The sequence below is a fragment of the Methylobacterium sp. Leaf456 genome (genome assembly GCF_001425465.1).
Lineage (GTDB): Bacteria > Pseudomonadota > Alphaproteobacteria > Rhizobiales > Beijerinckiaceae > Methylobacterium.
In genome coordinates this window covers 113867-170342 of record NZ_LMQV01000040.1, presented here as the reverse complement: position 1 = coordinate 170342, position 56476 = coordinate 113867, and the positions used below count along the sequence as shown (strand labels likewise).

Genomic DNA, 56476 nt, shown 5'->3' with positions numbered 1-56476 from the left:
TAGCGGCCGTCGCCGTGGGTCGGCAGGAACCATAGGACATCGGTCTTGCCGTCGGTGGGCGGGTTGCTCGGTAGGCTCATCGGATACGCTCCAGAAAGTCTCGAAAAATCAGGCGCCGTTGCGCAGCAGCCGGTCGAGGATGCGGCCCTCCAGTTCGGCGAGCGCCGGGTCGCCGCGGCGGCGGGGGCGCGGCACGTCCACATCGACATCGAGCGCGATGGCGCCCTCCTCGATCACGAGGATGCGGTCGGCCATCGCCACCGCCTCGCCGACATCGTGGGTGACGAGGATCGCGGTGAAGCCTTGGGCCTCCCAGATGCGCTCGATCATCGCCTGCATCTCGATGCGGGTGAGCGCGTCGAGCGCGCCGAGCGGCTCGTCCAGCGCCAGCAGCGCCGGGCGGCTGACCAGCGCGCGGGCGAGGGCCACGCGCTGGCGCTGGCCGCCCGACAGGGTGGCGGGCCATTGCCCGGCTTTCTCGGACAAGCCGACCTCGCGCAGCACGTCGAGGGCGCGGGCCTTGCGGTCGGCCTTGCCGATGTCGCGCGAGAGCCCGACGGCGACGTTGTCGGCGACCCGCGCCCAGGGCAGCAGCCGCGGCTCCTGGAACATGATTCTTTTCGTTTGTTCGCTGCCGTTCAGCGCGATGCGGCCGGCGCTCGGCTCTTCCAGGCCGAGGATCAGCCGCAGCAGGGTGCTCTTGCCGCAGCCCGAGCGCCCGACCACGGCGACGAATTGGCCGGCGGGAATCGTGAGGTCGAGACCGCGGATGACGGAGGGGCCGTTCTCGAACGACTTCGAGAGGCCGCGCACGTGGATCGCGAGGCCGCGGTCGTGTGTCTCGGGGAGGCGGAGGGCGGCGGTCATTTTTTTCGATTCCGAGGTTTCGGTTTCTTCCTGCATCCCACTCTCCCCCTCATCCTGAGGTGCCGCGAAGCGGCCTCGAAGGAGGGCAATGGGTGGGATGGATGGGAGGTCGAAAAGACCCCTCACGTGTTCCGGTAGGCCGGGTTCCAGCTCAGGCAGGCGCGTTCCAGGGCGCGGGTCAGGCTGTCGGCGATCTTGCCCAGCAGCGCGTAGATCAGGATCGCCAGCACCACGACGTCGACCAGCATGAACTCGCGGGCCTGCATCGCCATGTAGCCGAGGCCGGAATTGGCCGAGATCGTCTCGGCCACGATCAGGGTCAGCCACATGATGCCGAGGGCGTAGCGCACGCCGACGAAGATCGAGGGCAGCGCACCCGGCAGCACCACGCGCCAGAACAGTTCGCGCCGGTTCATGCCGTAGACCCGGCCCATCTCGATCAGCTGCGGATCGACCGAGCGGATGCCGTGCAGCGTGTTGGCGTAGATCGGGAAGAACACGCCCAGCGCCACGAGGAAGAGCTTGGCTTCCTCGTCGATGCCGAACCACAGGATCACGAGCGGGATCAGCGACAGGTGGGGCACGTTGCGCACCATCTGCAAGCTGGTGTCGGTGAGCCGCTCGGACAGCCGCGACAGCCCGTTGGCGAGCCCGAAGAACAGGCCGATGCCGCCGCCGATCAGGAAGCCGGAGGCCGCGCGGGCGAAGCTCACCCAGAGGTTCTCGAACAGCTCGCCGGTCAGCGCGAGGCGCCAGCCCGCGGCGGCGACATCGAGGGGGGCGGGCATGAAACGGGTCGAGACCAGCCCGAGGGAGGCAGCGGCCTGCCAGCCGACGATGACGAGGGTCGGCAGCAGCCAGGGCAGCAGGCGCCCGGCCTCGAGGCGAAGACGCGGATTGGACTTCACGGGGGCGGCCTCGGCGGCGCGGGCGCGGCCGGGAAGCGAGCGGATGGCGGCGGAATTGGCCATGGTGGGGCTCATCCGTTGTTGGTGTTGCGCTGACGTCCGACGATGTCGGCGACGCGGATGGGGCGGGGAATGATGCCGAGGCCGTGGAAGCGATCGGCGATGCGCTGCTGCTCGGCGATCACGACCTCGTCCATCGGCGCGATGACGTAGCGGATGCGGTCCACCGTGCGGCGCGTGGCGGCGAGCGGCACGCCGGTGATGCGCGACAGGCTGGCGGCGACCGAGCCGCGGTTGGCCTCGCACCAGACCGCGACCTCGCCGAGTGCCGCGAGCGCGCCGTCGAGGAGGGCGGGCTGCGCGTCGGCGAAGGTCTTGTTGGCCAGGAAGAAGTTGTTGGTGGGCGTGATCTCGGGAGCCTGGGCCAGCACGCGCACCCCCTCCCCCTGTTCGGCGATGGCGAAGTAGGGATCCCACACCGTCCACGCATCGACGGTGCCGCCCGCGAACGCCGCGGCGCCGTCGGCGGGGCTCAGCAGCACGGGAGTGATGTCGCGGTAGGTCAGCCCCGCCTTTTCCAGGGCGGCCACGATGAGGTTGTGCGAGGACGAGCCCTTGGCGAAGGCGACCCGCTTGCCCTTCAGCTCCTTGAGCGAACCGATGGTCGAGCCCTTCGGCAGCAGGATCGCCGCGCCCGAGCCGCCGTTCGGCTGGGCGGCGGCATAGACGAGGTTGGCGCCCGCGGCTTGCGCGAAGATCGGCGGCGCGTCACCGGTCTGGCCGAAATCGATGGCGCCGAGATTGAGCGCTTCCAGCAACGGCGGGCCGAACGAGAACTCGACCCAGCGGACGGTCGCGCCCTGCCCCTTCAGCCGCGCCTCGATGGCGGCCTGCTCGCGGGCGACGGCGAGGATGCCGTTCTTCTGGTAGCCGATGCGGAGAACACCTGCTTCAGCGGCGCGGCTTGCCCGCGGCACCAGAGCGGTCGCAAGGCCGGCGGCGAGGAGATGGCGGCGGTGGAGCATCGTCCGCCTCAGCGCGCGGCGGCGCGGGGCAGCGCCTCGCTGGGTGCCGACGCGTCGATCAGCCGGGCGAGTTCCGCGGCGGCCTGCACGACACGGGCCTGGACCCCATCGTCGGCGACTTTGCCGTCGGCGATCTCTGTGTCGCCGGCATAGACCGAGGTCGGCGCGGTGTGGGCCGAGAAGAAGCCGAAGAGCGGGCGCAACGAGTGCTCGACCACGAGCGCGTGGCGCGGGCCGCCGCCGGTCGCGGTCAGCACCACCGGCTTGCCCACGAGCGTCTCCGGGCCGACGAAGTCGATCAGGTGCTTGAACAGGCCGGCATAGCTGCCCTTGTAGACCGGCGAGCCGACGATCAACGCGTCCGCCCCTTCGATCGCCTCGACGATGCGCGCGGCCGGCAGCGGCAGGGCCGAGCGGCTCGCAACGGCGATGCCGGTGCCGGCATCGACCAGATCGAAGACCTTGAGCTCGACCGGGCGCAGGCGGGCCACCTCGGCCGCCACCGCCTCAACGAGAGTGCGGGTGCGCGAGGGGCGGTGCGTGTTGCCCGAGAAGGCGACGATCCGGGTGGGCATGCGAGGCATCCGTCCTGCTGGCTGATCCCGCAGCGGAGGCACGCCTCTCCCGTCAGCCGGCGCGAGGGCGCGCCGTCCGGCGGGGCGAAGAAGGCCGTTCGTTGTGCGGAATGAAGGTGTGTCGTTGAGGGGAAATGTAATGAACCCAGGGGCCTAGGATCAACGGATCGATCTTGCGTTGTTGGACCGGGCCGGAAAAGAATTGCCTGCGGTCGGGAGGCCGAGGGGAAAGTTCTTCGCGGCGCCTCTGCGCGACCACACCTGTCGGGATCGACGCTTTCGTCCGCCTCGATTGCCGCGCGTTCGCTGTGAAGAACGAAGGATGGTTTCGGGTGATGCTCGACGCTTCACGACGGGCCGTCCCCTCCCCCTTGTGGGGAGGGGTTCGGGGTGGGGGTGGTTCAGAATGGATCGCCGAGCCTCGTCCTGCGCCGGGGGCGATTGGAAAGCCGCTTACCCCCGCAGCCCCGGTGCCTCCTGGCCGGTGCGCGCCACGTATTCCGTGTACCCGCCGCCGTACTGGTGCACGCCGTCGGCGGTCAGCTCCAGCACGCGGTTGGAGAGCGCGGCGAGGAAGTGGCGGTCGTGGGAGACGAACAGCATCGTCCCCTCGAACTGCGCCAGCGCGTCGATCAGCATCTCCTTGGTGCCGATGTCGAGGTGGTTGGTCGGCTCGTCGAGCACGAGGAAATTCGGCGGGTCGAACAGCATCTTGGCCATCACGAGGCGGGCCTTCTCGCCGCCCGAGAGCACCCGGCAGGGTTTTTCCACGTCGTCGCCCGAGAAGCCGAAGCAGCCCGCGAGCGCCCGCAGCGAGCCCTGGCCGGCCTGCGGGAAGGACGCTTCGAGATCGCCGAACACGGTGGCGTCGCCGTCGAGCAGGTCCATGGCGTGCTGGGCGAAATAGCCGAGCTTCACGCTGCCGCCGACCGTGACCGTGCCGGCATCGGGCGCGGCCGTCCCGGTGATGAGCTTCAGGAGCGTCGACTTGCCGGCGCCGTTGATGCCCATCACGCACCAGCGCTCGCGCCGCCGGATCGAGAAGTCGAGCCCCTCGTAGACGATGCGGCTGCCGTACTTCTTGTGGATGCCCTTGAGCATGGCCACGTCGTCGCCGGAGCGGGGCGCGGGCTGGAACTCGAACGCCACGGACTGGCGGCGCTTGGGCGGCTCGACCCGCTCGATCTTGTCGAGCTTCTTCACCCGGCTCTGCACCTGCGCGGCGTGTGACGCGCGGGCCTTGAAGCGCTCGATGAACTTGATTTCCTTCGCCAGCATCGCCTGTTGGCGCTCGAACTGCGCCTGGGCCTGCGTGTCGGCCATCGCCCGCTGCTGCTCGTAGAAGCCGTAATCGCCGGAATAGGTCGTGAGGCTGCCGCCGTCGATCTCGACGATCTTGGTGACGATGCGGTTCATGAACTCGCGGTCGTGCGAGGTCATCATCAGCGCGCCGTCGTAGTTCTTCAGGAAGGCCTCGAGCCAGATCAGGCTTTCGAGGTCGAGGTGGTTCGACGGCTCGTCGAGCAGCATCACGTCGGGGCGCATCAAGAGAATGCGGGCGAGCGCCACGCGCATCTTCCAGCCGCCGGACAGCTTGCCGACATCGCCGTCCATCATCTCCTGGCTGAAGCCCAGCCCCGCCAGCACCTCGTAGGCCCGGCCCTCCAGCGCGTAGCCGTCGAGTTCCTCGAACCGGCCCTGCACCTCGCCGTAGCGCTCGATCAGCGCCTCCATCTCGTCGGCCCGGTCCGGGTCGGCGAGGCCCGCCTCGATCTCCTTCAGCTCCGCCGCGACCACGCTGACGGGGCCGGCGCCGGCCATGGTCTCGGCGACGACGGAGCGGCCGGCCATCTCGCCGACGTCCTGGCTGAAATAGCCGATGGTTATGCCGCGGTCGGTCGAGACCTGGCCCTCATCCGGCGGCTCCTCGCCCGTCATCATCCGGAACAGGGTGGTCTTCCCGGCCCCGTTCGGGCCGACGAGCCCGGCCTTCTCGCCCTTCTGCAGCGCAGCGGAGGCCTCGATGAAGACGAGCTGCCGGCCGTTCTGCTTGCCGATCTTGTCGAGGCGTATCATGGCGTCCGCGGGTATCTTTTGGGGTGACTCGCCGCGGATTTACGGCATCGGCGCTCCCGCGGGAAGCCGCAGCCCTGCCCCGTGCGCAGCCCTGCGTCCCGCCCCCTCCCGGTCCACGGACCCGCTGAAGCGGCCATCTACCGGTCTTGCCGCAGCGCACCATCGCGCCCTCCCCCGTGTTCCAAGGAGCCCCATGCTCCCGCTTCCGATCCTCGCGCTCGCCGTCGCCTCGTTCGGCATCGGCACCACCGAGTTCGTCATCATGGGGCTGTTGCCCGAGGTGGCGCGTGATTTTTCCGTCACCATCCCCCAGGCGGGCCATCTCGTCTCCGGCTACGCCATGGGCGTGGTGATCGGCGCGCCGCTCGTCGCGATGGCGACCGCGCGGCTGCCGCGCAAGGCGGCGCTTCTCGCCCTGATGGCGGTGTTCACTCTGGGCAACCTCGCTTGCGCCCTGTCGCCGGGCTACTGGCCGCTGATGGCGGCCCGCGTCGCGACTGCGTTCGCCCACGGCGCCTTCTTCGGCATCGGTGCCATCGTGGCCCGCGACCTCGTGCCGAAGGAGAAGCGCACGCAGGCCGTGGCGCTGATGTTCGCCGGGCTGACGCTCGCCAACGTGCTCGGCGTGCCGCTCGGCACCGCGCTGGGTCAGGCGCTCGGCTGGCGTGCGACCTTCTGGGCCGTGGTCGGCATCGGCCTCGCGGCGGGCGCCGCCATCGCCTTCGCTCTGCCCAGCGGGATGCCGGGCACACGCGGTGGCCTCGCAAAAGAGTTCCGGGCGCTCGGGCGCTGGCCGGTGCTGCGGCCGATGCTGGTCTCGACCCTGTCCTCGGTGAGCTTCTTCACCGTCTTCACCTACATCGCGCCGTTCCTCACCGACGTGACCGGGCTGACGGCAGGCGGCGTCACGGGGGCTTTGTTCGCCGCGGGCGTCGGGCTCACGGTGGGCAACCTCGCGGGCGGCTGGCTCGCCGACCGCAACCTGATGGGCACCGTGCTCGGCAGCTTTTTCGGAATTGTCGTGGTGCTCCTCGTCCTCGCCTTCGTGGCTCCCCACCCGGTGCCGGCGCTGGCCGTGCTGGTGGTGTGGAGCGCACTCGCCTTCGCGCTGGTCTCGCCGCTTCAGGTCTGGGTGGTGGAGGCGGCGAGCGACGCCCCGAACCTCGCCTCGACCCTCAACCAGGGCGCGTTCAACCTCGGCAACGCGGCCGGCGCCTGGCTCGGCGGCACTGCGCTGACGCTGGGGGCGGGTTATCGCGAGTTGCCGGTGCTGGCGGCGGTGGTGTCGCTGATCGGGCTCGGCTTGGCCGCGACGGCTGTGATGCGGACCAAAGAAAAACCGTCCCTGAGCCTCGCCCAGGGACGGTCTTGACGACACCGACGGCGCCCGCCCGATGCAAGGGCGGGCGCCGATAACTTGAAAAGAATCACATCGGCGGGGTGAGGCCGTCCTTGCCGACTGCCACGAGTTTCGCCGTCAGCTTGTCGCCGTCCTTGGCCGCAACCACGAACACCTTGCCGCCCGGCGTCAGCACCGCCTTGTCGGACTTCTCGAAGGCGACGATCGGGGCTTTCGGCGGCACCACGATCGTCTTCGAGCCGTCCTTGTCGTAGGTGACGGTGAGCGTGCGCTCGCCCGCGCCGCCGCTCGCAGTGTTGCCGGTGACGGTGGCGTTGGTCATCGAGCTCTTCACCTTCGGGGCGCCGCCTGCGCTGGCACCGCCGGCCTTCACGGTGCCGTTGGTCATCGAGCTCTTCACCGCGGCGCCGCCGCCGGTCTGGTCGGGGATCGCGTCCCAGGCGTAGTGGCCCTCGGCCGTGCCGCGCATTTCTTCCGGGAACAGCACGACTTCCAGCGCGGTCGGCGGGTTGTCGCCCTTGGTGGCGGTGCCGATGAAGACGCCGTCCTTGATCTGGTCCAGGCTCGACTTCACCACCCAGGCGAAGGTCGCGCCCTCGATCTGCACATTCTGGGTACCGCCCTCGTTGGTCTTAATCGTGAGGGTGCCGCCGTCGCTCTTCTCGACCGTGCCGCGCACTCGCTGCAGTTCAGGCGCCGCGTAGGCGCTGCCGGCGAGGCTCGTCATCGCCGCGACCGCGAGCGCCGTCCACATCGTCCGTCTCATGTCGTCTCCTCCGGTTTGGATTCGGAGGAGGTTATGGGGCGGAGGTTCTCAGCATCCAGCTTGCGCACGACATAGTGACGCGCAAGCGATCTTATTTTCCGCTTACGCCGAGTGGCGGTGGCCGAGGCCACCGCACCCGTCGGAGGCCCGCCGCCCCGCATTCGCGGGGGTGATCGGCCATCGTCTCGCCGATCGGGTCGCGTTCGCCTCAGTCCTCGATCCCGTCCGCCCGACGGCGCGCGGCGCGGATCTTGTCCATGCGGGCGACCGAGAAGACGGAGGCCTCGTAGAGGAGCAGCATCGGGAGCGCGAGCGAGAGCTGCGAGATCACGTCCGGCGGGGTCAGCACGGCGGCGGCGACGAACACCAGCACGATGGCGTAGCGCCGCTTCTCCCGCAGGAAGGCGGCGTCGATCACGCCGATCTGGCCGAGCAGGGTCAGGATCACCGGCATCTGGAACGCCAGCCCGAAGGCGAAGATCAGCGTCATGATCAGCGAGAGGTATTCGTCGACCTTCGGCAACAGCTTGATCGTCGCCTCGCCCTCCTGCCCGATCTGCTGCAGCGAGACCGAGAACTGGATCAGCAGCGGCATCGCCAGGAAGTAGACGACCAGCGCGCCGAGGATGAAGAAGATCGGCGTGGCGACCAGATAGGGCAGGAACGCCCGCCGCTCGTTGCGGTAGAGGCCCGGCGCCACGAAGGCGTAGACTTGCGTCGCGATCACCGGAAACGCCAAAAAACCCGCGCCGAACACGCTGAGCTTGATGTTGGTGAAGACCTGTTCGAGGAAGTGCGTCGCGATCAGCTCGGCGTTCGGGGCGCCGACCACCGAGACGTAGGGATGGACGAGGATGTTGTAGATGTTCTTCGAGAAGAAGAAGCACCCGAAGAACATGATGATGAAGGCGATCAGCGACTTGATCAGTCGCGAGCGCAGTTCGATCAGGTGCTCCAGGAGGGGCGCCCGCGAGGCCTCGATCTCGGCCTCGTCACGCTCTTCGGTCATGGAGTCGGGCCTGTCTCGGTCTTGCTGGCCGTGGAGGGAGCAGCAGTGGCCTGCTGTTCGGCGCTCGGGCGCGGCACGTCGAAGCTGCCGGTCTCCATGGGTGGAGAGGCGGGCGCGGGAGCGGTAGGCGTGCGGCCCTCGACGGCGCTGCGGATTTCGTTGCGGATGGTGTCGACCGGGTTGAAGCCCGGCTTGGCGGCATCGACCGTGCGCTTCACGCCCTCGACGTCGCGGCGCACCTCGTCGAGCTCGGCCTCGCGGATCGCCTCGCTGAACTGGTGCTGGAACTCGCCCGCCATGCGGCGAACCTTGGTGGTCACTTGCCCCAACGTGCGCAGCGCCTTCGGCAGGTCCTTGGGTCCGATGACGATCAGGGCGACGCCGCCGATCAGCATCACCTCGCCCCAGCTCATGTCCAGCATTGCAGCGTCCGTCCCGCGGGTCCGCGCCTGATTAGGACGGTCGTGCCGTCCGCGCCATCCCGTGCGACGCCGATCTCGCGGCGTCGCGGCGCGTTACGTCCGTCAGAGCGCCTTGTGGTCGCCCGCCGGCACGTGGGTCTGCTGCGGCCCGGCATGCGTCGTGGGCTGCGGCGGCAGCGTGCGCACCGGCTCGCCGGCCGAGGGCGGCGGCACGGCGTTGTTGGCGCCCGGCGCGGTCTCGTCCTCGGCCATGCCCTTCTTGAACGCCTTGATGCCCTTGGCGACGTCGCCCATCAGCTCGGACACCTTGCCGCGGCCGAACAGCAGCATGACGACGACCGCCACGATGACCCAGTGCCAGACACTCATGCTGCCCATGGCAACCTCCTGCACCGCGGCCCCATGGCGGCGGTGCCTTTCCTGAACCTGTGAATTGGGGCGAACCTAGGGATCGCCTTGCGCGAACACAAGCAGCACAGGAGGCCGCGGGCGGGACAAAGCGCGTATTGACGCTTCTTCCGCCCCACGCCTCCGGCCTGTCGGCTCACTCCGCCTTGGCGTTCACCTCGAGCTTGTCGAGCACGGCGGCCGGGGTCGGTGCGGTGCTGACGTCGACCATGCCGAGGCCGTCGCCGTTCTTGGCCTTGGCGCTGATCGACAAGGTGCCGGGCTTCGACACGAACTTGCCCATCGCCGCGCCGATCGCCTTGGCGGCGGCCGAGTTGCCGAGGATGACCGGGACGCCGATCACGCTCGCGGTGACGTATTCCTTGCGCAGCTCGTCCGGCTTGAGGCTCAGCGTCTTGGCCTGGGCGGTGATGAAGCGGTCGAACAGGCCACCGTTCTCCAGGGTCAGGTCGAGAGCCTTGGCGGTGGCCGAGAGCATGGCGAAGCCGGAGACCGCGGCATCGGGATCGAACACGTCGGGGCCGATGCCGCCCAGCGTCGCGTTGAGGCGGAGCCGGCCCATGTCCTTGCCGGTGAGCGACAGCTCGTTGAAGGACAGCTCCTTCGTGCCCTCGTTCCAGGCGGTGTCGGCGATCACGTCGAGGTCGAGGTCGCGGTAGCCGTAGAGGCCGAGCGAGCCGAGGCCCGGCACGCTCTCGACCGCGCTCGCCGGCAGCGTCAGCCCCGAGAGCGACAGGCGGCTCGCGGTCGGCACGCCGTCCTTCGGCGGGGCGAAGGTGATGCTGCCGCCGCGTACGCCGATCGGCATCGGCGCGGCCTTCATCGCCGGGTCCCGCCCATGGCTTGCGACATCGAGGTTCAGATCGGACAGGGTCAGGGTGCCGATCACCGGGGTGAGGCGGCGCAGCTCCGCCTCCTGCGCCGCCGGGTCGGCGGACGGCGGCACCGGCGCGGCCTTCTCGCCGGGCTTGGGGTCGGCGGGCTTGTCCGGCGCGCCCTTGTCAGGCGCACCCTTGGCGAGGCGGCGCAGGGTGGCGATGGTCGGCTCCAGCGAGAAGCCGGTGAGGCCGAGCCGCCCGACCTTGCCGCGGGCCTCCGCCGAGCCGAAGGACAGATCGGCGAGGCTCACGCCGGCCTCGGCGCCGTTGCCGGTGTAGGCGAACTTGCCGATGGCGAAGTTGAGCGGATCGGGCCCCTTCATCTCCTTCACCGCGATGTCGCTCGCCTCCAGGCTGCCGACCGAGACCGATTCGGCCAGATCGGCGATGAGCCCGGCGGCGCGGGCGCGCTTGCCCGGATCGGGCTGCGACAGGTCTGCGCCGGCGAGCGACTCGACGGCGCCGGACCACGTCGCCGGGGTCTGGCGCCCGGCGAGGTCGCGGCCGGTGAGCCGCGCGATCGAGACGGTGGTGCCGCGCTCGTCGATGAAGGCGATGGCCTCGACCGCGAGCGACGCGTAGAGCCGCTGGAAGCCGCTACGGGCGGTGCCGGCCTCGGCGTAGAGGCGGGCGAGCGCGGTCAGATCGACCTCCTCCGCCCGGATCTTGCCGTAGCTGCCGCTGGCCTTGGCCGGCTGCCCGGCCGCGCCCTCGACCGAGAGCGTCGCGCCCGCCGCCGTCAGCTCGCTGATGCGTCCGCCATGGACGTTGCGCGCGGTCACGTCGCGGTAGGTCACGATCTGCCGTTTGTCGCCGCGGCGCTCGACCCGAAGCTCGGGCATCGTCAGGCTGCCCGCGTCGAGGCGCTGGAGGCGCGTGCCCCAGCTCTCCTTGGCGTCGCTCTGGAAGATCGCGAGCAGCTCCTCCTTCGACAGCCGCGTGCCGCTGACCGCCACCCGCGGGGCGCTCACGCTGGTCTCGCCGAAGCTGAGCGTGACGTTGTCGAGGACGAGGTCCTGGACGGCGGAGGCCGCCTCCTGCGCCACGGCGGGCGCGACGAGCGGTGACGGGGCCGGGGCGGCCAGCAGGGCGGCGGCGCAGGCCGGGGCGAGCAGCGCCCGCATGCGGACGGGACGGCGCGTCGGAAGCGTCATGGTTCGATTCGGATCGAAGGCTGTCGAGGGAAGGGAGCCGTGTGCAGGCAACATCCCTGCCGGTTTTCCACAGGCGAGGCAATTGCGCGAAGGCCACGGCGGTGGGTTCTCGGCGGTCGCGACGGTGTTCGATTGGTCCGTCGGGCGCCACGGCTCCCCCTTCTCCCCGCACGGCGGGGAGAGGGGATGAACCGGACGCCGGGCGCCTGTAAAAAAGCAGGTCCTACAGCCACTTCTTCCAGCGGAAGAACACGTAGGGCAGCACCGCGGCCACCACCATCATCACCACGGCGGAGGGGTAGCCGAAGTGCCATTTCAGCTCCGGCATGATCTCGAAGTTCATGCCGTAGATCGAGGCGATCAGGGTGGGGGGCATGAACACCACCGCCATGACCGAGAACAGCTTGATGATGTTGTTCTGTTCCAGATTCACGAGCCCCAGCGTCGCGTCGAGCAAGAACTGAATTTTCGAGGAGAGGAACGTCGCATGCTCCTCCAGCGATTGCAGGTCGCGCAAGGTCGAGCGCACGTCCTCGCGCAGCTCCCGCGGCGCCTTGGAGGTGCGGTAGGTCGCCGAGAGCGAGAGCAGGATGCGCTCCATTGAGACGAGGCTCTCGCGCTGCTTCGAGATCAGGTCGCCGTGCCGCCCCAACGCCCGCAAGGTGTCCTGCAAGGCGGTGTTGCGGGCCGACGGGTCGTCCCGCTCCTCGAAGATTTTTCGCGACAATCGGTCGATGCGCTCGCCCTGGAGCTGGAGCACGTCCGCGGCGCGGTCGATCACCGCCTCGATCAGCCCGGCCAGGATGGTCTCGCCGGTGGTCGAGCGGGCCGGGCCGTTGCCCGTGGTGCGGCCGGCGCGCTGCGCGTACATGCTGAACGCCTGCGGCTCCTCGTAGCGCACCGTCACGAGGCGGTTGCCCCGCAGGATGAAGGTGATGCCGGCGAGCCCCGGCTCGTCGGAATCGCTCACCTTCGACAGCACGCGGCCGGTCATGTAGCGGGCGCCCTCCTCGACGTAGAGGAGTTCGGACGGCTCGATGTCCTTCATCTCCTCGCGCGTCGGCACCTGAATGCCCATGAAGGACTCGACCTTCACGTCCTCCTCGCGGGTCGGGCGGATCATGTCGAGCCAGACCGTGTCGTCGGGGATCGCGTCCTGCAATTCGAGGGGGCGGCGCTCCAGCAGGGTCTGCGCGCCGCCGGCGACCGGCTGGTGGATGAAGATCAAGGGCGGACTCGGAACTGGGTTCTAGTCGAACGCGCCGGGCGGCGGCTCGCTCGCATCCGGCACGAAGAAGTCCGGCGCAAGGGGGACGCCCGCTGTGACGCGGTATTTTGAAAAGTCCGTGACACCCTGCTCCGCCAGGAAGCTGTCGTCGATGAGGAAGCGGCCCGTCGTCTCGCGGGCCGGCCTCAGGAACAGGGCGTGGGCGGCATCCGCCATGATCTCGGGCGTGCGGCTCGCCTGCATCAGGGCGTCGCCGCCGAGCAGGTTCCGCACCGCCGCCGTGGCGATGGTGGTGCGCGGCCACAGGGCGTTGACCGCGATGCCCTTGCCCCTGAGTTCGCCCGAAAGCCCGAGTACGCACAGCGACATGCCGAACTTCGCCATGGTGTAGGCGAGGTGCGGCGCGAACCACTTCTCCGCCATATCAAGGGGGGGCGACAGCATCAGGATGTGCGGGTTCGAGGCCCTCTCCAGATGCGGGATCGCGTGCTTGCTCACCACGAAGGTGCCGCGCGCGTTGATCTGATGCATCAGATCGTAGCGCTTCATCTCGGTGTTGGCCGTGTTCGTCAGCGAGATCGCGCTGGCGTTGTTCACGACGATGTCGATCCCGCCGAATTTTTTTGCGGTCTGGTCGAGGGCATCCTTCACGGCGTTCTCGTCGCGCACGTCCACGACCATCGGAAGCGCTTGGCCGCCGGCCCGCTCGATCGCCTCGGCCGCGGTGTGGATCGTGCCCTCCAGCTTCGGGTGCGGGGTGTCGGTCTTGGCCGCGATCGCCACGTTGGCGCCGTCGCGGGCGGCGCGCAGGCCGATGGCGAGCCCGATGCCGCGCGAGGCGCCGGTGATGAACAGTGTCTTTCCCTTCAGGCTCATGCGTCCCTCACGATGCGGAAGCGCTCCGGCCGGCGCCCGTCTTCGTCGGTGAAGCCGTAGGCCTGCGCCAAGTCCCCGGCATGGAGGATGGTGCCGGCGCGTACCAGCACGTCCGGGTCGGCGGCGAGCGCGGCGAGCGCGCGGCCGGCATAGAGCGGGCTCTCGGTCGCCATCTCGGTCTGGCCGGCGTCGCGCACCCGTTCGGTCGCGACGAAACCCGGCGAGAGGCCCAAAGCGCAGACGCCGTGCGGCCTCAGTTCCGCCGCGCAGGCGAAGGCGAGGCGGTTCGTGACCGACTTGGCGAGGTCGTAATAGAGATCGCCGAGATAATCCTCGGTGCCGAACGAGACGAAGGCGAGCAGGCCGCTTTTGGCCGAGACCATGGCGGGCGCTACCGCTCGGGCGAGCAGCAGGCCGGGATACGGGCCGGTTCCGAGAAACCCGGAAAACGGCTCGGCCGAGCGGCGCCAGAACGGCGTGCCCCAGGTCGCGCCGTCGGGATAGCGCTCGCCGTCATAGCCCTCGTTGCCGCCCCAGACGCTGGAGACCGCGACATCGATCCGGCCGAAGCGCCGCAGGGCCCAGTGGACCAGCTCGTCCACCTGCCGCTCGCTCGTGTGGTCGCACAGGTAATGGTGCCCCTCGCCGCCTGCCGCATCGACGGCGCGGGCGGTGTCCTCGATGGTCTCGGGGCGGGTTTCGGTGCGCCGCCCGGTCTCGGAGGAGCGGGCGGTGACGATCACGGTCGCGCCGGCCTCGCCGAGGCCCCGCGCGATCCCCCGCCCGACCCCGCGCGAGGCCCCGGCGACGAGACAGACCTTGCCCTGGAGCGGACGCGTCACGGCTTGCGCGCGCCGGACAGGAAGCGGGCGAAGGCGGCTTGCGCCTCGTCCGAGGCCAGCCGCTCGGAGAAGGCGGCGGCCTCCGCTTCGATGGCGTCCTCCACCGCGGCCTGATCGCCGCGCATCAGCGCCCGCGTCGCCGCCACCGCCTCCCGCGGCAGGGCGGCGAGCCGGGCGGCATTTTCCAGCGCGCGGGCTTCCACCTCTTCCGAGGGCAGCAGCGCGTTGGCGAGACCGAGCGAGACGGCGGTCTCGCCGTCGAAAACCTCGGACAGGAGCAGCAGCGCGGAAGCCCGCGCGGTGCCGATCCGCCGCGGCAGCAGGTAGCTCGCCGCGGCCTCCGGCACGAGGCCGAGTTCGACGAAGGGCATGCGGAAGCGGCTCTGCGGCCCGACGAAGACGAGGTCGCAATGCAGGCACAGGGTGGTGCCGACGCCGACCGCGAGCCCGTCGATGGCGGCCACCAAAGGCGTGCGGGTGCGGGCGAGCTGCCGGATGAAGTGCAGGGCCGGCATGTCGAAGAACGAGCCGCCCTTCGCCGCCGCGACGAAGTCGGCCAGATCGTTGCCCGCGGTGAAGGCGCCGGGCAGCCCGGCCAGCACTACGGCGCCGATGTTTTGGGAGGCATCCGCCTCGGCGAGCGCCTCGCGCAGGGCGTCGTACATGGCGCCGGTCAGGGCGTTCTTCTTCTCCGGACGGTTCATCCGGATCAGCCGCACGCCGTCCGCACGGTCCTCGACGATGACGTGCTCGCTCATGCGCGACCCGCTCCCCGCGCCCTGCCCCGCCTCTCCTTCGGACGGATGGCGGGGATTGTCGAGGGGTGGCCGCCTCGAACGGAAAACGGGCGGCCGACCGGCCGCCCGCGTTCCTCGCAAGGGCCTTCGGATCAGACCCGCAGGTCGAACCGGTCGAGGTTCATCACCTTGTCCCACACCTTCACGAAGTCCCGCACGAAGCGCGCGTGACCGTCGGTGCCGGCATAGACTTCCGTCACCGCGCGGAGCTGCGCGTTCGAGCCGAAGACGAGGTCGCAGCGGGTGGCCGTGTACCGCGTCTGCCCGCTCTCGCGGTCGTCGAGGGTGAAGGTCAGGCCGGCTTCGTCCGCCTTCTTCCACGCGTAATCCATGCTAGTCAGCACGGTGAAGAAGTCGTTCGTCAGCACGCCGACGCGGTCGGTGAAGATGCCGTGGTTCGAGCCGTCGTGGTTCAGGTTGAGCGCGCGGGTGCCGCCGGTGAGCACGACCCATTCGGGGGCGGTGAGCGCCAGGAGGTTCGCCCGGTCGAGGAAGACCTGCTCGGGCGCGACCTTGCCCTGCGTGATCTCGGCGAAGCGGTCGTCGATGTAGTTGCGGAAGCCGTCGACCACGGGCTTCAGCCACTCGAAGCTCGCCTCGTCGGTGAGCTCGGACGTGGTGTCCATCCGCCCCGGCGCGAACGGCACGGTGACGTCGACGCCCGCATCTTGGGCCGCCTTCTCCACCGCGGCGCAGCCGCCGAGCACGATCAGGTCGGCGAGCGACACCTTCCTGCCGCCCGAGGCCTTGCCGTTGAAGCCGGAGGCGATGCCCCGCAGCGTCTCGATCACCGGCACGGCCCGCCGGTTGACCGACCAGCCGATCTGCGGGGCCAGCGCGATGCGGGCCCCGTTGGCGCCGCCGCGCTTGTCGCTCTTGCGGTAGGTCGAGGCCGACGAGAACGCCGTGAAGGCGAGATCCGACACCGAATGGCCGCTGCCTAGGATCTCCGCCTTGAGGGCGGCGATGTCGGAGGCGTCGATCACCGGGTGGTCGAGCGCCGGGATCGGGTCCTGCCAGATCAGCTCGTTCTCGAGCTTCTTCTCAGGGCCGAGGTAGCGCTCTTTCGGCCCCATGTCGCGGTGGGTGAGCTTGTACCACGCCTTCGAGAACTCGTGCGTGAAGAGGTCGAAGTCGTTGAGGAACTTCAGGCAGATCTCGCGATAGACCGGATCGACCTTCAGCGCGATGTCGCTGGTCATCATCATCAGCGGGTGGGTTTGGCCCGGCACGTGCGCGTCGGGGGTGCGCGGCGCGTCCGCGTCGGTCGGCTCCCATTGCAGAGCGCCGGCCGGGCTCTTGGTCTGCTTCCAGTCGAACTTGAAGAGGTTGGTGAGGTAGTCGTTGTCCCACGTCGTCGGGTTGGGGACCCACGAGCCCTCGATGCCGTTCGTCATCGTCTGCTCGGCGGAGCCTTTGCCCTCCGGGTTGTGCCAGCCGAGGCCCATCGCCTCCATTGGGGCGATCTCCGGCGGCGGGCCGATCCGGTCGGCCTTGACCATGCCGTGGCTCTTGCCGAAGGCGTGGCCGCCCGCGATCAGGGCGACGGTCTCCACGTCGTTCATCGCCATGCGGGTGAAGGTGACGCGGATGTCGTGCGCGGAGGCCGCCGGGTCGCCGCTGGCGTAGGGGCCTTCCGGGTTCACGTAGATCAGCGCCTGGTGCGAGGCCGCGAGCGGCTGCTCCAGATCGTAGTCCGGGTCGCCGTTTTGGCCGCGCCAGCGCTTGTCGCGGTTCACCATCTCGTCGGAGGACTTGACGTTGTGCGGGTCCCACAGCTCCGGGCCCCAATAGGTGGCGTTGTCCGCCTCCCAGGCGTCGCGCCGACCACCCGCGAAGCCGTAGGTCGGGAAGTTCATGATCTCCAGGGCGACGGTGCCGGTCAGCACCATCAGGTCGGCCCAGGACAGGGCGTTGCCGTATTTCTGCTTGATCGGCCAGATCAGGCGGCGCGACTTGTCGGTGTTGCCGTTGTCCCACCAGCTGCTGATCGGGGCGAAGCGCTGAAGGCCCTCGCCCGCGCCGCCGCGCCCGTCGGCGATGCGGTAGGTGCCGGCGGAGTGCCAGGCCATGCGGATCATCTGCGGGCCGTAATTGCCGTAATCCGACGGCCACCACGACACCGAACTTGTCAGGAACGCGCGGATATCGGCCTTGAGCGCTTCATAATCGATCGCTTCGAACGCGGCCTTGTAGTCGAAGTCGGGCCCGAGCGGGTCGGCTTGCGGCCCGTTCTGGTGCAGCGTCTCGACCCTCAGGCGGTCGGGATACCACTGCTCCAGCGTCGGCGGCGCGGCGAACGTGCCGCCGATGCGGTCCCCGCCGAAGGGGCATTTGCCCGAAAGGACATCGGTGTAGGTTTCCATGGTCCTTCCCCTTTTCTTAACGTTGCGCGCACGCGGCGGGGAAGGCTGTCGTCCGGCCTCACGTCCCGCATGGATGCGCGGCGACCGGCCCTCCGTATCGGGCCGGAAGCCGGAGCGTCCTGTGCTGCCGTCGGGATGGTTCGGTGTTCGAACGGCTGGCCTCAAACGCTCAGGCCGCCGAATGTTCCCGAGCTTGGCCGGCGCCATTTCGGCGCACCTCGGCGGGGGGATTCGAGGGTGGACGAGGGCGCGGCGCGACCCAGTGCGGCCGTGCCGAAGGGGCAGCGCGACGGCCGCCCGGCTCTCGAAACGCGTGAACGTACCTACGCGACGCCGGTGCGCAACAGATCGTGATAATGCACGAGGCCGACGGGGCGCCCGTCCTCGACCACGACGAGGGCGGTGATCTTCATCGCCTCCTGGATCTGCAGGGCCTTGGCCAGCAGGGTCTCGGGCGTGATCGTGCGGGGGTTGCGGGTCATCACCGCATCCACTGCGAGGTTGTCGAGGCCGGTCTTGGAGAAGATCGCGCGGCGCACGTCGCCGTCGGTGACGATGCCGGCGAGCCGCCCGTCCGCATCCGTCACCAGCACCGACCCGAACCCCTTGGCGTCGATCTCGGCCACCGCCGCCCGCATCGAGGTGGCGAGCGCCACGATCGGCAGGCGCTCGCCACCGTGCATCACCTCGCGCACCTGCCGCAGCGATGCGCCGAGCTTGCCGCCGGGATGGAACACGGAAAAATCGCGGGCCGAGAAGCCGCGGGCCTCCAGCAAAGCCACGGCGAGCGCGTCGCCGAGCGCGAGCTGCATCGCCGTCGAGGTCGTCGGGGCGAGCCCGTTGGGGCAGGCTTCCTTGGCCTTCGGCAGCGTCAGGCAGATGTCGGCCTCGCGCCCGAGCGTCGAGCCGGCGTTGCAGGTGATCGCCACGAGCGCGACGCCGTAGCGGCGGGTGTAGCCGATGATGTCGGCGAGTTCCGTGGTCTCGCCCGACCACGAGAGGGCCAGAACCACGTCCTCGGGCTGCACCATGCCGAGATCGCCGTGGCTCGCCTCCGCCGGATGGACGTAGAGGGCCGGCGTGCCGGTGGAGGCCATGGTCGCGGCGATCTTGCGGGCGACGTGGCCGGACTTGCCCATGCCGGTGCAGATCACCCGGCCGCGTCCGGCGCCGATTCGCGCGACCGCCTTCGCAAAGGCCGCCCCCATGCCGTTGCCGATCGCCGCCATCAGGCAGGCGAGGCCCTCGCGCTCGGTCTCGATGGTGCGCAGGGCCGAGGCCACGGCTGGCGCAAGGGTCGAGGCATGTGCCGTGTCGGCGTCGTCCGTCGCCTCGATCCGCTGGGCAAGGGCCATGTGGGAGTCCGGTCCGTGTTCGCGTCGTTCGCGTGCGTTCTTAGCCGCGAATGTGGTCGCAAGGGGGCTATCGCTCGGGCTGCGGCCGAAGCCGCCGCGAGGCGCGCCGAAACCGGCCGTTAACCCTGCTCGGTATAGCTCGGTTAACCATGGCGAGCCCGGACCAGCGGGCTTGCCGGCGGCATCGAGGGAAGAGCGCAGCCGGTGACACGCGAGCGGCCGATCACGGGAGAGCGCGCGAGCCGCGCCGCAGCGGGCCATTTCCCGCCGCGGGCCCCCGCATGGACGCTCGCCGCCGCGCTGGTGCTGGCGCCGCTCGCCGGCCCGGCCCTCGCCCAGGATTCCAACCCGTCCGACCCGTCCGCCGCCCCGGCGGAGGGCGCCGAGGCGCCTGCCCGCGCCCGGCCCCGTGCCTCCGGCATCGAGACCGCCTCGCCGCTCCGCAGCGGCAGCCCGATCGCGTCCGGGCTCGGCGCCTTGAATTCGGGTTCCGGCACGTCCGGCACGAGCCTCTTCGGACCCCGCGCCCCGGTCTCGTCGAGCGACAGCTCCACCGCGTCCGGCAGCTCCGGCGACGAGAGCGTCGCGCGCCTGCCGCGCTTCCGCACCGCCCCTGGCATCACCGGCGGGGCGAGCGTGAACGGCGCCCGGCCTTCGCTCCTGCGGCAGCGGGCGGCGCCCGCGCGCCGGCTCGGCTCGGCGACGAAGCAGCTCACCCAGGCGCGCACGCAGCAGACCACCACGGATCTCCGCCTGTCGCCGGTGATCCAGAGCCCGGTCTCCGGCGTGCCGCTGCCGTCCACCTTCGTGCGGCTCGGCCTCGTCAACCCGGCGGGCGTGCTGGGGCTCGGCCTCGGGCTCAACACCATCGCGCAGGGCAGCCTGAAGCCCATCGATCCGGCCTACGCGCCGCTGGGGCTTCGCATCGGGGCCCTCACCCTGCTGCCGGCCTTCACCCAGAGCATCGGCTACGACACCAACCCGAACCAGACCATCGCCCGCTTGGCCCAGCCCTCGCTGGTGCTGCGCAGCGAGGGCGAACTCGCGGTCCGCTCCGACTGGTCGCAAGCCGAGTTCACGAGCGAGATGCGCGGCAGCTATCTCGAATATCCCGACAACCCGGATGCGAGCCGCCCCAACGCCGTCGGCGTCTCGCGGCTGCGGATCGATGCCAACCGCGACACCCGGATCGACGTCGAGACGCGCTTCCTGCTCGACAGTCAGCGCGCCGGCAGCCCCGATCTCAACGCCGCGACCGCCAGCCGCCCGCTGTTTGCGAGCTACGGCGCGTCGGTGGGGGTGCAGGAGAACTTCAACCGGCTGCAATTGTCGCTGCGCGGCTCGCTCGACCGGCAGGTGTTCGAGGATGCGCGCCTGTCGAACGGCACGGTGATCCGCCAGAGCGACCGCGATGCCAACCAGTACGGCGTCCGACTGCGGGCGGGCTACGAAGTCTCGCCGATGTTCACGCCCTTCGTCGAGACGCTGATCGACACCCGCGTCTACGACACGCCGGTCGATCAGTACGGGCTGCGGCGCGATTCCGACGGCATCGCCTTCTCGGCGGGCGCCAGCATCGAGCTGAACCGCGCGCTCACTGCCGAGGTCTCGGCGGGCATGCAGCACCGCTCCTACGTCGATCGTACGCTTCGCCCCATCGACGCGCCGCTCGTCAGCGCCGCGCTGATCTGGACGGTGTCGCCGCTGACGACCGTGCGCTTCAACCAGCAGACCGGCGTGATCGAGACCGCGGTGCCGGGCTCCAGCGGCGCCTTCACCGACGTGGCGACGCTGGAGGTGCAGCACGACCTGTTTCGCAACCTCTCGATCAATGTCGGCGGCACCTACCTCTCGAATGATTACGAGGGCGTGCGCATCCGCGAGCGCGGCTACTCCGCCTTCGCCCGGCTGGATTACCGCTTCAACCGCTGGCTGACCTTCCGCGGCAGCTACCTCTGGTCGACGCTGACGAGCTCCAGCGCGAACGCGAGCTACGAGGGCCACGCCGTGCTGCTTGGCGTGCGGGTGAACCCCTGAGGGGCCGCGCGCTTCGACGGTCCTCCCACCCTCGCCCTCATCCTGAGGTGCGCAGCGAAGCGGAGCCCCGAAAGAGGGCTCCAGCGTCTCGCGCGATCCCTGGAACCCTCCCTCGAGGCCGCTTCGCGGCACCTCAGGATGAGGGGGTTGGGTGGGATCAGCCGGCCGAAAAAGCGCCTGGAAACCTACCGCGCCAGCGCGAGCTGCGCGCCGGACTTCGACAGCGCGCCGTCGAGGCTGCCGCCGGCCTGCCGCAGGCGCGCCGTGACGGTGCCGCCGGGCTGGTAGAGATAGACTTCGCCGTCGCGAAAATCCCAGGCCGAGACCTTGGCGAGATCCTTGTTGGCGCAGCCCGCGGTAGAGGCCTTGTAGAGGTCGAGCGCGGGCGCGCTCGACAGCGAGACCTTGCAGCTGCCGGACGCGTCGGTGGCGTTCCACGAGCCCACCACCGAGGAGCGGCCGGTGGCGATCACGGGGGCCGGGGCGGGTGCCGGGGGCAGTGGCTCGGGCTCGATCACCGGCGAGGGGGCTGCGGCCACGCTCGGCGGCCCATCGACCGGGGCGGCGCTGGCGCCGGGCGGGGGGGCGAGCGGCTCGCTGGTCACCCGGCCCGCGGGCAGGGCCGGCGTGGCGGGCTCCAGCGCGGCCTGCGGGCGCGGCCGTGGCCCGTCGAAGCGCGACGTGCCGCAGGCGCCGAGGCTCGCGGCGAGCGCGAGACAGGCTGTGGTCGAGAGCAACCCGCGCGGCATCGAGATCCCTTATGTCCTCGGGCAAACCTGCGGCTCCCGTCGCGGCCAAATGCGATGGCGGCAAGGCGCGCGGAACAAGCGGGGCGGGAAAAGCGGGACCGTGGCCGGTTTTCGGAGGGGTGTGGCGGGACGGCCTCACTGGGGAAGCCGCGCGGGTGCGCGCCGAGTGTGGCGCCTCTGCCGCACGGTCGGCGAATATGCCGAAGGCGTTGCCCCGGCCCCGATCCCGGCGTGATCCGCCCCGATCCTGGCGCCCGACCGATTCCCGCAGGCTCGAGCGAGACGCGTGTGAACCCACCGCCCGCCATCGCGACACGGCGCCCGCTCAGCCCCGCCCGTCGGGGCGGTGCCCTCTGGCTGCTCGCCGCCTGCGGGGCACTGCCGCTTCCCGCCCAGGCGGACGAATCCTGCCGCACCGGCGCGGCGCGGGCCGACCGGCTCGCCGGCCTCGGTATCCGGGGCGAACTCATCCTCGCCTCGGGGCGCCGGGCGGTTTTTTCCGACCTGCGCTGGCCCGACGAGCCCGAGGCGGACGCCGCCGCCCGCGCGTGGTTGCTGCCGTTCCGCGATGCGCCGCTCACGCTGACCGAGCGCGGCGGCGAGGACCGCTGGGGCCGCCGCCGGGTCGATGCGGTGACGGAGGGCGCCGAGCCCGCGGACCTCGCGGGCGGGCTGATCGCGGCCGGCCTCGCCCAGGCCGATCCGGGTGAGGCGGAGGCCCTGTGCCGCCCTTCCTTGCGGGCGCTGGAGGCGACGCCCCGCGCGGACGGGCTCGGCCTCTGGAAGGACGGCGCGATCCTGGCGACCGACGCCGCCGCGCTCACCGCGCGGGCCGGGCGCTTCACCGTCACCGAGGGGCACATCCTGCATGTCGGCGAGCGCAGCGCGCGCACGTATCTGGACTTCGCCCCGCGCGGAGCGCAGGGCCTCACGGTGACCGTGCAGAAACGCACTTGGCGGAGGCTGGCCGAACATGGTTTGTCTGCGGCCACGCTAAGGGGGCGCTTCGTGCGCGTCCGCGGTACGGTCGAGATGCGGCGGGGCCCGGTGATCGACTTGGATACCCGGGACGCGATCGAGGTGGTCGAGGGGGAGCGGGCGCTGCGGCGCTGAACGGCATGGCGGGGGATCGGCACATCGGATCGGTGCGGCGGGGCGCTGTGGCGCGTCGCGCACGGCTGCTCGCGGGGCTCGGCCTTGCAGTCCTGCTCTCGGCCTGCGCCGGTGAGCAGACCGGCAGCCTCATCACCCCGGCCGTCATCAAGGTGCCGGAGCAGGCCCCCAAGACCACCGGCCGCGCCCGCAGCGGCGACGACGCGGACCACGCCAAGCTCGTGGTCTCCTTCGGCGGCGAATACCGCGCGCCGTCCGCGCACAAGCTCCTCACCGAGGTGACCGAGCGGCTGGTGAAGGCGAGCGAGCGGCCGGACGAGGCCTACGCGGTGACGCTGCTCGATTCGCCCGTCGTCAACGCCTTCGCGCTGCCGAGCGGCCGGCTCTACGTCACCCGGGGCCTGCTGGCGCTCGCCACCGACACGTCCGAAGTCGCGGCGGTGCTGGCCCACGAGATTGCCCACGTGACCCTGCGCCACGCCACCGCCCGCAGCGAGATGGCCTTGCGCTCGCAGCTCGTCAGCCGGGTCGTGGCCGACGTGCTGAACGATCCGGTGACCGGCGCGCAGCTCGAGAACCAGTCGAAGTTCACGCTGGCCCGCTTCTCCCGCGAGCAGGAATTCGAGGCCGACACCAGCGGCGTGCGGGTGCTGGCCCAGGCCGGCTACGATCCGTTCGGCGCGAGCCGCTTCTTGGAGGCGCTCAACCGCACCCTGGCGCTCAAGTCCGGCACCGGCACGGCGAGCGAGCCCGACATGCTGGCGACCCACCCCGCCACCACCGAGCGCATCGCGCTCGTCACCCGCGCGGCCCGGCGCATCGGCGCCCCCGGCCTCGGCGTGGACGAGCGCGCCCGCTACCTCGCGGCCATCGACGGGCTCGCCTACGGCGACAACCCCGGCGAGGGCATGGTGCGCGCCCGCCGCTTCCTGCATCCGGGCCTTCGCATCGCCTTCGAGGTGCCCGACGCCTTCGCCATCGAGAACACCCGCAACGCCGTGCTCGGCACCACGCCGGAAGGCAGTCGCCGCCTGCTGTTCGATCAGGTGGAGGCCAGCGCCGACCGCGGGCTGGAGGACGTTCTGCGCGCCACATGGAACGACGCGATCGACGGGGCTTCCGTCGAGAACCGCATCGTCAACGGGCACCCGGCGGTGACCGCCCTGTCGAAGGGCAAGGACTGGACCTTCCGCCTCGCCGCACTTCGCGTCGGCGAGACCACCTACCGGATGATCATGGCGGCCAAGGGCGCGACCGACCCGGACCCGGCCTTCCGCCGCTGGATCGACAGCCTGCGCCCGATCGAGCCGGACGAGGCGGCGAGCCTCAAGCCCGCCCACCTGCGCGTCGTCACCGCCGCGCCGGGCGACACGGTGGAGAGCCTCTCGCGCCGCATGATCGTGCCGGACCGGGCCGCCGAGCGCTTCCTCGTGCTGAACGGGCTGGAGCGCGGGGCGAGCGTGAAGCCGGGGCAGAGCTATAAGGTGGTGGTGGAGTAGGCTCGCGGCTTGCTCCGCCGACGCCTCCTGTCCTAGGCCGTCCCCGTGACGCCCTCCGCCCTTGCCAACGACACCGCCGTCGCGGTCGTGTTCTTCCGCCCCTCCGCTCCACAGGTGGAGCGGATCGTCGAGCGCTTTTGCGGGCACCTACCGGTCTTCGCCTACGACAACGGCGGCCTTCCGGCCGATGCGCTCGCGCGGCTCGATGCGGCGGGGGTGGCGCGCCTGGGTGAGGGCCGCAACGACGGCATCGGCGCCGCTCTCAACCGATTGTGCGAGGCGGCCGCGGCGAAAGGCTTCGCCCGGCTGTTCCTGCTCGATCAGGACGCCGACACCTCGCCCGACACGGCCCATGCGCTCGGCCTCGCCCTCGACTGCCTCGGCGCCGCGACCCCGCCGCCCGCGCTCGTGGGCCCGGCCCCCGCGCCGAACCCCGGCCATAAGGCGCCGCGCTATCCCCTCCGCCCCAGCGTGGCGCCCCACGGCGCCCTGCTGCCGGTGGAGTTCCTGGCGACCTCGGGCTCGCTTGTCGATCTCGCGACATTCAAGAGAATCGGGCCGTTCCGCGAGGACTTCTTCATCGACGCGGTCGATCTCGAATGGTGCTTTCGCGCCTGGAGCCGCGGGTTTTCCTGCTGGATGGATCCGGCCACCGCGATTCCCCACAGCATCGGGCGGGGCACGATCCGCGCCCGGTTCCTGCCGATCGCGATGCCGGATCAGCCGCCCTTCCGCATGGCGGTCTACCTGCGCAACACCGCCTTCAGTTGGCGCCTGCCGCACGTGCCGGCCCGGTGGAAGCTCAAGCAGATGGCCTATCTGCCGGCCCAGATCGGGCTCTACTGGGCGCATCACGGCTATCGGCCGAGCCTGCTCGCGCGGCTCCTGCGCGCGGTGGCCGACGGCCTGCGGGGGCGGCTCGGGCGGCCCGCGGACGCGCCGCCATGAACCCACTCATGAGCCCGCTCGACGTCGTCATCGTCAACTGGAACGCCGGGGACCAGCTCGCCGCTTGTCTGTCGAGCCTCGCGGCCTGCGACGACGCGGCGGCGCTCCGCGTCGTCGTGGTGGACAACGCCTCCACCGACGGCTCGGCCCAAAAGCTGGAACGGGAGGGCCTGCACGTCACCGTGCTGCGCAATGCCCAAAACCTCGGCTTCGCCCGCGCCTGCAACCAGGGCGCGACCCTGGGCTCGGCCGAGGCGATCCTGTTCCTCAATCCCGACACCGAGGTGAGCCGCGACGGGATCGGTGAGGCCCGCGCGGTGCTGGAGGCGGATTCCCGCACCGGCATCGTCGGCGCCCGCCTCGTGGACGAGGCGGGCCATACCCACCGCACCTGCGCGCGGACGCCGACCGGCTTCAGCCTCGTCGCCCACACGCTGTTCCTCGACCGGCTCCTGCCGGGGCGCGTGCCGCCGCATTTCCGGCTCGACTGGGACCACGCCGACACCCGCGCGGTGGACGCGGTGATGGGCGCCTTCCTGATGATCCGCCGCCCGCTCTTCGAACGACTCGGCGGCTTCGACGAGCGCTTCTTCGTCTACTGGGAGGACGCCGACCTCTGCACCCGGACGGGTGAGGCGGGCTTTTCCGTGTGCCATGCCGCACGGGCCGTGATCCGCCATCGCGGCCAGGGGACCACTGCGGCGGTGAAGGACCGGCGGCTGTTCTACTTCCTGCGCGCCCAGGCGCTCTACGGGCAAAAACACCATGGACAGGTCGCGCTCCTCGGCGTTCTGGCGGCGGCGTTCACCGTCAATCTGCCGGTGCGGCTCGTGCGGGCGCTGCTGCGGGGCGGCCCCGGTGAGGCCGGCGCGGTCCTGCGCGCGGGCCGCTGGCTCGCCGCCGCTGCGCCCAAGCTGTTGACCCGGCGGCCGAGTTAGGGCTTGCCTCCGCCGTGGCCTTGCCGGTCGCCGCGCCCTCGGCCATGCTGAAGGGTGCGGCCCGGGCTGCTGAACGGGGAACGGATTGCTCGAACGGGCGGACCAGGGTTCTCGATCGCCGGATGTCTCGCCCGGCCTGTACCGGGCTGCCTTCGATGCCGCGCCGGTCGGCCTCGCCATTCTCTCGCCCGACGGCCGCACCATCCGCGCCGCCAACCCGCGCCTGTGCGGCTGGCTCGGGCACCCGCCCGGCGCCCTCGACGGGCAGGCGGTTGCTTCCGTGCTGGAGGGCGCGCAGGCGGTCGAGCCCGGCATCCGCCGCTGGCGCCGGGCCGACGGCACCGGCATCGACCTGCGGCTGTCCCTCTCGGAAGAAGCCGGCGGCGAGACGGTGGCGGTGGCCGAGGAGGTCGATGCCGACGAGCTGGTCCGGGCCGAGCAGAACCGCGACGCGCTGACCGCCGCGGGCCTCGGCGAATGGCGCTGGGACCTCACCACCGGCGAGATGGCCTTTTCGCGACGCGCGGCGCAGATCTTGGGATATGCGCCCGGCCGCTCCGTCACCTGGGCGGCGATGCGCGGGCGGATCGACCCGGAGGACGCGGAGCGCATCGGCGCCACCGTGTCCGAGGCCATCGCGCAGGGGCGCCATTACGAGTTCCAGACCCGGTTCCGCCGCGCCGCGGACGATGCCGAGATCTGGGTCGGCGCCCGCGGCGAGGCGGTTCTTTCCACCGACGGTACCCCGGTCGGCATCGTCGGGGTGGTGCAGGACATCACCACGCGGGTCGAGGCCCGCGCCGCGCTCACCGAGCGCGAGGAGCGGCTGCGGGTCGCGACCACCGTGGCCAATCTCGGCATCTTCGAATGGCATGTCCTCGACGACCGGGCGACGTGGGAGAACGAGCGGATGTTCGCCCTGTTCGGCCGCCGGCCGGAAGAGGGCAGCATCGGCAAGTCGACCTTCCTCAAGGAGATCCTGCACCCCGAGGACCGCCCGGCCTTCCGGCAGGCGATCGTGCGGGCTCTGCGCGAGGACACGATCCTGCACGCCACCGGCCGCATCCGCCGCCACGACGACGGCACGTGGCGCACCATCGACATGGCGGGCAAGTTCGAGCGGGGCCGCGCCGGCGCGCTGCCCCGGCGCCTGATCGGGGTCGTGGCCGACGTGACCGACCGGCACCAGTCGGAGGAGCGGCGCAGTCTCCTCATCCGCGAGCTGCACCACCGGGTGAAGAACACGCTCGCCACGGTGCAGGCCATCGTCGGCTCGACGGCGCGCACGGCCACCAGCATCGACAGCTTCCACGAGGCGTTCGTGGGCCGCATCAAGTCGCTCGCCCACACCCACAGCGTGCTGACCGAGGCGACGTGGCAGACCGCGCGCCTGCGCGACCTGCTCGCTTCCGAGCTGATGCCCTACGCCGAGAGCGAGACCGAGACCTCGCCGGACCTGCGCATCGTCCTGGACGGCCCGCCGGTCGATCTGCCCTCCGACATCGCGGTGCCGATCGGCATGGCGATCCACGAGCTGACCACCAACGCGGCCAAGTACGGCGCTCTTTCCACCGGCCGCGGGCGCGTCGCCATCACCTGGAATGTCCGGGACGGGACGCTCCACCTCGACTGGCGCGAGAGCGGCGGCCCCACCGTCGCCCCCCCGACCCGCCAGGGCTTCGGCTCGCGCCTGCTGCAGCGGGTGCTGACGACCCAGGTCCAGGCGACGATCACGACGGATTACGCGCCGGAGGGGTTCCACCTGACGCTCGCGGCGCCGATGCCGGACCGGAATCCGGCGCTCAACCCGCTGGCGTGACCGTTTCGACTCTGCGAAGGCCGGAGACAGGCGGCTCTACGCCGCCCTGGGATACTCCACCATCATTCCGGGGCGCCGCAGGCGAACCCGGAATCCACCCGTGATGCGCGGCTGTGGAAACGTTGCGACCCGTCGTGGATTCCGGGTTACGTTGCGCGGCCCCGGAATGACGTTCGAGGGTTTTTACGCCGCCCCGCGCGTTTCCTCGCCACCCGCATTCACGAAGCTCTTCAATTCGTCGAGGGAGCCGAAGGTGAAGCGGCCGCGCGGCGTGTCGGCCTCGATCGAGCCGTCGGAGAACATCACGTAGGTGTTGGCGCCCGACGCGTAGCTGCCGACCGCGTGGCGCGCCGGCTCGGGCTCGGGAGCGTTGTCTTCGTCCCTTGTCTCCGCCTCGGCGACCGCGGGGGCAGGTTCCGGGGCGGGCTCCGGTACCGGAGCGGGCGGCTCAGTGGGCAGGTCGAGCGCCGGGCGCAGGCCGATGCCCTCGGCGACGGGAAGCATCGGCTCCGGCGGGGCCGCCGGGGCGGGTTCGGCGGCGAACAGATGGTCCTCCTCCCGCTTGCGGCGGGCCGGCGCTTCCGGCAACAGGTCGGGCAGCAGCGGCTCGGCCTCGGTCCGGCGCTCGGCGACGAGATCGGGATCCTCGAACACCGGCTCGGTGCCGCGCCCGCCCGGACGGATCGCGCCGAGGCTCAGCCCGGCGAGCCCCGCCGTACCCGCGAGCGTCCCGGCCGATGGGGGCTCCACGGCCGGGGCCGGCATCACCGGATCGCCAGAGGGCGCGAGCCACGGGGCGGAATCGACCGGCACGGCGGCTTGCTGGCCGAAACCCTCCTCGCGCAGGCGGATGATGGCACGCTGCACCCGGCGTAAGCGGTCGACCACCGCGGACAGGCCGAGCAGGATCACCCCGGCGGACGCCGCGGTGGAGCCGCCGATCACCATGGCGAGCCCGCTCTCCAGCCGCACGTAGGGAAAGCCCTGGACCACGGCGGCGGCGCCGCCGAGGATCATGACGAGACTGAGCGCGAGCAGCGCGACGACCATGGTACTCTCGACTGACTGTCGCGGGCGGCGGGAGCGGGCAGGATAACCCCCGGAACCGGCATTGCAAAATTCCGTGGGGACGTTGCACGGGGAAATCGGGCGTTTCCGCGGCTTTGCCCCCCTTTGCGCACAGTTCGCAGCGTTGCCGAGGTCGCGGGTGCGACTTACCTACCGGCCGTCGCCTCGCCGGCCGCGCGCCGACCCCGCTCTCTGGCGCGCCCCACACGACCCGACGCCCGCGAGGCCCGGATGACCCAGGAGACCCGCATGACGTTCACCCTGCCGGAGCTGCCCTACGCCTACGACGCGCTGGGGCCCTACATGTCGAAGGAGACCCTCGAGTTCCACCACGACAAGCACCACAAGGCCTACGTGGACACCGGCAACAAGCTGCTCGAAGGCACCGATCTCGCCGGCAAGAGCGTCGAGGAGATCGTCAAGGCGAGCTACAACACCAATCAGGCGCTGTTCAACAACGCCGGCCAGCACTTCAACCACCTCCATTTCTGGAACTGGATGAAGCCCAACGGCGGCGGCCAGCCCCCGCAGGCGCTGGCCTCGAAGATCGACGAGGATCTCGGCGGCTACGAGAAGTTCAAGGCCGACTTCATCCAAGCGGGCGTCGGCCAGTTCGGCTCGGGCTGGGCGTGGCTCGCGGTCAAGGACGGCAAGCTCGCCATCATGAAGACCCCCAACGGCGAGAACCCGCTCGTCCACGGCGCCACCCCGATCCTCGGCGTCGACGTGTGGGAGCACTCCTACTACATCGACTACCGCAACCGCCGGCCCGACTACCTCAAGGCGTTCATCGAGAACCTCGTGAACTGGGAGTACGTCGAGAAGCTGTACGGGGAAGCGAAGGCCTGATCGGCTTCGTCTGAACCGCGCGTGTCCGGGCCGCCCCATCGCCGATGGAGCGGCCCTTTTCGTGCGCGGCGTGGCGCGGCGGTCATTGCTCCGCGGTGGCGAGGCGCCGTACTCGCTGGATCAGCACCGCGCCGCCTCATCCCACCCATCCCCCTCATCCTGAGGTGCCGTAGCGAAGCGGAGGCCTCGAAGGAGGGCTCCAGCCCGCCGCGCGACTTCTGGAACCCTCCTTCGAGGCCGCTTCGCGGCACCTCAGGATGAGGGGATGGGTGGGGGTTCGGCGGCCGAGCCATCGTCAATCGCGCGGGATAAACCCAAAAAAATGATCCGCTCGATCCTCTCCGTCGGCGGCTGGACGCTGGTCTCGCGGGTCACCGGGTTCGCCCGCGACGTGGTGACGGCGGCCGTGATGGGGGCCGGGCCGGTCGCGGACGCCTTCGTCGTCGCCTTCCGCCTGCCGAACCACTTCCGTGCGATCTTCGGTGAGGGGGCGTTCAACACCGCCTTCGTGCCGGCCTATGCGCGACTCGAAGAGGCGGGCGAGGCCGGCGCGGCCCAAAAATTCGCGGACTGCGTCTTCACCCTGATGCTGCTGGTGCAGGTGGGGCTGCTGGCCCTCGCCCTCCCGGCGATGCCCTGGGTGGTGCGCGCGCTGGCGCCGGGTTTCTCCGAGGATGCCGAGCGGTTTTCCCTCGCGGTCGACCTCACCCGGATCACCTTCCCCTACCTGCTGTTCATGACGCTGGTGACGCTGTTCTCCGGCATCCTCAACGCGCATCGCCGCTTTGCCGCCGCGGCCGGGGCGCCGGTGCTGCTCAACCTCGCGATGCTGGCCGCGCTCGCGCTCGCCTTCCTGTTCCCCAACGCGGCCTATGCCGCCGCCTGGGGCGTGTCGGTGTCGGGCGTGCTGCAATTCGCGCTGGTGTGGTGGGATGCGCGCCGGGGCGCCTACGCGCCGCGGCTGGTCAAGCCGACGTTGCGCGACCCCGCCATGGTGCGCTTCTTCAAGGTGCTGGGGCCGGCGGTGATCGGCTCGGCCGGGTTCCAGATCGCGTCCTTCGCCGACACCATCATCGCGAGCTTCCTGCCGGTCGGCGCGGTCTCGGCGCTCTACTATGCGGACCGGCTCTACCAGCTGCCCTTCGGCGTCATCGCCATCGCGGCCGGCACGGTGCTGCTGCCGGAGATGAGCCGGCGGATCGCGTCCGGCGATGTCGCCGGGGCGCATGCCGCGCAGAACCGGGCCGCCGGGTTCTCGCTGGCGCTCTCGGCGCCCTTCGCGGTCGCCTTCCTGACCCTGCCGGGGCCGATCATGGCCGCCCTGTTCCAGCGCGGCGCCTTCACCTCGGACGACGCCGCCCGCGCGGCGGCCGTGCTCGCCGCCTACGGGCTGGCGCTGCCCGCCGTCGTGCTGGTGCGCTCTGCGGTGGCGAGCTTCTATGCCCGGCAGGACACCAAGACGCCGCTCTACGCTTCGCTCACGGCCATCGCGGTCAACGTCGCGCTGAAGCTCGTGCTGACCGGGCCCTACGGCGTCGCGGGCCTCGCGCTCGCCACCGCCATCGGCGCCTGGATCAATCTCGGCCTGCTTTATGCCATGGCCCTCAAGCGCGGCTGGACCGCGCCGGGGCGCCCGCTCCTCGTCACCGTGGCGGTGGTCGCGGTGGCGAGCGTCGGGCTCGCGGTGCTGGCGGTCTACGGCCTGCCGTTGGCTGAGCGGATCGTGCCCGCCCTGCCCCATCTGCGCGAGGTCGCCGTGCTGGCGCTGCTGGGGCTTGCAGGCGCCTTGGCCTATGGCGGCGCACTGCTGGTGGGGTTGCGCCTGTTCGGCGTGCGCCTGCGCCGCAGGTAGCCGGACGCCGGCCCCTGCCACAGATGGCGGGCATGACCCGATCCGATCTCTTCGCCGGCAAGACCCACGCCGTGTTCGACGCCTACGGCACGCTGCTCGACGTGCATTCGGCGGTCGCCCGCCATGCCGAGGCCATCGGCCCGAAGGCGCAGGCGTTTTCGGATTTGTGGCGGGTGAAGCAGCTCGAATACAGCTGGGTCATCGGGCTGATGGGCCGCTACGAAAAATTCTGGACGCTGACCGAGCGCGCCCTCGACTTCGCGCTGGCCAAGCATCCCGACGTGGCTCCGACGTTGCGCGGAAAACTGCTCGACGCCTATCGCGAGCTCGATGCCTATGCGGAGGTGCCCCGCGTGCTGGCGCGCCTGCGCGCGGCGGGCGTGAGGACCGCCGTGTTCTCCAACGGCGACGCGGCGATGCTGGAGCGGGCGGTCGCCTCCGCCGGGCTGGCCGAGCGGCTCGACGCGGTACTCTCGGTCGATCCCGTTCGCACCTTCAAGACCGCGCCCGTGGCCTACCGACTGGTCCTCGATCGGCTCGGCGCGGCGCGGGAGGGCGTGCTGTTCTTCTCCTCGAACCGCTGGGACATCGCGGGGGCGACCGCCTTCGGTTTCGACGCCGTGTGGGTCAACCGCACCGAGCAGCCCGACGAGTACCCGGACCTTCCCCCCCGCGCGGTCGTGAAGGGTCTCGACACGGTCGTGTGAACGGGGGGCAAACCCGCGTTCGCCAATCCTTAAGCACGTGGGCGGTATTTTGCCGGAGCGTCCCCTGGAGGTTCTTGGTCCCGTGTCCGTCTCCGTCCTCGCCCGGAAGGGTTTTTGCGCGGCGCTCCTCGCTGCCGCCCTCGTCTCCACCGCGCCGGCCTCGGCCCGCGACGGTCGCAACGGCGCCCTGATCGGCGGCGCCGCCGCGGGCGTCGTCGGCGGCCTCGCGCTGGGCGCTCTCCTCAACGGCGGCGGCGCCCCGCCCCCCGGCCCGGCCCCGCGCCCGGTCTATGTCGAGGAAGGCCCGGTCTACGTCGCCCCGCCGCCGCGCCGCGGCCCGATCTGCCACTACGAGCGCCGCAAGCAGTGGCTCAACGACATCGAGTTCACCTACAAGAACGTCGAAGTCTGCGAATAACGCCGACGATCCTCCCACCCACATCCTCATCCTGAGGTGCTGAAGCGTTAGCTCAGCCTCGAAGGAGGGCTCCAGACGTCTCAGCGATTCCTGGAGCCCTCCTTCGAGGCCGCTTCGCGGCACCTCAGGAGGAGGGGGGTGGGAAGGATGAAAAAAGATCAAGCGGGTGCCGTCTTCGTCAGGATCCAGTCTTCGACCACGATGGCATCGAGGCCGGTGGTGTAAAACATCAGGATCGCGTCCTCCGCAGAGTGGAGGATCGGCTTGCCCATCACATTGAAGCTGGTGTTGAGCAGGATCGGCACGCCGGTGAGTTCGGCGAACGCCGCGATCAGCGCCGCGTAGCGTGGGTTGCGCTCCGCCGTGACGCTCTGCAGCCGGCCGGTGCCGTCGGCGTGGACGACGGCCGGGACGCGCCCCCGCACTGCCTCGCGCCAGACCAGCGTGCGCTCCATGTAGGGGCTGTCGGCATAGTCCTCGAACCAGTCCGGCCCGGCCTCGGCCAGGATCGAGGGCGCGAACGGGCGGAACGCCTCGCGGTACTTCACCTTGGCGTTGAGCGAATCCTTCGCGTGCGCCGGTCGCGGATCGGCCAGGATGGAGCGGTTGCCGAGCGCCCGCGGCCCGAACTCCGCCCGCCCCTGCACCCAGCCGACGAGCCCGCCCTCCGCGAGGATTCTTGCCGCTTCCCGCGTCACCCCGTCATGGCCGAGGCGCCGGGCGCGCGGCTCCCATTCCGCCATGCGCGCCAGCGGTTCGGTCGAGATGGTGGAACCGAGATAGGGTGTGAGCGGGCGTGCCGGCGCCGCCGGGCCCTTCCAGTCGGGATCGTCCTCGGCGAGCGCCAGCCACGCGGCGCCGATGGCGTTGCCGTCGTCGGCGGGGGCGGACGGGACGTGGAGCCGCCGGAAGCCGGAGCGGCCGAGCACGCGTCCGTTGTAGGACGAGTTGAGCCCGCAGCCCCCGGCGATCACGAGGTTTTCGGAGGGCGCCAGCGCCCAAGCCTCGGCGATCAGCACGTCCATCAATTCACAGAAGACGTCCTGGCCGCAGCGGGCGAGGTCGGCCCAGCCCTGCTCGCCGATCCCCTCGGGGCGCCGCGCCAGAATCTCCGCGGCGACCGCCTGCACCGTCCCGGCCTCGGCGAAGGTCAGGCGCCCGTCTCGAACCGCGTACAGGCGGCGCAGCAGGGCCATCAGCGCCGGATCGGTGCGGCCATAGGGGGCGAGCCCCATGATCTTCCATTCCTCGCCCTTGATCTGGTCGAAGCCGGCGAGATCGGTGACGAGCCCGTAGAGGAAGCCGACCGAGCCGCGTCCGCGGTGCCGCCGCACCTCCTCGATGCGCCCGTCCCGCAGCCGGTAGATCGCCGCCGCCCCGGTCTCGCCCATGCCGTCGACGACCAGCGCCGTCGCCTCGTCGAACGGGCTGCCCCAGAGGGCGTAGGCCGCGTGCGTGAGGTGATGGGCGTAGCGCCTTTGCCCGGCAATCGTCACCCGTGGCTTGCCGCCGAGCCCGCGGGTCTCGTTGTCGAGCGCCAGCAGCGTGCCGTAGCCGGCCCGCGCCTGCATGGCGTGGAGGTCGGCGATGAAGACCCGCTCGGCCCGCTCCGGCACCAAGGAGCGGTTGAGGGTGGAGGGATGGGCGGCGAGCGCCATGAGGTCGAAGGCGCCGGAGGCAGCCTGACCTTTCAGGAAGTCCGAGAATTGCCCGCCCCAGGACGAGGCGACGACGAGGTCGGCGCCGTCCGGCACGTATCGCGCGAGCAGCCCGGCCATGCGGGTGCCGGGATCGGGCTCGCAGTTCGGGGCGCGCTTGTATTGGAGGTACCGCTCCGCCGCCTCGGCAAAAAGCACCGTGCCGTCCGGTCCGACGAGGGCCAGGGCCGGATCGTGGAAGGTCGTGGCGAGGCCGAGATAGGTAGGCATGGCTGCGGGGGCAGTTTAGGGCTGTGGGGTCGCCGCGCGGTCTTACCGCACCGGCGCCTTCCCACGCACCACGATCAACACGATCGCCCCGAAAATCCCCGACAGGAGCGAGCCGCCGAGCACGCCGAGCTTGGTCTCGGTCTCGTGCAGGCCGTCGGTGAAGGCCAGCCCCCCGATGAACAGGCTCATGGTGAAGCCGATGCCGCAGAGCAGCGCCACGCCGTAGACCTGCCCCCAACTGGCGCCCGCGGGCCGCGCCGCGAGGCCGGTGGCGACGGCAAGCCGTACGGCGGCGAAGATGCCGACCTGCTTGCCGACGAACAGACCGAGTCCGACGCCGAGCGTCACCGGATCGAGCAAGGCGCGGGCCGGCAGGCCGAGCAGCGTCACGCCGGCATTGGCGAAGCCGAAGATCGGGACGATCAGGAACGAGACCCAAGGGCTCAACGCATGCTCCAGCCGGTGCAGCGGCGATTCCACGTCCTCCGGCCGTCCGGGGCTCGGGCGGATCGGTACGAACAGGGCGAGCAGCACGCCCGCGACGGTGGCGTGGACGCCGGAGCGCAGCACGAAGAACCACAGTGCCAGCCCGGCCAGCAGGTAGGGGGGGAGCGCCCGCACGCCGAGGCGGTTGAGGGCGAGGAGCAGCGCCAGCACGCCGGCTGCGGCGGCGAGCATCGCGGTGTCGAGGCTGCCGGTGTAGAACAGCGCGATGATGACGACGGCGCCGAGATCATCGACGATGGCGACCGCCGACAGGAAGACCTTGAGCGAGATCGGCACGCGGGGCCCCAGCAGCGCGAGGACGCCGAGCGCGAAGGCGATGTCGGTGGCGGCGGGAATCGCCCAGCCGCGCGCGGTGCCGGCGCCAGCGTTGAAGGCGAGATAGACCAGCGCGGGCGCAACCATGCCGGCGGCGGCGGCGAGCCCCGGCAGCACCCGGTCGGGCCAGGTGCGCAGGCGCCCGTCGAGGGCCTCGCGCTTGATCTCCAGGCCGACCAGCAGGAAGAACACGGCCATCAGGCCGTCGTTGATCCAGTGCAGCAGGCTCAAGGGGCCGACATATACATGGAGAGCGTGGTGGTAGCCCTCCGCCAGCGGCGAGTTCGCCACCGCGAGCGCTGCGGCGGCGGCGGCCATCAGCACGACGCCGCCTGCCGCCTCGTTCGCCATGACGGTGCGGATCGCCGAGAGTGGGCGTGGCAGGGTGCGGACGGGTTTCTGCTGCGTCATCGGGCTCCGGTGCCCGGCTTTGCACGGAGAGGCAAGCGGGATGGGTCAGCATCCGGTTTCCGGTGACTCACTCGGAGGCCGCGCATCCCCTCGCCCCGCTGTGCGCACGGCTGTCCGGGTAATCTCAGAAGTCGAAGGCGAGCTGAGCCGGCCATCGTGTTCGTCGTCGGTGTCGCGGAGGCGGGTCGATTTGCATGAGATCGTGCGGCTCGGCCAAACTCTGCCGGATCAGCCGCAGGAAGCGCAGCATGGATCCGGCAAAGCGGCTGCGGCGCGCGGCCAGATGCACGAGCGCGTAGGCGATCAGGGCGGCGTAGAGCTGGAGCCGGATCGCCGCGGGGCTGTGGTCGAGGAAGCGGCGGATGCGCAGATGCTGCTTGAGCCAGCGGAACAGCAGCTCGATCTGCCAGCGTCGCTTGTACAGGGTGGCGATCTCGACCGCGCTCGCGTCCGCGTGGTTGGTCAGCACCTCCAAGGTGGTGCCGTCCGCGTGCCGCCGCAGCCGGATCCGACGCAGCGGGATCGGCAGGGAGGAATCGCCCTTGCTGGCCAAGCGCACCTCGGCGTCTTCTAGGACGGTGAAGCCATCCCCCTCTTCCCCCTCCCGGCTCGCCAGCGGACGCAGGCGCAGCACCGCCAGCCGCATGTTGGTCTTGGGCCGGGTCACGAACCATGCCCCGGCCGCAGCGATGGCGTGCCACCAGCCGTAGTGGCAGTAGCCCTTGTCGAAGACGTAGGTCCGGCCGGCCTGCAGCGGGATCGTGCGTCCGACCTCGGCGTCGTTGACGGTGGCGTCGGTGATCCCCAGGACGCCGGCCTGCCGGCTGTCGGGATCGTAGACCACGTGCAGCTTGAGCCCGCGGATGCGGCCGTTCCAACGGGCCCAGGGCTGGTGGGCCCCCAGCGGGATCGGTGTGGCGTCGAGCACCTGCAGCAGATGGGCGCCGTCCCGGCGCAGGCGCCGCCCGAGAGCGGCGGCCAGGGCCGTGAAGGTGTCGGCGAAGAGGCTGGCGGGCCGGCGCTGGTTGGCGTCGGAGAGGGTCGAGCGGGCCAGCGGCCCGCTGCCGAGGGCAGCGTGATGGGGCCGGAGGGCGTTCCAGTTCAGTTCGAGCTCGCGCAGGCTGGTGGCGCCGCTGAGCTGGGCGAAGATCAGGGCGAGGAGATGATCCCAGGCGCCGAAGCTCTTGTCGTAGGCCTCGGCTCGGATCTGCGCCGCGCGCCGTTCGAAGGCGGGGCGATCGATGGCTGCAATCAGCTGTCGGAAGATGATAGGCAGAGGGGGCATGCTCCGGGCCTGTTTTCTGTGTCTCGACAACCAGAAAACAGCCGTCTCGCGGCTCGGCTCCGGAGCATGCACCCCCAAATCAAAAGCTACGCTTCCGTTCCCCGGACAGTCCTGCGCTGTGCGGGGAGAGGGCCGCGACGACCCCGTCGTCGGCGCGGCAAGGCGGCAGCCGACGGTGAGGGGGCTTGCCCGCAGTAGACTCTTCCGGCGGCGCCCCCTCACCTTCGCTCTGGCTTCGCCTTCGCTTCCTGCATGGACGACGAGGTCCATGCAGGCCTCTCCCCGCGTGCGGGGAGAGGGGAATGCGGCTGAAGCCACGCGGTCAGACGGACACCGGGATCAAGCCCCCTCCCCGAGCGCCGCCCGGATCAGTTTCTTCCCCTCCTCCCCCGACCATTCGGCCGGGCCCTTCATCACGCCGAGCATGCACCCCTTCGCGTCGATGAGCGCCGTCGTCGGCAGGCCCGTCGAGCCGGCGGCCGCTTGCAGCGCCGGCAGCACCTTGCCTTCGGGATCGCCGTAATAGGTCAGCCCCACGATGCCGTTGGCCTTGAACCACGCGGGCGGCTTGTCGAGGTTGCGCGTCTCGACGTTGATCGCCACCACTTGGAAGCGGTCCCCGCCGAGGTCGGCCTGGAGCCGGTCGAGGGCCGGCATCTCGGTCTTGCAGGGGGCGCACCACGTCGCCCACAGGTTCACCAGCAGCAGCTTTCCCCCCATGGCCGCGAGATCGGTCGGCGCGCCGTCCGGGCCCTTGAAGGTCAGTGCCGGGGCAGACTTTGGCGCAGGCCACGCCTCGAAGGCCGCGACCGCGCCGCGCGAGAGTGGCGCGAGGCGCGCGGCGGTGGGGGCGGCCTCCGCGCAGGGGCCGGTGGGTCCGAGCCCCGCGAGGTTGCCGAGGTTCGAGCCGGTCCCGTATAGGGCGAAGCCGCCGAGCAGCGCGGCGGCGAGGCCGCCCGCGATCAGGATTTTCGGGTTTGCCCTCACCGGCAGGCTCCGGCGGGCACAGTCGAGAAGGTGGAACGGGCCATGAGCAACCGGATGTGGGGCGGGCGCTTCGCGAGCGGCCCCGCCGAGATCATGGAGGAGATCAACGCCTCCATCGGGTTCGACCGGCGCCTCGCGCCCCAGGACATCCGCGGTTCGCTGGCACATGTCGCGATGCTGGGGGCGCAGGGCATCCTGCCGGCCGACGATGTGACCGCGATTTCCGACGGGCTCAAGTCCGTCGAGGCCGAGATCGCGCGCGGCGAATTCGCGTATCGGCGCGAACTCGAAGACATCCACATGGCGGTGGAGAGCCGCCTCACCGAGATCGTCGGCCCCGCCGCCGGGCGGCTCCACACCGCCCGCTCTCGCAACGATCAGGTCGCCACCGACATGCGGCTGTGGGTGCGCGACACCCTCGACGCGCTCGACGGGCAGGTCGCCGAGTTGCAGCGGGTGCTGGCCGAGAGCGCGGACAAATACGCCGCGACCGTGATGCCGGGCTTCACCCACCTGCAATCGGCCCAGCCCGTCACCTTCGGCCACCATTGCCTCGCCTATGTCGAGATGCTGGCGCGCGACCGCGGCCGGTTCCGCGATGCCCGCGCCCGGCTCAACGAGTGCCCGCTCGGCGCCGCCGCACTCGCCGGCACGTCCTTCCCGATCGACCGGCACGCGGTCGCCGCCGCGCTCGGCTTCGACCGGCCGACGGCGAATTCCCTGGACTCGGTGGCCGACCGCGACTTCGCCCTCGAATCGCTCGCCGCCGCCTCGATCTGCGCCGTCCACCTCTCGCGCTTCGCCGAGGAGCTGGTGGTGTGGACCTCGGCCCAGTTCGGCTTCGTCAAGCTCAGCGACCGCTTCACCACCGGCTCGTCGATCATGCCGCAGAAGCGCAACCCCGATGCCGCCGAGCTGGTGCGGGCCAAGGCCGGGCGCATCGTCGGCGCGCTGACGGGCCTGCTCATCGTGATGAAGGGGCTGCCGCTCGCCTATTCCAAGGACATGCAGGAGGACAAGGAGGGCACCTTCGACGCGCTCCTATCGCTCTCCCTGTGCCTCGCCGCCATGACCGGAATGGTGCGCGACCTCGAGCCCGTGACCGAGACGCTGAAGCGCGCCGCGGGCTCCGGCTACGCCACCGCCACCGATCTCGCCGACTGGCTGGTGCGCGAACTCGGCATGCCGTTTCGCCAAGCCCATCACGTCACCGGCCGGGTCGTGGCGGCGGCATCCGAGCGCGGCGTCGGCCTCGAAGAGCTGCCCCTCGACGTGATGCAGGGCATCGAGCCGCAGATCACGGATGCGGTCTTCGCCGTGCTCGGCGTCGAGAACTCGGTGGCGAGCCGCACCAGCTACGGCGGCACCGCGCCGGACAACGTTCGGGCCCAGGCGAAAGGCTGGCTCGCGAAACTGCCGCCTGTGGAGAAGTAGGACGGCTGCGCGGGAACGGGCATGGAAAATGCCGCGTTCATGGAACGGCTAGGTGAGCTTGGCTATCCGGACGCTCGAACCCGCGGAGTGCCTTCGATGAACGTAGAGAGCTGGATCACGGTCGAGGAAACCCCTGCCCTGGCGCAGGCGGCCAGAGAGGCGATCGATGCCCGTCTGGCCTTGCTCTCCGATACGGACCGCGACGCCTTCTGGGCCTCCATCCGCAAGGCCTACAACACGCCCTACAACGACCCGGTGAAGAAGCCGGCCGCACCGCAACCCATCGAGCCGGCGCCGGTGGTGGAACTGGTCCTGCCCGAGATCGAGCTGCCGGTCGCCGCCATCGCCTCCGCGGCGCTGGCCGCCGAGATCCGGGCGGCCTGAGCCCGCCCATCCGGCCCTTTTTGCGTTGATCCCGGTACGGCGGGCCTTTCCCATCCCGCCCGCGGCCATCATGCTGCCGCGAGAGAAGGCGAGCGGAGCCGTTCGTTCGACCGGAAAAAGCGTGAGATGCAGCGGACCCGCCTCCCGACCCTCCTGACCGCCCTCCCCGCCCTGTTCGCGCCCTGGCTGATCGCCGCGGGCGCTTCGCTCGTGCCGACGCCCGCCGAGCGCGCCTACGCGCAGGCGGAGGTACCCGCGGCCGAGGCGGCGCCGGACGAGGGCCGCCGCGGGCGTCGCGGGCGTCGCTCGTCGAAGAACAGCGCCCCGAAGTCGAGCGCCCTGCCGCCGGGGATGCAGCAGGCGGTGCCGCTCGCGGTGTTCGGCGACTGGAACGTCTTCACCAATGGCGGGCAGGCCCGCGAAAAACTGTGCTACGCCATCGCCCAGCCGACGACGCGCAGCCCGAAATCGCTCGCTCGCGACACGGCCTACCTGTTCGTCTCCCTCGCCAAGGGCGGTGCGCAGAGCGAGATCGCGGTGATGCTCGGCTTCAAGCCGAAGCCCGCGGCGGCGCAAGCCAAGCCCGGCGCGACCGCCGCCCCGAGCGATCCCTACCTCACCGTCGGCGCGGCCCGTTACGGCCTCGTCGTCAAGGACGAGAACGCCTGGATCCAGAACCAGGCCGACGAGCCGCGCATCGTCGCCGAGATGAGCCGCACCCAGACCGCGACCGTCCGCACCACCTCGCAGCGCGGCAACCCGACCCAGGACGAGTACGCCATGGGCGGGTTTTCCGAGGCACTGAAGCGGGCGCGGGAGGAGTGCAAGTAGGGAGCGCATTCCCTTCTCCCCGCGGTGCGGGGAGAGGGGGGAGCCGGCCGCTCTCTCAGCTTTTCAGCCGATACCCGGTGCGAAAAATCCACGTCACCAGCCCGAGGCAGAGTGCCAAAAATCCGAACGTCACTGCGATGCTGATGCCGACCGCGACATCCCCTTTGCCGAAGAAGGCCCAGCGGAAGCCGCTGACGAGGTAGACCACCGGGTTGGCGTGGCTGACGGCGTACCAGAACGGCGGCAGCATCTCGATCGAGTAGAAGCTGCCCCCGAGGAAGGTCAGCGGCGTGACGACGAGGAGCGGCACGAGTTGCAGCTTCTCGAACCCGTCGGCCCACAGGCCGATGACGAAGCCGAACAGGCTGAAGGTGATGGCGGTGAGCAGCAGGAAGGCCACCATCCAGACCGGATGCGCGATGTGCAGCGGCACGAACAGGGCGGCGGTGGCCAAGATGATGAGGCCGATGAAGATCGACTTGGTGGCCGCTGCGCCGACATAGCCGAGCACCACCTCGAACGGCGAGATCGGCGCCGAGAGCAGCTCGTAGATCGTGCCGGAGAAGCGCGGGAAGTAGATGCCGAACGCGGCGTTCGACACGCTTTGCGTCAGCAGCGAGAGCATGATCAGCCCCGGCACGATGAAGGCGCCGTAGGGGATGCCGTCCACCGTCTGCATCCGCGAACCGATCGCGGCGCCGAACACCACGAAGTAGAGCGAAGTCGCGATGACCGGGGCGACGATGCTTTGCAGCGCCGTGCGCCAGAAGCGAGCCATCTCGAAGCGGTAGATGGCCAGGACTGCCGGGAGATTCATGAGGCGGCTCCCACGCTGCCGCGGACGAGATCGACGAAGATCTCCTCCAGCGAACTCTGTTTCGTGTCGAGGTCGGTGAAGCCGATGCCGGCCGCCGAGAGATCGGTGAGCAGGCGGGTGATGCCGGTGCGCTCGCGCTTGGTGTCGTAGGTGTAGACGATCTCGCGGCCGCCCGCGGTGAGGTGAAGCTCGTAACCGCTGAGGCTGTCCGGCAGTGCGGTCACGGGCTCGGCGAGATGCAGCGTGAGCCGCTTCTTGCCGAGCTTGTGCATCAGCGCGACCTTGTCCTCGACGAGGATGATCTCGCCTTTGCGGATCACGCCGACCCGGTCGGCCATCTCCTCGGCCTCCTCGATGTAGTGCGTGGTCAGGATCACGGTGACGCCCTGGTCGCGCAGGCGCCGCACGAGGCGCCACATGTCCTGGCGCAGCTCCACGTCCACGCCCGCACTCGGCTCGTCGAGGAACAGCACCTGCGGCTCGTGGGCGAGCGCCTTGGCGATCAGCACGCGCCGCTTCATGCCGCCGGAGAGCTGCATGATGCGGCTGTCGCGCTTCTCGTAGAGCGAAAGGTCCCTCAAGACCCGCTCGATATGGGCGGGGTCCTTCCTGAGACCGAACAGGCCGCGGCTGAAGCTCACCGTGTCCCACACCTTCTCGAAGGCGTCGGTGGTGAGTTCCTGCGGCACCAGCCCGATCATCCGGCGCGCCGCGCGGTAATCGGGCCCGATGTCGTGGCCGCCGACCCGGACCGTGCCCGAACTCGGGGTGACGATGCCGCAGACGGTGTTGATCAGCGTCGACTTGCCGGCCCCGTTGGGGCCGAGCAGGGCGAAGATTTCGCCCTTGGCGATGGCGAGGTTCACGTCCTTGAGGGCGTGGAGGCCAGAGGCGTAGACCTTCGACAGGTTCTCGATCGAGACGATCGGCGGCATCGCGGTCCGGAGCTTGAGCGCAGTCCGACGAAGTGGAGGCCGGTTCGTCGTAAGAATGCGCGGCACAGCAACAACCTAGGGCCGCCGACCCGATGCAATCGGGTCGGCGGCCCTAGAGGCGGGGCGCGCCCTATAGCACGCCCCGCGCCGCCGTGAAGCGCTGTGGCCGACCCGCAACCCTGTGGCATTTCGGTGTGGAAAGACGGTTTGCCGGGGAACTCTCTTCCCCTCCCGCGACTTTTCTTCTCACTCTCCTGCGAAAACCTCCCCTGACCCGGCCTGCCCTCTCACGAAGGCGGGCCGTTTTTCTGTCAGGACCTTACGCCGCCATCGGCAGGTCGTCCTCGGCTTGCGCCGCCATGAACTGCGCCTTGGCGAGGTCGGCGAAGCGGTGCCCTTGCGCGACCAGCTCGTCGAACGTGCCGCTTTCCACGATCTTGCCGTGCTCGAACACGAGGATGCGGTCGGCGTTGCGGATCGTCGCGAGGCGGTGGGCGATCACGAAGGTCGTGCGGCCCTCCATCACGGTCTCCAGCGCCTGCTGCAGCTTGCGCTCGGTGGCCGCGTCGAGGGCGCTCGTCGCCTCGTCGAGGATCAGCACCGGCGGGTTCTTGAGGAGCGCGCGGGCGATCGAGAGGCGCTGGCGCTCGCCGCCGGACAGCGAACGACCGCGCTCGCCGATCACGGTGTCGAGGCCGTCGGACTGGCGAGCCATGAACTCGCCGGCCTGGGCGCGTTCCAGCGCGTCGAGCATCTCGGCGTCGGTCGCGTCGGGGCGTCCGACCTGGAGGTTCTCGCGGATCGAGCGGTTGAACAGCATCGGCTCCTGGAACACGACGCCGATGTTGTGGCGCAAGGACGAGAGGCCGATGTCGCGGATGTCGGTGCCGTCGATGCGGATGGCGCCCTGATCCGGGTCGAAGGTCCGGTGCAGCAGGCCGAGCGTGGTCGACTTGCCCGAACCCGTGGTGCCGACGAGGGCCACGGTCTCGCCGGGCTTGGCCGCGAACGAAACGCCGTCGAGGGCTTGGCGGCGACCGTCATAGGAGAAGGCGACGTTCTCGAACTCCACCGCGCCCTCGGGGCGGGCGAGCGGCTTGGCATGCGCCCGGTCGCGCACGGTCGGCACGGTGTCGAGCACCTCGAAGAACTCGCGCATCTTCGGAGCCTGCATGAACACCCCGTTCACGAAGGTGACGACGTGGTCGAGCTTGGTCACCAGCATGGTGGCGAGGCTCATGAAGGCGACGATCTCGCCGACGGTCGCCGCACCCTTCTGGTGCAGGGCGATACCGGTGATGAAGATCGCCGTCATGGTCAGCGTGCCCGACGCGCGGGTGGCGACGTTGGCGAGCGCCCACCACGACAGAACCGGGATCTGCACCTTCAGCAGGTCGTGGATGATGGTGCGCATCGCTTCCTTCTCGGCGCGTGCGCGGGTGAAGGACTGGATGACGGCGACGTTGCCGAGCGCGTCGGAGGCGTGCGCCGCGAGGCCCGACTGATACTCCTCGACCTCGCACTGGAGCGTCTCGGTGCGGCGCAGGACGTAGGTCGCCAGCGCGGTGAAGATCAGCACCAGCACGACGAGGATCGCGCCGAGGCGCCAGTTCACGAACAGGGTCAGCGGCAGCAGCACGCCGACGGAGAGCAGGGCGGCGAAGTGCTCCCGGAAGAAGTTGAGCCAGATCCAGGCCATGCCGTTGGTGCCTTCCAGCATCGCCTTCAGCACCCGCCCCGAATGGTTCGAGGAGTGGAAGGCGATCGGCAGCTCCAGCACGTGCTCGAAGAAATTCGCCATGGTGGCGAGCCGGTTGCGATGCGCCAGCCGGTCGGAATGGAGGGCGATGGCCACGCCCGCGCCGATGGTGAACAGGCCGAACACCACCCAGGCGACGATCCACGGGGCGAGCGCGCTGGCGGGCGCGTCCTTCGAGAGGTGCGTCAGGCCGTCGATGATGCGGCCCATGATCAGCGGCTCGGCGAAGGCCGCCACGGCCAGCGCGACGTTGGCCGCGATCAGGCCCACGGCCAGCCGCTTCTCCGCCCCGAGCAGGCCGAGCACCCGCGCATAGAGACGAATCATCGACATCTGGTTTCGCTCCCCCGTCCCGTCCGGCCGCATCGCGGTATCCGGCTCGTGAGACCCGCCGGGAGACATCCCGACCCCGACGATCGCGACCGCGCTCAGGCGGTTTTCGGTCCGTCGGTGCGAGACTTATGCCCCGCCTCCCCTGAACGGCACATGACGCGCCATCGACGGGTTCGGCAACGTCTTTACGCTTCCTTCAGCCTGTTTTTTTAGACCTGTGACGAGTGCCCGCAGGCGGGCAGGATCGGGCGTCGCGTCTCATGGATCTCGCAACCGGTGTCGGGCTGCTCGGCGGCGTCGGCGTGGTGTTCACGCTCATCATGATCGACGGCGGCAACTTCGCCGCCTATTTCGACAAGCACGCCGTGATCGTCATCTTCGGCGGCTCGGTGATGGCGACCATCATCCGCTTCCCGTTCTCGGTGATCGCCCACGGCGTGCCGATGGGCTTGCGCTACGCCTTCACCATGCGCGCGGTGAAGCCGCACGACCTGATCGAGGAGATCACCCGGATCGCCGAGGTGGTGCGCAAGTCGGGCCCGATCGCGCTGGAGAACATGGAGATCAACGATCCCTTCCTGGCCCAGGGCGCGCGCTACATCGCCGACGGCTACGACCGCGACTTCATCCGCGACACGATGGAGCGCGACCGCGACAACTTCCTGATGCATCTCGACGAGGGCTCGAAGATCTATCGGGCGTTCGGCGACTGCGCGCCTGCCTGGGGCATGATCGGCACCATCCTCGGCATGGTGACGATGTTCGCCAACATGTCCGACCCGTCGAAGCTCGGCCCCGCCATGGCGACCGCCCTGCTCGCCACCCTCTACGGCGCGCTGATCGCCAACCTCGTGGCCCTGCCGATCGCCGACAAGCTGCATGTGAAGGTCGAGGAGGAGGACGTGTCGCGCTCGCTGATCATCGACGGCATCCTGCTGATCCGCGACCAGAAGAGCGCCTCGCTCGTGCGCGAGATGCTGATCGCCTACCTGCCGGCCAACCACCGCGCCGACCTCGTCGCCGAAGCGGCGTGATTCTGAAGTTGCCCCGCTCCCGCGGGGCGCCCGGCGGACGACCGCCGCCGCGCATGCGCGCGGGCGAACCGCGATGGTGTGGGCACCATCGCGGTCCGGTTCGAGGAGGATGAGTCCGTGGCCAAGAAGAAGCGCGGCGGCGCGCATGGCGGTCACGGCTGGTTCGTGACCTTCGCCGACCTGATGGCGCTCCTGATGAGCTTCTTCGTCATGATCGCCGCCTACTCGACCCAGGACCAGAAGAAGCTGCAGGTGGTGGCGGGCTCGATGCGCGACGCCTTCGGCACCAACAAGGAATCGCGCTTCGCCGGCATCATCGAGCAGAACGGCCTGCCGACGGCGGACAAGGTGAAGTACCTGCGCGACGTGCCCCCCGAGCGGGCGACCGACCGCACCACGCCGCCCCAGCTCGACAGCGGCCTCGACGACGGCATCCCCGACCGCGGCTACCCGGAGGCGTTCGGCCAGGCCGCCGCCTCGCTGCGGCAGGCGATGCAGGACATGCCGGAGGTGGCGGAACTCTCGAAGAACATCATCATCTCGCCGAGCCGCCGCGGGCTCGACGTGGCGATCGTCGATCAGGACGGGCGCTCGATGTTTCCGGAAGGATCGAGCCGGCCCTACGACCGCACCCGGCGCCTGCTGGAAAAGCTCGTGCCGACGATCGCGCGCATGCCCAACCGCATCGTGGTGACGGGCTTCACGGCGACGCCCCGGCCGGGCCAGCGCGACACCGCCCCGCCCTGGGAGCTGTCCGCCAACCGCGCGCTCAGCGTCCGCGAAATCCTGGCCGCCGCCGGATTGCCCGAGGACCGGTTCGCCTCGGTCGGCGGCAAGGCCGACACCGAGCCGATGTTCCCCGACAACCCCTACCTCGCGGCCAACCGCCGGGTGACGGTAACGCTGCTGTCCGAGCCGCCGCCCACGCCGAACGGCAAGGGCCTGCCATAGTTTTCTGGGTTTTTACCGGCGGCTCATCCACCCCTCCCCCCTCATCCTGAGGTGCGAGCGAAGCGAAGCCTCGAAGGAGGGCTCCAGGGATCGCTGAGCGAACTGGAGCCCTCCTTCGAGGCCCCTGCGCGGCAGCTCAGGATGAGGGGGATGGGTGGGAGGAGCGGCTACTTCGCCACCAGCAACGCCCAGTACACCTTGTACTTCGAGCCCGGCGCGTAGGCGGTCGCGATGCCCATGCGGGTCGCGTCGCCGTTCAGCATCACGGCGCGGTGCGGGGGGCTGTCGCGCCAGCCGGAAAACGCTTCCGCGAGGGTATGGTACCCCGCCGAGAGGTTGGCGTCGGCGCCCTCGTAGCCCAGCCGCGTCACGGCGCTGCGCACGGTGCGGCTGCTGCTCGGGCGGTCGGCGGCGGCCATAGATGCCGCCTCGGCTTCCGCGAGCCGCTGCAGGTCGGGATCGAGCCGCAGCGGCGCCTCGCCGTTGTTGCCGCGATAGGCCGAGATCATGTCCCGCGCCGCCCCTGCATCGAGCGCGGTCGAGGCGGTGGTCAGCGGCAGGTACAGGCTCCCGAAGCCCGCCTCGGGCGTCGTTCGGCTCGCGCAGCCCTGAAGCAGGGCGGCGAGGGCGAGAGCCGCGGCGGCGGCGACATGAGGCAGGCGTGCAGGCACGAATCCATTTCCCGTGGGCAATAGACTTAGGTGGGCACGGCCGGGCTTATGCTCAAGGGCTTATGATCAAGAGCTTGGGCTCAAGAGGCTCGGCGTCAGCTCGTCTGGCCGAGCTTGCGCCGTCCCGCTTCCCACTGGCCTTCGCCGCGCCGCGATTCGTCGCGCGAACCGGCGGCCGGTTCGGACAGCGCCACCGTCTGCGACGCGCCGACCGCGTGGGCGATCTGGCCCAGCGCGTCGCGCACCGGCTCCAGCCCCTGCACGGTGATGAAGCTCGACGCCGGGCCCATGGCCGGGATGAACTCGGCCTCCGAGAGCGCCTTGAACACGGAAAAATTCAGATCGCTCTGGACCTTCTGCGTGAGGTTCACGTCGACCACCATGGCGATCAGCTCGAATTCGAGGAAGGGATCGCCGATCTTCTTGAACACCACCCGTGGCGGCGGCTGCTTCAGCACGTCCGCGTGGCTCGCGGCGCATGCCACCATCATCTCGGCGGCGCGCACCGGGTCTTGGTTGCGCAGGACGTTGACCCCGATGATGACCCGGCCGGTGCGGTCGCCGCGGACGCGGTTCTTGACGATGCCGGAGATCAGGTTCGAGTTCGGTACGATCACGGCCGAGCGGTCGAAGGTCTGGATCTCGGTCGAGCGCACGGAGATGCGCTTCACGATGCCCTCGGAATCGCCGATCAGCACCTGATCGCCGACGCGGATCGGGCGCTCCCACAAGAGCAGCAGACCCGAGACGAAGTTGTTGACGATCGATTGCAGGCCGAAACCGATACCGACCGACAGCGCGCCGGCCACGATCGTCAGCTTTTCGAGGCTCAAGCCCAGATACGAGAAGGCCAAAGCCAGCGCGAGCAGGAAGCCGACATAGCCGGCCACCGTCGAGATCGAGTTACGTAAGCCCGCGTCGAGGTCGGTCGCGGGCAGGTAGGTGTTCTCCAGCCAGCGCTGGATGCCGCGGGTGATGAAGACGCCGACCGCCAGAATGGTGATGCCGAGCGCGATGGCGGACAGCGAGATCGTGACGTCGCCGATCTTGAAGCCGAAGAAGGCCGTGCGGATCGAGGAGAACACGTCGGTCGAATCGAGGCCCCAAGGGGCCAGGATCAGCAGCGCGGCAATCGCGATCAGCAGCACGCGGGCCGCGCCGGTGGCGAGCACGGCGATCTGATCGAGCGAGCGGCGGCGTAGCCCCGTATTGGCCTGGAGCGTCGTGGCGATGCGGGTCTCACCGCTCAGGGAGCCGCCGATCAGCGTCTCGGTGCTCGTCATCATCAGCCACAAGAGGACGATGAGCCCGCCCGCCCAGATCAACTGATCGACGAGGAAGGACGAGAGCGCGACGTAGCCGACGAGCGGCGCCACCGCGATCACCACCGCCGCCGCCCAGCCGAGCAGCCGCAACGGGCCGCCGATGTTGCTTGAGGTCTCGGTGGCGACGTAGGGGCCGAAGCAATCCTCCTCCTTCGCGGCCGTGTCGGCGAAGCGGTGGAGGCCGATGGCGAGCAACGCCGCGGCGGCGACCGCGCCGAGGCCGCGGGTGGCGATCGAGATCGGGAGTGCGGCGTAGATCGCGGTGTTCAACGCCTCCAGCGACTTCGAGACCGTGATGACGACGGCGATGGAGACGGCCAGCGCCGAGATGCGCCACGCGGCGGCGTCCGAGACCGGGGCCGGGCGCCATGCGGGCTTGCCGACGGCGAGCAGCGCGTCGGCGGTGGCCTGGACGAAGGCCACGAAGGCGAAGCCGCCGACGATGGCGCTCGCCACCGGCAGGAACCGCACCGGCAGGAGTTCGGTGGCGTCGAGCGCGTAGTAGATCGCGTAGCTGCCGGCCACCGCGGGCAGCGTGCCGAGCAGCAGCACCCGCCACGCCGCCAGCAGCTTGCGGCGGCGGGAAGGATCGGTGACCGCGGTGTCGCGCCGCCCGAGCCGCGGGGCGATGTTGCGGCGGCCGAAATAGAGCGCGAAGGACAGGCCGAAGGCGAGCCCGAGCACCAACAGGTTCCACAGCGTGCCGTTGCGGCGGAACAGCGTGACGGTGTCGTCGAAGCCGGACTCGATCGAGTTGACGTCGCGCGGGATGTCGGCGGCGACGCGCATCCACAGGTCCGGGCTCAGAAGCGAGGACGAGCGCTCGAACAGGCCGCGGGTGAAGGCGGCGCGGCGGCGGTTGGCGATCTGATCGACGATCTGGTCGCTCTGGACGAGAAGCGACTTGGCGAGCCGCTGGGTGCCGTCGACGTCGTTGACCGCCGCCTCGCGCTCGGCCCGCTCGCGGGCGACGTCCTCGCCCTCCTCGCCTTCCTTGGGCTTCGGACCGATCTGCTCGAGCCGCTCGCGGGCGGCGTCGAGACGGGGGCTCAGCGCGTCGATGATGGTGCGCAGGCGGTCGGCGACGGCGTCGAGCCCGTCGCGGGCGCGGCTGAGGTCGCCGGGGCCGACATTGGGGCCGGTGATCGCCTTCTCGCGGGTCTCGAGGTCGGTCTTGATGTCCTCCAGCCGGTCGCGGACGGTCTGCAACGCCTCCGAGACCGGTGTTTTCGGAGTTGCCGGCTTCGCGGCGGGGGCCGGCGCTGGGGCCTGCGCGCCCGGAGCCGGGGCCGCTTGCGGCGCGGGTGCGGCCTTCTGGGCCGGCGCGGGCGCTTGCGCTGGGGGCGCCGCCGGCTGTCCCTGGCCGGTGGCCGCGTTCGGCAACAGGGCGCTGGCACCGAGGGCGGCGATCAGCGTGGCGCTGCGGGCGAGGCGGCGGAGGCCGGGGAGCAATCGAGGCATCGTCATCCTGTGCCGGAGGAATCGGGGTGTTTTGGATATTTCGGGGCACGCCCCGCATGGCATCGCCCAACAGCTAGGGCCCATCCATGAGCCTGCCGAGGGGCCATGATCCAAACGCGGGGGGGCCCTCCCGCAACGCAACGGACTGGCGGGCAAGGCCGGCCTCTCCTGCGCCCGCAATGGGGCGAAACCGTGCGGTCTGCCGATTTCGCGAGATTCGGCTGCCGGGGCGGGGATAAACGCCGGCCGCGACGACACGGCGTGGACCATCGCCTTCACAAGGCTGTCACGCTGATATTAGACTAAGCCGCGATGGACTTGGCCATATCCTCACGCAGCGAGGAGGCGGCGCTGATCGTCCGCCCCGCCACGCTTGGGACCGCGCCGGCACGTTCCGCCGGACGGGAGAAGCGTCGCCGTCAGGATACCCCCTATCAGGATGCCGTGCGCCCGGTTCCGACCCTGTCGGAGTCCGGGCTTCCGCCATGGCGGGTGCGGCATGGGCCTTCCGGACTTCCTCCGGCCGAGGCCGCGGCGCCACCGGGCGCCGCCGCGAGCAGCGAGTGGCGTCGATGATCGATCTCCAGACCCTGGTCCTCAACGCGGATTACCGGCCGCTCTCCTACAATCCGCTGTCGTTATGGTCGTGGAAGGACGCCTTCACGGCCCTGTTCCTCGACCGGGTCACGCTGGTGGCCAATTACGACGTCGAGGCGCACAGCCCGAGCCGGTCCCTGAAGGTGCCGAGCGTGGTGGCCCTCAAGAGCTACGTGGCGCTGGCCCGCAGCCCCGCCTTCACCCGCTACAACATCTACCTGCGCGACACCTTCAGCTGCCAGTATTGCGGCCTGCGCCTGCCCTCGGGAGGCCTGACCTTCGACCACGTGGTGCCGCGCTCCCGCGGCGGCCTCTCGACCTGGGAGAACGTCGTCGCCGCCTGCTCGCCGTGCAACCTGCGCAAGGCCAACCGCACGCCGGCCGAGGCCGAGATGCCGCTCCTCAACGAGCCGCATCGCCCGACCCGCCACGAGCTGCACCGCCGCCAGCCGGAATTCGACCACCGGCAATACCACCACACCTGGCTCGACTATCTTTATTGGGACAGCGAGCTGGAGAATTGAGCCGCGGCCTGACCGGCTCAGGCTCATCCCACCCAAATCCCTCATCCTGAGGTGCCGCGCCAGCGGCCTCGAAGGAGGGCTCCAGAAATCTCAGCGATCCCTGGAGCCCTCCTTCGAGGCTTCGCTTCGCTCCGCACCTCAGGATGAGGTGATTTGATTGGAGACGATCCGATCCAGCAGGCCCCGAACGCTCAGCGCAACGCCTGCGGCGGCTCGTTGTAGATCGGCTGGTTCGTCGCCCGCGGCTGGTAGCCCTGGCTGGTGGTGCCGACGACCGGCGGCGGCGCCCGAAAAACCGGGCCGGGCGGCGGCAGGCGGAAGCGCGGCCGCGGATCGCGATAGGGCACGTCCGGCGGCAGCGGTTGGGCCACCGCCGACGTGGCCAACAGGCCGGCTGCCGCGGCGAGGATCGGGAGCGTGTGCCGCATGGGGCTGCCTTGCCGGTTCGAGCGCGTCAGAATTTTACGGAGGCACCGCCGCGGACGGTGTTGACCTCGGCGCTGTGGCCCTTGAAGTCGTTGAACAGCACGTACTGATATTCGCCGCGCAGCAGGATGTTCGAGGTCACCGCAAATTCGAGGCCGGCGCCGAGCGCGACGCCGCCGATCGTCACCTTCTTGGAGCCGCCGTAGATATCCGCCCGGTAGGGTACGCCGGTGCCCGGATTGGCCTGGTCGAAATAAGCGTAGCCGTAGTGGTTGACGAAGGCTGGCGGGTTGGTCGAACCGATATTCGAAAGATAGGTCGCCCTGTCGTAGCCATAATGCTGGATCGCTACGGTGTCGGTCACGGTGGCTCGGCCCACCGCGAGACCGCCGGTTACGAACGGCAGGAAGGAGCCAACGGCGTAGCCGAGGCGGCCACGAATGGTGCCGTACTCCTGAAGCTCGGTACTCGCGACGCCTTCCAGCGCGACCGTGTTGAGATAATTATCCGATGTCTGCCAGAAGCGGGCGATCTTGTCGTGGCTCGAACCCTTCTTGCCGAAATAGGTATAATCGGCTTCGAAGCCGAAGACGATGTCATCGAACTGAACGTTGTAGCCGACGAAGGCACCGTAGCTCGGCCCATTCTCGTGAACGGAGCGAGACGAGAGAAGATCCGATGCGCGCAGCTTATTTGCGTCGGCGGTATCGTTCGGATCGTTGCTACGCGGCGGCTCGACGGTTGAATAACGAAGGGCATTCTCGACGATCGGTCGGAACGCACTCTTGAAGCCCAGACCCGCGGACGAATACCCGCCGTGCCCGCCGACATAGAACCCGCTCCAGTCGATCACCGGGGCCGGGGCATAGCCGTCGTCGGCGCCGCGCAGGTAGCCGTAATCGAGGTCGGCGGCGGTGACAGTGGTGGCCGATGCAAGAACAGCCAGGAGACCCAGGGTCGCGATACGCATCGTCATCGTCCTCAAGGCACCGGAGCCGAACGCTGCGCCGGGCTGACCGTACCGTCTTACTTCGGTAACCTTAATTTTCTGTTCCGGAGACGGTTGGGAGGGCGTCCCGAATGCCGTGAATGCGGTGAGGATTGGGGGCGCATTCGCCTATGTCGCGCTTGCGAAGCGCACCGCTGACGCCGATGACCCGGCTCAGAAAAACCCGCCTCTTCGTTGCAAGGCGAGGCGTAAGCAATCCAGCGCTCCGCACTCCCCGGAACGGCCGCTTCCGCGCAGTTTCGCCCTCTCGGAACAGGTCGCGCCCTGGATTGCTTACGCCTCGTCTCGCAATGACGGAGCCGCCGGATCACCGTGGCGCCAGCGCCGCCCCGTCGCTGCCGTGGGTCATTCCCAGGACCCAGCGGCGCAACGCCTCGGCCCAGGCCGGGCGATGGCCGGCGCCGTCTTCGATCACTACGGTGGCGGTCATGCCGGCGACCAGCGTCACCTCCGGCGGCACGCTTGCGATGCGGATGCGCACCGGTACGCGTTGGGCCAGCCGCACCCAGGTATAGACCGGATCGACGTTGGGCAGCCCCTGCGTGCTCGGCGCGGCGTTGGCGGTGGAGATGCCGAGCGTCAGGCTCTCGACCGTGCCGTGGAGCGGGCTCGCATAGCCCATCAGCGCCATCTCGGCGGCGGCGCCGACGTGGACATGGGCCATCTTCGTCTCCTCGAAGTAGCCGTCCACCCAGAAGGAATCGGTATCGATCACCCGCATGTTGGCGGTGCCGGTGGAGGCGAAGTCGCCGACCCGCAGCAGCAGGTTGGTGACGCGCCCGTTCACCGTCGAGCGGACCTGCGTTCGCTCGAGATTCTTCTTCGCCTGGGCGAGCTGCGCCTTGGCGGTGTCGAGCGCGGCCTCGGCGATCTTGGCGGTGCCGGCATATTGCTGCTTCTCCTCGACCGAGGTCGAGACGGTGGAGAGCGCCGCGCGGCGCGCCGCTTGCGCCTGCTTGACCTGAAGGTCGGCCTCGCGGTTCTTCATCTCGGCTTCCGCTGAGGTCACCGCGACCTCGAAGTCGAACGGATCGATGACGTAGAGCACATCGCCGACCTTGACCTCTTGGTTGTCCTCCACTTTCAGCGCGACGATCGAGCCCGAGACCTGGGGGGCGATGTTGGCGACCTGCACCCGCACCCGCCCGTCGCGGGTCCAGGGCGCGGTGACGTAGAACTGCCAGACGATGGTCGCGGCGAGCGCGGCTAGGATGAGGATCGCTGCGGTCGCCGTGAGCCGCAGCGCCCTACCGAACCGCAGGCGCCGCCCGGCCCGCGGTGACTTGGTCGAGCGGGCGGCCTCGCGGGGTGCGCGCGGTTCGTCTTCGGCGACCTCTTCCTCGGCGTCGCGGCGGGCGGCTTCATCGGTCTTCACAGCAGCACCACGACGAGGGCGAGGACGCAGACATAGATTCCGGCCTCCGCCAGCGGCGGATTGGCCACGTATCGGCCGAGCCGGATCCAGCGGAACAGGACGCGCAAAGCCACGAGGATCGCGAAGGCGACCAGCGCGTCGAGGACGAAGGGCGAGATCAGGACCCCGCCGAGGGTTATGTCGTGGCGCATCGCCTTCAAGAACTCGGACGTGAGAGGCGCCGGAAGAAGCGACCGTGCTGCCGGATAACGCGCGAGGCCGTCGCCAGATCGGTCGCCGCCCGCGCCAGCATCAGCCGTACCTCCCGCCCCTCCCCGCCCGCCGCGCGAATGAGGTCGGCGGCGGCCCGGTCGAGGCCGTCCGAGCGGCCGGCGGCGAGCGCCTCGCGGGCCTGCCCGATCCGCTCCGCGAGGCCCCCGACGGGGCGCAACTGGCGGAGTTGCGCATGGGCGCGGGCGGCGGCGGCCTCCAGTTGGGCCAGCGCGAAGGCGTGGTGCAGGCTGGCGCGCCGCACCGCGCCGCTGCCGGAATTCCAGGCCGAGAACTGGACCAGCCGGTCGGCGTTCAAGCTGGTTCGAGCCGTGGCGTCGCCCCCCTCCCCCGAGAGCGCCTCGACGAGGTCGCGCCGGGCTTCCTCAAGCGCGAAGGCCCGGTGCTGCGAGGCCGAGATCGGCAGGACGAGCCGCACCGTCAGGAACAGGATGATCGCGGCAATCACCACCAGCAGCGCGTTCATCAAAAAAGTCTGCGGATCGTAGCTCTGCGGGTTCTCCGGCGCGATCAGCACGGGGGTGAAGACCAGGGTGATGAAGCCCACCGTGAAGGTCGGCGGGTTGAGCGACAGGAAGCAGGCCAAAAACACCACCGGCGCCAGGGCGATGGCGAGCAGCGGGAAGCCCTGGTTGCCGTTGAGCATCACGAACAGGATCGTGCCGGCGCAGAGCGCGGCGAGCGGCATGCCGATCAGAACGCCCCGCGCGAACTTTTTCGGGTCCGGCGTCACCGAGGAGAGCGCGCAGGTCGCGGCGACCTGCACCAGGGCGAAGGAGGTCTGCGGCAGGCCGGCCAGGATGAAGAAGCCCGCCGTCAGCCCGAAGGCGATGGCGACGCGCAAGGCGGCGCGCAGGGCCACTTGGAAGTCGCGATGCGTCGGCAGCGCCGTGTCGCGCAACGGCTTGTGCCCGTCCCCGAGCGCGCGCAGCCCATCCTCGGCGAAGGTCGCGGCGTTGGCGACATCGAGCGCGCGCTGAAGCGCCATCACCTCGTCGATGGGGCGCGTCCCGTCCTTGAGGCCCTCGTCCACGAGATCGCGCAGGCGGGCGCCGTCACGCTCCAGGTCTTCGGCCGAACGATCCTCGGAGACCGCGCGCAGGGCGAGCGCGTGGGCCTCGCGCACCAGCGGATCGGGCTCGCGCAGCCGCGCCATGGCGGCGGCGAGCGCACGGCTGGCGGCGGCCAGCACGTAGAGCGCCGCGATGGCGCTGCGGGCGCCCGCGGCCCGGTTCACGCCGTCGTCGAGTTCGCCCGCGATAGCGCCGGCATCGGCCCGCATCGGCGCGATGCCGCCGATCAGCACTGCCGTCCGCTCCGGGCCGGGATCGCCCTTCGTTAAAGCTTCGCGGGCGAAGCTTTTGGCCGAGACCAAGGCCGCGGCGAGCCGCGGGCACAAGCCCTGCCACGTGCTGGGCGAGGCCAGCGCGTCGTTGATGAAGGTGATCGTGACGATGGCCACCGTAATCGCCGCGATGCGCCCGACCGCGGCGTCGAACGTCGTCTGCGGTGCGTCGATATGGGCGACCGCAATGATCGCGACCGTGTAGCCCGAGAGCATCGCCCCGTAGGCCCGCGTGTCCTGCAGGAACTGCGCGACGAACACGCAGACGCCGAGCCAGACCGTGAAGCCGACGAGCAGCAGCACCCGATCCTGCGCGAACAGGGCCATCAAGAGAATCGCGACGGCACCGCCGATCAGCGTGCCGAGGAAGCGGTAGAGCGCCTTCGAGAGCGCCTGCCCGCGCTTGGGCTGGGCCAGGATCGCGACGCCCACCGCCGCCGAGGAGGCGCTGTCGAGCTGGAGCCAGAACGCGGCGTAGAGCGCCAGCACCATGGCGAGCCAGATGCGGAAGCCGAAGGCCCAGGCCGCGGGCTTGGGCACCCAGCGGTCGAGGGTGTCGAGGACGCGCGCGCCGAAGCCGTGCGCGTCGGCCTCGGCCCGGCTCATCGCATCGGCTCGGGCGTAGGGGCGGCGTCGCGGGCGCGGTTCGCCAC

51 protein-coding genes (2 of these 51 cut by a window edge) are annotated in these 56476 nt (G+C 70.1%); 17 read left to right on the top strand and 34 right to left on the bottom strand.

The window, feature by feature from the left end; translation table 11 throughout:
• From ssuD to ASG52_RS17900, 6 genes are all read right to left on the bottom strand, one after another.
• Positions 1-80, bottom strand: the beginning of a protein-coding gene (ssuD, locus tag ASG52_RS17925; RefSeq protein ID WP_056246230.1) for an FMNH2-dependent alkanesulfonate monooxygenase. The gene continues 1108 nt to the left of window position 1, outside the view; the window shows 80 of its 1188 coding nt (coding positions 1-80); it begins with the start codon at positions 78-80; its stop codon lies off the left edge, out of view.
• A 28-nt stretch (positions 81-108) separates the two neighbouring features.
• Complete coding sequence (locus ASG52_RS17920) at positions 109-867, bottom strand: ATP-binding cassette domain-containing protein (protein ID WP_056246589.1); 759 nt, start codon at positions 865-867, stop codon at positions 109-111.
• A gap of 122 nt (positions 868-989) precedes the next feature.
• Positions 990-1838, bottom strand: coding sequence for an aliphatic sulfonate ABC transporter permease SsuC (ssuC, locus tag ASG52_RS17915; RefSeq protein ID WP_056246227.1), 849 nt, complete (start codon positions 1836-1838; stop codon positions 990-992).
• A gap of 8 nt (positions 1839-1846) precedes the next feature.
• Positions 1847-2800, bottom strand: coding sequence for an aliphatic sulfonate ABC transporter substrate-binding protein (locus ASG52_RS17910; protein ID WP_056246225.1), 954 nt, complete (start codon positions 2798-2800; stop codon positions 1847-1849).
• 8 nt (positions 2801-2808) lie between these two features.
• Positions 2809-3375: an FMN reductase gene (msuE, locus tag ASG52_RS17905; RefSeq protein WP_056246222.1), complete on the bottom strand. Its 567-nt coding sequence runs from the start codon at positions 3373-3375 to the stop codon at positions 2809-2811.
• 453 nt (positions 3376-3828) lie between these two features.
• A complete protein-coding gene (locus tag ASG52_RS17900) occupies positions 3829-5451 on the bottom strand; it encodes an ABC-F family ATP-binding cassette domain-containing protein (protein ID WP_056246219.1) in 1623 nt (540 codons plus the stop codon).
• A gap of 193 nt (positions 5452-5644) precedes the next feature.
• Between ASG52_RS17900 and ASG52_RS17895 the strand changes: the two genes are divergently transcribed.
• Positions 5645-6823 (top strand): MFS transporter, encoded by a 1179-nt coding sequence (locus ASG52_RS17895; protein ID WP_056246216.1) that lies wholly within the window; start codon positions 5645-5647, stop codon positions 6821-6823.
• A 55-nt stretch (positions 6824-6878) separates the two neighbouring features.
• Here ASG52_RS17895 and ASG52_RS17890 read toward each other — a convergent pair whose 3' ends face one another.
• The 11 genes from ASG52_RS17890 to ASG52_RS17840 all read right to left on the bottom strand — a co-directional run bounded on the left by ASG52_RS17890 (position 6879) and on the right by ASG52_RS17840 (position 18912).
• Positions 6879-7577, bottom strand: coding sequence for a hypothetical protein (locus ASG52_RS17890; protein WP_056246213.1), 699 nt, complete (start codon positions 7575-7577; stop codon positions 6879-6881).
• Positions 7578-7785: 208 nt separating this feature from the next.
• The gene (tatC, locus tag ASG52_RS17885; protein WP_056246211.1) at positions 7786-8586 is read right to left on the bottom strand and encodes a twin-arginine translocase subunit TatC; all 801 of its coding nucleotides are present in this window, start codon (positions 8584-8586) and stop codon (positions 7786-7788) included.
• Positions 8583-9008 carry a Sec-independent protein translocase protein TatB gene (tatB, locus tag ASG52_RS17880; protein ID WP_056246209.1) on the bottom strand — a complete coding sequence of 142 codons (426 nt, stop codon included), beginning with the start codon at positions 9006-9008 and terminating at the stop codon, positions 8583-8585. The genes tatC and tatB overlap by 4 nt, the downstream gene beginning before the upstream one ends.
• 102 nt (positions 9009-9110) lie before the next feature.
• Positions 9111-9386 carry a twin-arginine translocase TatA/TatE family subunit gene (locus tag ASG52_RS17875; RefSeq protein ID WP_056246206.1) on the bottom strand — a complete coding sequence of 92 codons (276 nt, stop codon included), beginning with the start codon at positions 9384-9386 and terminating at the stop codon, positions 9111-9113.
• Between the two features lie 166 nt (positions 9387-9552).
• Positions 9553-11448 carry an aq_1923 C-terminal domain gene (locus ASG52_RS17870; protein WP_200945630.1) on the bottom strand — a complete coding sequence of 632 codons (1896 nt, stop codon included), beginning with the start codon at positions 11446-11448 and terminating at the stop codon, positions 9553-9555.
• 223 nt (positions 11449-11671) lie between these two features.
• A complete protein-coding gene (locus ASG52_RS17865) occupies positions 11672-12676 on the bottom strand; it encodes a magnesium transporter CorA family protein (protein WP_056246201.1) in 1005 nt (334 codons plus the stop codon).
• A 21-nt stretch (positions 12677-12697) separates the two neighbouring features.
• On the bottom strand, positions 12698-13552 hold the full coding sequence (locus ASG52_RS17860) for an SDR family oxidoreductase (protein ID WP_056246198.1): 855 nt from the start codon (positions 13550-13552) through the stop codon (positions 12698-12700).
• Entirely contained in the window at positions 13549-14394 is an 846-nt protein-coding gene (locus ASG52_RS17855; protein ID WP_056246195.1) for an SDR family NAD(P)-dependent oxidoreductase, read from the bottom strand. The genes ASG52_RS17860 and ASG52_RS17855 overlap by 4 nt, the downstream gene beginning before the upstream one ends.
• On the bottom strand, positions 14391-15152 hold the full coding sequence (locus tag ASG52_RS17850; protein WP_056246193.1) for an enoyl-CoA hydratase-related protein: 762 nt from the start codon (positions 15150-15152) through the stop codon (positions 14391-14393). Before ASG52_RS17850 ends, ASG52_RS17855 begins: the two co-directional genes overlap by 4 nt.
• Positions 15153-15283: 131 nt before the next feature.
• Entirely contained in the window at positions 15284-17557 is a 2274-nt protein-coding gene (gene katG / locus ASG52_RS17845) for a catalase/peroxidase HPI (protein WP_056246191.1), read from the bottom strand.
• A 323-nt stretch (positions 17558-17880) separates the two neighbouring features.
• Positions 17881-18912, bottom strand: a complete 1032-nt coding sequence (locus ASG52_RS17840; RefSeq protein ID WP_056246188.1) for a KpsF/GutQ family sugar-phosphate isomerase — start codon at positions 18910-18912, stop codon at positions 17881-17883.
• A 204-nt stretch (positions 18913-19116) separates the two neighbouring features.
• Here ASG52_RS17840 and ASG52_RS17835 point away from each other — a divergent pair, with 204 nt between their 5' ends.
• On the top strand, positions 19117-20949 hold the full coding sequence (locus ASG52_RS17835) for an outer membrane beta-barrel protein (RefSeq protein WP_056246185.1): 1833 nt from the start codon (positions 19117-19119) through the stop codon (positions 20947-20949).
• Positions 20950-21134: 185 nt separating this feature from the next.
• Here the strand turns inward: ASG52_RS17835 and ASG52_RS17830 are convergent, their stop codons facing one another.
• Positions 21135-21698, bottom strand: a complete 564-nt coding sequence (locus tag ASG52_RS17830) for an AprI/Inh family metalloprotease inhibitor (protein ID WP_056246182.1) — start codon at positions 21696-21698, stop codon at positions 21135-21137.
• A gap of 288 nt (positions 21699-21986) precedes the next feature.
• Here ASG52_RS17830 and ASG52_RS17825 point away from each other — a divergent pair, with 288 nt between their 5' ends.
• From ASG52_RS17825 to ASG52_RS17805, 5 genes are all read left to right on the top strand, one after another.
• Positions 21987-22811, top strand: a complete 825-nt coding sequence (locus ASG52_RS17825) for a DNA-binding protein (protein ID WP_286159093.1) — start codon at positions 21987-21989, stop codon at positions 22809-22811.
• Between the two features lie 5 nt (positions 22812-22816).
• Positions 22817-24310 (top strand): M48 family metalloprotease, encoded by a 1494-nt coding sequence (locus ASG52_RS17820; RefSeq protein WP_056246179.1) that lies wholly within the window; start codon positions 22817-22819, stop codon positions 24308-24310.
• 45 nt (positions 24311-24355) lie between these two features.
• A complete protein-coding gene (locus tag ASG52_RS17815) occupies positions 24356-25258 on the top strand; it encodes a glycosyltransferase family protein (RefSeq protein ID WP_056246176.1) in 903 nt (300 codons plus the stop codon).
• Complete coding sequence (locus ASG52_RS17810) at positions 25255-26196, top strand: glycosyltransferase family 2 protein (RefSeq protein WP_056246173.1); 942 nt, start codon at positions 25255-25257, stop codon at positions 26194-26196. Before ASG52_RS17815 ends, ASG52_RS17810 begins: the two co-directional genes overlap by 4 nt.
• 85 nt (positions 26197-26281) lie before the next feature.
• On the top strand, positions 26282-28015 hold the full coding sequence (locus tag ASG52_RS17805; RefSeq protein ID WP_056246170.1) for a sensor histidine kinase: 1734 nt from the start codon (positions 26282-26284) through the stop codon (positions 28013-28015).
• Positions 28016-28198: 183 nt separating this feature from the next.
• Here the strand turns inward: ASG52_RS17805 and ASG52_RS17800 are convergent, their stop codons facing one another.
• Positions 28199-29065, bottom strand: a complete 867-nt coding sequence (locus ASG52_RS17800; RefSeq protein WP_056246168.1) for a hypothetical protein — start codon at positions 29063-29065, stop codon at positions 28199-28201.
• Between the two features lie 267 nt (positions 29066-29332).
• On the opposite strand from ASG52_RS17800, the gene ASG52_RS17795 reads away from it, so the two are divergent.
• The 4 genes from ASG52_RS17795 to ASG52_RS17780 all read left to right on the top strand — a co-directional run bounded on the left by ASG52_RS17795 (position 29333) and on the right by ASG52_RS17780 (position 32909).
• On the top strand, positions 29333-29932 hold the full coding sequence (locus tag ASG52_RS17795; RefSeq protein WP_056246585.1) for a superoxide dismutase: 600 nt from the start codon (positions 29333-29335) through the stop codon (positions 29930-29932).
• Between the two features lie 322 nt (positions 29933-30254).
• The gene (gene murJ / locus ASG52_RS17790; RefSeq protein ID WP_056246166.1) at positions 30255-31784 is read left to right on the top strand and encodes a murein biosynthesis integral membrane protein MurJ; all 1530 of its coding nucleotides are present in this window, start codon (positions 30255-30257) and stop codon (positions 31782-31784) included.
• 32 nt (positions 31785-31816) lie between these two features.
• Positions 31817-32491, top strand: coding sequence for a haloacid dehalogenase type II (locus ASG52_RS17785; protein WP_056246582.1), 675 nt, complete (start codon positions 31817-31819; stop codon positions 32489-32491).
• Between the two features lie 82 nt (positions 32492-32573).
• Complete coding sequence (locus ASG52_RS17780) at positions 32574-32909, top strand: hypothetical protein (RefSeq protein ID WP_056246163.1); 336 nt, start codon at positions 32574-32576, stop codon at positions 32907-32909.
• A 158-nt stretch (positions 32910-33067) separates the two neighbouring features.
• Here ASG52_RS17780 and ASG52_RS17775 read toward each other — a convergent pair whose 3' ends face one another.
• The 4 genes from ASG52_RS17775 to tlpA form a co-directional block, all read right to left on the bottom strand.
• On the bottom strand, positions 33068-34837 hold the full coding sequence (locus tag ASG52_RS17775; RefSeq protein WP_056246158.1) for a carbamoyltransferase family protein: 1770 nt from the start codon (positions 34835-34837) through the stop codon (positions 33068-33070).
• Positions 34838-34879: 42 nt separating this feature from the next.
• On the bottom strand, positions 34880-36070 hold the full coding sequence (nhaA, locus tag ASG52_RS17770; RefSeq protein ID WP_056246155.1) for a Na+/H+ antiporter NhaA: 1191 nt from the start codon (positions 36068-36070) through the stop codon (positions 34880-34882).
• Positions 36071-36194: 124 nt separating this feature from the next.
• Positions 36195-37355 (bottom strand): IS4 family transposase, encoded by a 1161-nt coding sequence (locus tag ASG52_RS17765; protein WP_056246152.1) that lies wholly within the window; start codon positions 37353-37355, stop codon positions 36195-36197.
• A 339-nt stretch (positions 37356-37694) separates the two neighbouring features.
• Positions 37695-38342 carry a thiol:disulfide interchange protein TlpA gene (tlpA, locus tag ASG52_RS17760; RefSeq protein ID WP_056246149.1) on the bottom strand — a complete coding sequence of 216 codons (648 nt, stop codon included), beginning with the start codon at positions 38340-38342 and terminating at the stop codon, positions 37695-37697.
• A gap of 42 nt (positions 38343-38384) precedes the next feature.
• Between tlpA and argH the strand changes: the two genes are divergently transcribed.
• The 3 genes from argH to ASG52_RS17745 all read left to right on the top strand — a co-directional run bounded on the left by argH (position 38385) and on the right by ASG52_RS17745 (position 40991).
• On the top strand, positions 38385-39776 hold the full coding sequence (gene argH, locus ASG52_RS17755) for an argininosuccinate lyase (protein WP_056246146.1): 1392 nt from the start codon (positions 38385-38387) through the stop codon (positions 39774-39776).
• A 96-nt stretch (positions 39777-39872) separates the two neighbouring features.
• Positions 39873-40160 (top strand): hypothetical protein, encoded by a 288-nt coding sequence (locus tag ASG52_RS17750; RefSeq protein ID WP_056246144.1) that lies wholly within the window; start codon positions 39873-39875, stop codon positions 40158-40160.
• A gap of 126 nt (positions 40161-40286) precedes the next feature.
• Positions 40287-40991 carry an invasion associated locus B family protein gene (locus tag ASG52_RS17745; protein ID WP_056246141.1) on the top strand — a complete coding sequence of 235 codons (705 nt, stop codon included), beginning with the start codon at positions 40287-40289 and terminating at the stop codon, positions 40989-40991.
• A gap of 55 nt (positions 40992-41046) precedes the next feature.
• On the opposite strand, the gene ASG52_RS17740 is transcribed toward ASG52_RS17745, so the two are convergent.
• The 3 genes from ASG52_RS17740 to ASG52_RS17730 all read right to left on the bottom strand — a co-directional run bounded on the left by ASG52_RS17740 (position 41047) and on the right by ASG52_RS17730 (position 44835).
• Positions 41047-41808, bottom strand: coding sequence for an ABC transporter permease (locus tag ASG52_RS17740; protein ID WP_056246138.1), 762 nt, complete (start codon positions 41806-41808; stop codon positions 41047-41049).
• The gene (locus ASG52_RS17735) at positions 41805-42743 is read right to left on the bottom strand and encodes an ABC transporter ATP-binding protein (RefSeq protein WP_056246135.1); all 939 of its coding nucleotides are present in this window, start codon (positions 42741-42743) and stop codon (positions 41805-41807) included. The genes ASG52_RS17740 and ASG52_RS17735 overlap by 4 nt, the downstream gene beginning before the upstream one ends.
• A gap of 319 nt (positions 42744-43062) precedes the next feature.
• A complete protein-coding gene (locus ASG52_RS17730) occupies positions 43063-44835 on the bottom strand; it encodes a glucan ABC transporter ATP-binding protein/ permease (RefSeq protein WP_056246132.1) in 1773 nt (590 codons plus the stop codon).
• A gap of 260 nt (positions 44836-45095) precedes the next feature.
• Between ASG52_RS17730 and ASG52_RS17725 the strand changes: the two genes are divergently transcribed.
• Both ASG52_RS17725 and ASG52_RS17720 read left to right on the top strand, forming a co-directional pair.
• A complete protein-coding gene (locus tag ASG52_RS17725; RefSeq protein WP_056246128.1) occupies positions 45096-45869 on the top strand; it encodes a motility protein A in 774 nt (257 codons plus the stop codon).
• A gap of 117 nt (positions 45870-45986) precedes the next feature.
• Positions 45987-46820 carry an OmpA/MotB family protein gene (locus ASG52_RS17720; RefSeq protein WP_056246579.1) on the top strand — a complete coding sequence of 278 codons (834 nt, stop codon included), beginning with the start codon at positions 45987-45989 and terminating at the stop codon, positions 46818-46820.
• Positions 46821-46987: 167 nt separating this feature from the next.
• Here the strand turns inward: ASG52_RS17720 and ASG52_RS17715 are convergent, their stop codons facing one another.
• A complete protein-coding gene (locus tag ASG52_RS17715; protein WP_082552625.1) occupies positions 46988-47491 on the bottom strand; it encodes a CAP domain-containing protein in 504 nt (167 codons plus the stop codon).
• Positions 47492-47586: 95 nt separating this feature from the next.
• Entirely contained in the window at positions 47587-50277 is a 2691-nt protein-coding gene (locus tag ASG52_RS17710; RefSeq protein WP_286159092.1) for a DUF3772 domain-containing protein, read from the bottom strand.
• A gap of 572 nt (positions 50278-50849) precedes the next feature.
• On the opposite strand from ASG52_RS17710, the gene ASG52_RS17705 reads away from it, so the two are divergent.
• On the top strand, positions 50850-51398 hold the full coding sequence (locus ASG52_RS17705) for an HNH endonuclease (RefSeq protein WP_056246114.1): 549 nt from the start codon (positions 50850-50852) through the stop codon (positions 51396-51398).
• Positions 51399-51589: 191 nt separating this feature from the next.
• On the opposite strand, the gene ASG52_RS17700 is transcribed toward ASG52_RS17705, so the two are convergent.
• The 6 genes from ASG52_RS17700 to ASG52_RS17675 form a co-directional block, all read right to left on the bottom strand.
• Entirely contained in the window at positions 51590-51826 is a 237-nt protein-coding gene (locus ASG52_RS17700; RefSeq protein ID WP_056246111.1) for a hypothetical protein, read from the bottom strand.
• A gap of 26 nt (positions 51827-51852) precedes the next feature.
• Positions 51853-52794, bottom strand: a complete 942-nt coding sequence (locus tag ASG52_RS17695) for an outer membrane protein (RefSeq protein WP_056246572.1) — start codon at positions 52792-52794, stop codon at positions 51853-51855.
• Between the two features lie 346 nt (positions 52795-53140).
• Positions 53141-54208, bottom strand: a complete 1068-nt coding sequence (locus ASG52_RS17690; RefSeq protein ID WP_056246108.1) for an HlyD family secretion protein — start codon at positions 54206-54208, stop codon at positions 53141-53143.
• Complete coding sequence (locus tag ASG52_RS17685) at positions 54205-54399, bottom strand: DUF1656 domain-containing protein (RefSeq protein ID WP_056246104.1); 195 nt, start codon at positions 54397-54399, stop codon at positions 54205-54207. Before ASG52_RS17685 ends, ASG52_RS17690 begins: the two co-directional genes overlap by 4 nt.
• Positions 54400-54404: 5 nt before the next feature.
• On the bottom strand, positions 54405-56429 hold the full coding sequence (locus tag ASG52_RS17680) for an FUSC family protein (RefSeq protein WP_056246101.1): 2025 nt from the start codon (positions 56427-56429) through the stop codon (positions 54405-54407).
• Positions 56426-56476: the final stretch of a DUF4345 domain-containing protein gene (locus tag ASG52_RS17675; RefSeq protein ID WP_056246097.1), read on the bottom strand. It continues 372 nt past the right edge of the window; the window shows 51 of its 423 coding nt (coding positions 373-423); its start codon lies beyond the right edge, outside the window; the stop codon is at positions 56426-56428. The genes ASG52_RS17680 and ASG52_RS17675 overlap by 4 nt, the downstream gene beginning before the upstream one ends.

Coding starts and splice junctions, on each gene's coding strand:
- ASG52_RS17920 (WP_056246589.1), bottom strand. CDS start 867: ATGACCGCCGCCCTCCGCCTCCCCGAGACACACGACCGCGGCCTCGCG.
- ssuC (WP_056246227.1), bottom strand. CDS start 1,838: ATGGCCAATTCCGCCGCCATCCGCTCGCTTCCCGGCCGCGCCCGCGCC.
- ASG52_RS17910 (WP_056246225.1), bottom strand. CDS start 2,800: ATGCTCCACCGCCGCCATCTCCTCGCCGCCGGCCTTGCGACCGCTCTG.
- msuE (WP_056246222.1), bottom strand. CDS start 3,375: ATGCCCACCCGGATCGTCGCCTTCTCGGGCAACACGCACCGCCCCTCG.
- ASG52_RS17900 (WP_056246219.1), bottom strand. CDS start 5,451: ATGATACGCCTCGACAAGATCGGCAAGCAGAACGGCCGGCAGCTCGTC.
- ASG52_RS17895 (WP_056246216.1), top strand. CDS start 5,645: ATGCTCCCGCTTCCGATCCTCGCGCTCGCCGTCGCCTCGTTCGGCATC.
- ASG52_RS17890 (WP_056246213.1), bottom strand. CDS start 7,577: ATGAGACGGACGATGTGGACGGCGCTCGCGGTCGCGGCGATGACGAGC.
- tatC (WP_056246211.1), bottom strand. CDS start 8,586: ATGACCGAAGAGCGTGACGAGGCCGAGATCGAGGCCTCGCGGGCGCCC.
- tatB (WP_056246209.1), bottom strand. CDS start 9,008: ATGCTGGACATGAGCTGGGGCGAGGTGATGCTGATCGGCGGCGTCGCC.
- ASG52_RS17875 (WP_056246206.1), bottom strand. CDS start 9,386: ATGGGCAGCATGAGTGTCTGGCACTGGGTCATCGTGGCGGTCGTCGTC.
- ASG52_RS17870 (WP_200945630.1), bottom strand. CDS start 11,448: ATGACGCTTCCGACGCGCCGTCCCGTCCGCATGCGGGCGCTGCTCGCC.
- ASG52_RS17860 (WP_056246198.1), bottom strand. CDS start 13,552: ATGAGCCTGAAGGGAAAGACACTGTTCATCACCGGCGCCTCGCGCGGC.
- ASG52_RS17850 (WP_056246193.1), bottom strand. CDS start 15,152: ATGAGCGAGCACGTCATCGTCGAGGACCGTGCGGACGGCGTGCGGCTG.
- katG (WP_056246191.1), bottom strand. CDS start 17,557: ATGGAAACCTACACCGATGTCCTTTCGGGCAAATGCCCCTTCGGCGGG.
- ASG52_RS17840 (WP_056246188.1), bottom strand. CDS start 18,912: ATGGCCCTTGCCCAGCGGATCGAGGCGACGGACGACGCCGACACGGCA.
- ASG52_RS17830 (WP_056246182.1), bottom strand. CDS start 21,698: ATGCCGCGCGGGTTGCTCTCGACCACAGCCTGTCTCGCGCTCGCCGCG.
- ASG52_RS17820 (WP_056246179.1), top strand. CDS start 22,817: ATGGCGGGGGATCGGCACATCGGATCGGTGCGGCGGGGCGCTGTGGCG.
- ASG52_RS17810 (WP_056246173.1), top strand. CDS start 25,255: ATGAACCCACTCATGAGCCCGCTCGACGTCGTCATCGTCAACTGGAAC.
- ASG52_RS17800 (WP_056246168.1), bottom strand. CDS start 29,065: ATGGTCGTCGCGCTGCTCGCGCTCAGTCTCGTCATGATCCTCGGCGGC.
- ASG52_RS17795 (WP_056246585.1), top strand. CDS start 29,333: ATGACGTTCACCCTGCCGGAGCTGCCCTACGCCTACGACGCGCTGGGG.
- murJ (WP_056246166.1), top strand. CDS start 30,255: ATGATCCGCTCGATCCTCTCCGTCGGCGGCTGGACGCTGGTCTCGCGG.
- ASG52_RS17785 (WP_056246582.1), top strand. CDS start 31,817: ATGACCCGATCCGATCTCTTCGCCGGCAAGACCCACGCCGTGTTCGAC.
- ASG52_RS17775 (WP_056246158.1), bottom strand. CDS start 34,837: ATGCCTACCTATCTCGGCCTCGCCACGACCTTCCACGATCCGGCCCTG.
- nhaA (WP_056246155.1), bottom strand. CDS start 36,070: ATGACGCAGCAGAAACCCGTCCGCACCCTGCCACGCCCACTCTCGGCG.
- ASG52_RS17765 (WP_056246152.1), bottom strand. CDS start 37,355: ATGCCCCCTCTGCCTATCATCTTCCGACAGCTGATTGCAGCCATCGAT.
- argH (WP_056246146.1), top strand. CDS start 38,385: ATGAGCAACCGGATGTGGGGCGGGCGCTTCGCGAGCGGCCCCGCCGAG.
- ASG52_RS17750 (WP_056246144.1), top strand. CDS start 39,873: ATGAACGTAGAGAGCTGGATCACGGTCGAGGAAACCCCTGCCCTGGCG.
- ASG52_RS17745 (WP_056246141.1), top strand. CDS start 40,287: ATGCAGCGGACCCGCCTCCCGACCCTCCTGACCGCCCTCCCCGCCCTG.
- ASG52_RS17740 (WP_056246138.1), bottom strand. CDS start 41,808: ATGAATCTCCCGGCAGTCCTGGCCATCTACCGCTTCGAGATGGCTCGC.
- ASG52_RS17735 (WP_056246135.1), bottom strand. CDS start 42,743: ATGCCGCCGATCGTCTCGATCGAGAACCTGTCGAAGGTCTACGCCTCT.
- ASG52_RS17730 (WP_056246132.1), bottom strand. CDS start 44,835: ATGTCGATGATTCGTCTCTATGCGCGGGTGCTCGGCCTGCTCGGGGCG.
- ASG52_RS17725 (WP_056246128.1), top strand. CDS start 45,096: ATGGATCTCGCAACCGGTGTCGGGCTGCTCGGCGGCGTCGGCGTGGTG.
- ASG52_RS17710 (WP_286159092.1), bottom strand. CDS start 50,277: ATGCCTCGATTGCTCCCCGGCCTCCGCCGCCTCGCCCGCAGCGCCACG.
- ASG52_RS17705 (WP_056246114.1), top strand. CDS start 50,850: ATGATCGATCTCCAGACCCTGGTCCTCAACGCGGATTACCGGCCGCTC.
- ASG52_RS17700 (WP_056246111.1), bottom strand. CDS start 51,826: ATGCGGCACACGCTCCCGATCCTCGCCGCGGCAGCCGGCCTGTTGGCC.
- ASG52_RS17695 (WP_056246572.1), bottom strand. CDS start 52,794: ATGCGTATCGCGACCCTGGGTCTCCTGGCTGTTCTTGCATCGGCCACC.
- ASG52_RS17685 (WP_056246104.1), bottom strand. CDS start 54,399: ATGCGCCACGACATAACCCTCGGCGGGGTCCTGATCTCGCCCTTCGTC.
- ASG52_RS17680 (WP_056246101.1), bottom strand. CDS start 56,429: ATGAGCCGGGCCGAGGCCGACGCGCACGGCTTCGGCGCGCGCGTCCTC.